This window comes from Paenibacillus cremeus (assembly GCF_007786445.1).
In the GTDB taxonomy this organism is placed as follows: Bacteria; Bacillota; Bacilli; order Paenibacillales; family NBRC-103111; genus Paenibacillus_G; species Paenibacillus_G cremeus.
Genome location: NZ_VNJI01000052.1, coordinates 1 through 53,609 on the forward strand (window position 1 = coordinate 1; position 53,609 = coordinate 53,609).

The following is a 53,609-nucleotide window of genomic DNA, read 5'->3' on the forward strand; positions in this document are numbered from 1 at the left end:
CAAAAGAAAAGATGGAACAACAGACTGAACGAAAGTGTACTTCGAAGAAGATTTAGAAAAGATCCCTTAGCATACCTTCAAAAACTTGAAAACAAACATAGTGTGTTGGTTATTCCGCTGTAGTTAAAAAACGCATCCTGCGTCTCTTCCCTCAGGTGGCCTGTCGTCGCCCAATAAGCCGTTTTTCGCGGCGCTCTTAATATGAAGGTTTCAATTTTTTCTATTTTCATACCTGTCATCTCCAATTTGTCCGTCGTGTTTATCTCTTACGAAATCCCTCGGTACGGCTATAGCTGTACCAGGCCCCATGCTCCATAACGAACCCTTTTGTAATTCCGCTGTGAAGCTCCACTTGTCTGACATATTCGTCGGCGCTCGCCGTGTTTTCAATAAACATGTTTACATGCATCGGAATCGCAACCTTCGGTTGAATATGGGACGTCAGCCGAACCGCATCGGCAATATTCATGCAGCCTAATCTTCCGTTGATGCAGCACATCATGAATTCCGGTTTTTCTCTGGCGATATCGATTAGCTGATCGGAGTATTCCGTATCTCCGGTTATGTAGATTTTCAGCGTTGAAAAAGAAAGAAGGTAACCTACGCTGTCATCGGTATGCTCAGCGTAAACGGCTTTGATTTCGATATTCCCAATGGTTATCGACTCGCCTCTTTTTATCACAATCAATCGATCCGGATTGATTTCCAGCTCTAGGAGCCGGGTAATGCAAGCGGGCGGCCCAATAAATTTGGCGTTATTATTATTCGCGTTCGCCGCAATCAAGGGAACCGAATCGGTGTCCAGATGATCCCTGTGCTCATGGGTAAAGAGGAAAAAGTCCCCCCTAGCTCCCCCGCTTCAATTGGAGCAGGTATTGCGCGAGAGATCCGACATATCTCGAACAAACATTAGACAGGAACGGATCTACGTGATAGGTAAGCCCGCTGGAATCCTTAAACGAAAAGCCGGCTTGACCCGTCCAACAAATCCCGACGGACTCTTCCGTCACGAGTAAATCTCTTTGCTTGGCTGTAAAGCTGCTCATCAAAGAGCGAGTCCCCCTTCCGTATATCCGGCCGCTCTTAGAAACCGTTTGGCGCTTGCTTGCAGCTCGTCCCAATTTTTGGTTTCGACCCATTCCTTCCCGAGCAGATGAACGCCCAGCCCAATCGCATCCGTCCCCGCTTTAAACAAACCCTCAACCATATCCAGCTTAACTCCCCCTGTAGCCATGAAGGGAATATCCTCAAGCGGACCGCGAAGCTGTCTGATATATTCCGCTCCGACCACGTTGATCGGGAACACCTTCACCATATCAGCTCCGACTTCACAAGCTCTCACGATTTCCGTTGGAGTAAACGCTCCCGGGATCGAGTACAAGCCGAGCTGCTTCGTCGTCTTAATGACATCCTCATTCATGTTAGGAGAGATGATGTAGGCTCCGCCCGCATCCGCTACTTCCTTTACCTGCTCCGCAGTCAGAACCGTCCCGGCGCCTACACTTACTTCGGATCCAAATCTATCTTTCATCAGCTTAATAGACTCCATTGCCCCGGGTGTATTTAAGGTCACCTCAAAGTAGCGGATCCCCGTCTCTTTCAGCACTTCCGTAAAAGCCAGGCATTCTTCCGGCCCAAGGCCTCGATAAATCATTACGACACGATGCTTTTTGACATCTTCAACGAAATAATCCATGCTCATTTTCCCCCTCCGTTAACACCATGTTTAGGAATCAATTCCGTTATATAGATAGTCCTTCAACCTTTTCCATAAAGATGGGGTCCAGTCCACCCACTCAAATACGGTATGAAAGCCGCGTACCTCTTTGTTGTAGCTTTCAACCGACTGCAAGGTTCGAACGATCTCGTCCCATGTGACGCCGATTTGATCGGGATGATAAATGACACACGCTTCATCCATGGCCTTTCTCAGCTCCCGGTAACGGCTCTCCGGCAAATACGATTTTTGTAAAAAGGATGACATTACAATGCCTAGCGAAACAATTTCCCCATGAATCAATGGTTTACCCGTTGTCAGCTCCAAATTCCAAGCGAATAAATGGTCTGAACCGGCGCTAATTGGCAGCGTGGGATTCAGCATATACAATTCGGAGGAGCTTTGAGTGTTCTCCATTAACAGACGAATGCCATCCTGCGTAAGAGAACCGATCTCGGGAGCATTCTCTAGGCTAGAAACGACAATCCGATCGATTTCCCGCTCCACTTCCGGATCAAGGGCAGGCCCGATACCTTTTTCCTGTGCGATTTTCCAGTCATTCCACGTGGTTTGCATATACAGCAAATCGCCGTAGCCTGCTCGGTTGAGACGTGGATCCGCCATCTGGATCAGCTCGTAATCGATCAAGATTTTTTTGGGGTATCCGTCGACCTTAAAACCGAAGGACGTCCCATTTTTCCGTATGGAAATAAAATCCGTGAACGGGGCATTGGATGATGTAATTGACGGTACCAATAAAGGCACCTGATCCGCGGAGTAAGCAAAATATTTCGCAGCATCGAGGGCCGTCCCTCCACCCAAGCCTACGATAGCGCAATCTCTCGGTACATTGCCGACCATCTTATCCAGGCTTTCTTTGTTCAAGCTCTCGACCATCAAGACAGCTTCGGGCTTGATTCGCAATAACGGTTCATAAAGCTGCCAAGGAGCATCCATCGTGACAAGCACATATTTTCCTAGTTGTTCCAAGTGACTGTTCAGCATTTTATTTCCATATAAAGTCTTCACATGTGAGATCAGGTTGTTCGCATCTCCTTCACTTCAGAATCGTTCCTCTCGCTGTTTTTTAAGAACCTTTTCATAACCAGTATCTTTGAAAATATCTTCACGAACAATATCATTATGTGCCATAATAATTTGTAAATTTGTGGCCTAGAAATATTAAAATGTGTTTGCATTTCTCATAGTTTGACCTGTGTTAATGGTAAAATGAGAGGTAAGGGGAGGACTGCATCCATGCTTGAGGAATCTTGTGAATATGCGGAACGGTATTTTTTCACGCCTACGGCGCTGGAGAAGGCAGGAGGCTTATGGCTCGTTCGTTTAGGGCGCAATATCGCGAAGCCGAATTATCACATCGGTCCGCGGTATGTCCCTTACTACAGTTTGCACTTTGTTATTGACGGGTACGGTGTTTTTCAGCAGGAGGATGCAACTTACGACCTGGCCAAAGGAGATGTGTTCTGCATTTTCCCCAAACGTAAGCATCAATATTTTACCGACGCAAATAAGCCATTACGTATGATTTGGGTCGCACTCGACGGCAAGCAGTTAATTCCTTTATTGAATCGAATCGGACTACGCCCGTCCTCTTCATTTCTTCCGTCGGTGATGAATGAAGAAATTGTTCAGCTCCTGGAGGAACTTTTTCGGCATAACGGACAGCATGATCCATACGAAGATCTCGGCAAATTAACCATGCTCTATCGGTTATTTCAAGCCTTAGCTGCCGTCCATACGGATAAAGACGACGGTGGCGAGGAAGAGACCTTTCCCTGGTTGAAAAGAGGACAGCAATTTCTGCAAATGCATTTCATGGAAGGAATCACGATTGAAGAAGCCGCTCATAACGCCGGGGTAAACCGGACTTATTTTAGCAAAAAATTTCATGAGCATTACGGAATGTCGCCCGTGAAGTATTTGCAGTCACTGCGAATGAATGAAGCCGTGCGCATGCTGAAGGAAACCGAGTTAAAGTTGACCGAAATCGCTCTGAGCGTAGGCTTTCCCGATCTATATTCCTTTTCTAAAGCGTTCAAAAAACAATACCAAGTCTCGCCATTTCTGTTCCGTAAACAAAATGTTGAATAGTCCATTCCGTTCAGGGGAGTAAAGAAAAGAGACACGAGCGATGGTTCGTGCCTCTTGGTTATTTTATGAGACCATTACACCCTTGTTGTGATGTTTCATAAATAAATAAAATAACGGAGCCGCGAACCTACGTTGCTCCGTTATTGTTGTTTCAGGATTTGTTGTAAATTAAGTTAGAAATCATTCTGTGGAACGGGTATCGCCAAACCAGGCGCACCAAGGTCCGAGGTCTTGAGATCAGGAGCATACTGCTTTAGCAGCTGCAATCCGATATATGCTCGTCTTACCCTCTCCCTGCACAATGCAACGTTTACCTGCTCCAGATGTTTTCCGCTCGGATATACATCAGGATGGTTACGCAAACCGAATTTTATGTAGACCGGAGACAAAATCCGAACAAACTCCGGAATTTCATAATGGCGGATAAATCCTCCAAAGCCATCCGGCACTTCCACGTACAAATCGAGCGGAATATCTACGGCAGGACGGATCGAAGCCAGCTTTGGCAAAGTCAATCCGGTAGGCACATTATACGTGTCTGCGCCGATATCCTGCATTAACTTAATAGACACTGGGTTAGCTGCCATCATTTGTACGGATACCTTGATCACGAAGTTCGGATCGATCAAGCCTTGTTTTTTCATCTCTTTTGTCAACAGCAGCAGCCCTTCATCTGCAACCAAGGCTCCACGTACGCCGAGCTGATTGGCGCGCTGAAGATCTTCCATCGCATAGACCAATTGATCGATGCCTTCATGCCGCAGAGCGATGGCCTTTCCTGCCGGTGTAAGCGGTTGTGCGCCGATATCCCAAGTCCCACGTGGGCCGACGAATAAGCTGAGCTCTACCCCTCTTGACGCACAAAGCTGGACCATTTCGGAGATCTCGTCATCCGTCTGTAGCATAATGCCGCTTCCTTGCGAAACACGATGAATCGTTATACCATAGCGGTCCGCTTCTTCAAAGACCGCCTTTAAAGCTTCGGGTCCTTCTACACTGGGAATTTCTACACGGTACTGTGCTCCATCCGGAAACCGTTTGATGGAATCTGCGAGGTCATAAGCTTCCCGCTCTAAAAAGCCTAGTGATTTTAATAATGCTCTGGACTTTTCCATCACTGCTATCTCCCTTCACCATGAATCACCAATCGGCGACCGAGTTATCATCTTCATGAATCCAATATGGCAGTTTCCAGTCCCCAGCATACCGCTGCCCGGAGATGGTTTCCTCATCCAGCTCGATGCCAAGGCCCGGTGCGGAAGGAAGATCGATATATCCATTATTCAATTGGTATGGCTGTTTGATTAAGCCTTCTCCCAATGTAATCTGCTCTTGTGCGACGAAGCTTGGAACCGTGGCGGACAAATGAATACTCGCTGCCAAATTGACCGGACCGAGTGGGTTATGCGGTGCAAAGCCGGTATAGTAGACTTCGCCCATGGCGGCTATTTTTTTCGCTTCTGAAATCCCCCCGCAGTGAGCGAGATCCGGTTGAAGAATGGCAGCCGCCTGCTTTTCCAATACCTCCCTAAAGCCCCAACGGGTAAATAGTCTTTCCCCCGTGGCAATCGGTATGGTCGTAGACCTGGCTATCGTAACCATCGTATCCACATTTTCAGGCAAACATGGTTCCTCGATAAACATTGGCTTGAAAGGCTCAAATTCCTTGATCAATTGGATCGCGAGAGCGGGGCTCACCCGTCCGTGGAAATCGATGCCGAAATCGACATCCGGTCCAATCGCTTCCCGGAGCAAGGCTACTCTTTTCACTTGCCGGTCGATAAACGATTTGGACTCTACGATATGGGCAGGACCGGGCAAAGCGGTTTTAATCATCGTATACCCCTCTTGAACAGCCTTTTTGGCAAGATTCAAGTAATTTTCCGTATCTATTTCATTATCGAAATCTCGAATATGCTCATTGGTGTTGACATGCTTGTAGACGCGAATTTTATCCCGTACGGCTCCACCCAAAAGCTGATGGACGGGCACATTCAAGCTTTTCCCCAAAATGTCCCATAAAGCTTGATCGATGGCGCTGATGGCGCTGCATAGGATAGCGCCTGCACGGTAAAAGGTGGCTCGATACATTAAATTCCACAGGTGCTCAATTCGTCTCGGATCTTGGCCAATCAACAAATATTCGAAATCTTTGATGGCCATCTCTACCACCTGAGCTCTTCCCTCAAGGCAAGCTTCGCCTAGTCCGACAATTCCTTCATCTGTATATACCTTTAGAAAGGAATATCTCGGTTTGACATGCACCAATTCCATTTTCGTAATTTTCATATGTCCACACGCCCTTTTCCTAAGATTTAACAGCGCCTGCCGTTAAGCTGCTGATCAAATACTTTTGAAAAAATAAAAACACTAGTGTAAGCGGGATAATTGCTACCAATGAAGCGCTCATCATGTCGTTCCACATAATTTTGTATTGCCCGATGAGCTGGCCAATCCCGATAGGTACAGTTTTCATCGTTTCCGATTGAGTCAAAACCAAGGCGAACATGTATTCATTCCAGCCAGTTATAAACGAGTAGATTGCAGTGGCTGCTACACCCGGCAAACTTAACGGAAAGACAATTTGATAGAAGGTCCGCAGGCGGCTGCAGCCGTCGATGGCCGCTGCCTCATCCAGCTCTTTGGGAATGCTCTGAAAATACCCCATCATCATCCATGAGCAAAAAGGAATCGTAAATGAAATATAAGTCATAATTAATGCCGTATGTGTATTGATCAAACCCAGTGTTTGGATAATTTTATAGAACGGAATCAATAGCATGATGGATGGAAACATTTGTGTTACGAGCAGAAAGGTTAGAAACAGTCCTTTCCCCCTGAATTGAAACCTCGAAGCGCCGTAGCCGGCCAAACAAGAGAACAGCAGCGATATGATCGTGGAAGCCGATACCACAAGAATGCTATTTAAAAAATACCTCGCAAACGGATAATCCGTCCAAATGCGATGAAATGCTGCAGTCGTAACGTCCGATGGGATCCATCTCGGAGGTATCGAGAAGATTTCCGTATCGCTTTTCAATGCAGTCGACAGCATCCACAATACCGGAATCAGCACGGTGATCGCTACAACGATCAGAATACAGTAGGACAGAAGCAACTGCGTCATAACGCGCCGTTTATTTGTCATCATCCGCCAAGAACCTCCTATAAAGATAGCTAATCAGGAAACAGATGATGAACACAATGACTGCCGTAGCCGCCGCTCTGCCGAAACGGAAATTCTCAAAAGCAATCTTGTAAATGTCTATACTGATGACGCTGGTAGCATCGATAGGACCTCCCGCAGTCAATAGCCATACGATCGTAAAGTGTTTGAACCACCAGACCGTTTCTAAGATGAGAGTGACCAGTAGCACCGGCATTAAACCAGGTAGTGTTATATTTTTAAAAAGCTGCCATTGGTTACCCCCATCGATCTCCGCTGCTTCGTACAAGTCTTTTGAGATCGACTGCAGTCCTGCCAGAATCAAAATCATGACGAGCGGATATCCCTTCCAAATACACGCGATAACGACTCCCCACATGGCGAAGCCGGGATTATCCAGCCATGGAATGGCGTCTTGCGTCAAATGCATGCTTTGCAAAATATAATTGATTAGTCCGTATAACGGGTTGTACATCCACTTCCAAAGCAAGGCCACAACAACCTCAGGAAACAGCCACGGTAAAATAAGCACCGCCCGAAAAAGTAAGCGGAAGCGGATATCCATGTTGAGCAGCACGCCCAGAAGCGTCCCGATAACCATATTGCCTGCGACGACAAGAAACGCAAATTTGAAGGTTAGTCCGAGTTTATGCAAGAAATCAGGATCAGTCACAGCCTGGATATAATATTGCAGCCCCACGAATTTCCACTTGTTGATGAGATTCGTATCGTAGCCGCTAATATACATGCCAAATACAAGTGGATATGCAATCAATGCTAGCATGGTCAGCAGCGCTGGAAAGATAAACCAGTAACCCGGCCAAGGAGTCTGATACGAATAGGACTTTCTCATATGGCCCTCCTTTTGAATGGTACAGGAAAAGACCCGAAGGCCTTCTCCTGTATGGAGTTAACCTCACTTATTGTTTTTAATCTCGGTTTCCGTAGCTGCTGCAGCCTTTTTAGCCGCTTCTTCAGCAGTAGCTTGCTTCGCGATTACAGCTTGATAGCCCTCCGCCGCAACCACCTGCAGGTTGGTGTAATAAGGTACGTTAGGCACCTGGAATGCTGTGTCCATCGCTTTGAGAAACCCTTCCAGAACAGGGCTCTTGATCTGCGGATCGTTACTAGCATCCAAGCGGGTAGGGAAGCGTCCGGTAACCTTGTTCCATTCCAGCTGATTTTGTTTTTCCAGAAGATATTTCAAGTAATCTGCGGCTTCTTGTTTATGCTTGCTCTTGGCCGAAACAGAAAAGCCCAACATGCCGAGAACGGAAACGGACTGTTTGCCAGGTGCGTGAGGCAAAGGAATACCAGCAATCTTCCCTTCCAATCCCGGATTCTGCTTCAGAATGGCACCGATGGAATGCGGCCCAGTTACCATCATCGCTGTCTTTTCTGATGCCATCAGACTAACGGCCTCGGCATAGGACGTCTGGAATGGTCCTGGCGGTACTACCTGGTATTTGTTCACCAGATCTCCATAGAACTGGAACGCCTGAACCGCCTCTGGAGACGCAAATTGGGTCGTCCATTCCTTTTTATCGTTTTGCACAAGCTCCGCTGCACCAAAAGTTCGCATGATAGGAATAAATCGGGACCCACCGGAGCCATTTTTGGCACCTACCATGGCAAATCCCCATCGATCCACCTTGCCATCTTTATCGGTATCTTGTGTTAGCTTCTTAGCTGCTTCAATGAAATCATCCCAGGTATCCGGCGGTTTGATTCCTTCCTTCTCAAACCAATCTTTACGATAAAGAAGGCCCGTAGGAATGGTAAACCATGGCGCATACTGCAGCTTATTGTCCAATACCGATTCCTTCAGCGTTGCCGGGTGGAATCCTTTTACAAAGTCGCTGCCGAGGAGCTTGTTCAAATCCTCCGTCAAGCCCATATCATACGCTTTGGCATAAAACTCCGGTCCGTTGACAAAAATATCAGGCATGTCTCCGCCGGTAGCCATCGTCATAATCTTGGCATAGACATCATTCATGGGAACACCGACAAATTCGATCTTGATGTTGGGATGTTTGGCCATATAATCATCGGCAAATTTCTTTTCCGCATCCCCTTCCGGCTTCTCGACAACGGTCGGAGAGATGATTCTTAGTGTGATCGGTTCATTACTTTTGGCCGGTGCTGCCGTGTCAGATTTCGGCTGCGCCGCTGGACTGTCGGGTGAAGACGAACAACCGCTAATCAGAATGGCGCCAGAAACTGTAAGTACGGTCATACCCTTTAAAGCATTTTTCATTTTCAAACCCTCCCAAAAAAGTTGTTAATTATTTGAAACGGAAATGGTGAGCACAGCTTACCAATCCGCAACAGAACCATCACTGTGGTATAAACGCGGAGTATCCCAATTTCCTTCATAAATTCTTTCTCTTAATGCCTCTTCATCAAGCTCAATGCCTAATCCCGGTTCTGTAGGAATCGTTATGTAACCGTTTTCTATTTTGAACGGATTTTTTAGTATACCCACTCCTAAGTCAGCCCCGTCTTCTAGTGTGGGATGCTCTTGAATGAGAAAGTTAGGAGTACAAGTATCCAGCTGCAAGCAAGCCGCTAATGAGATAGGCCCCAACGGATTATGCGGAGCAATGGAGCCATAATAGCTCTCAGACATAGCCGCGATCTTCTTGGCTTCAAAGATTCCTCCAGCATGACATAAGTCAGGCTGGACGATGGCTGCCGCTTGCTTCTCAAGAACTTCTCTGAACCCCCATTTTGTAAATAGCCTCTCGCCTGTTGCAATTGGTATGCTGGTCGAATTAGCTACTTTGACCATCGTCTCCACATTTTCAGGTAAACAAGGCTCTTCAATAAACATGGGGTAGTAAGGTTCAAAAGCGGAGGCCAATCGAATGGCCATGGCTGGACTTACCCGGCCATGAAAGTCGATAGCGATTTCCATCTCTTTACCGACCGCATTCCGAATGGCAGCCAGTCTTTCGACCTGTTTTTCCAGATAAGCCAGGGAATCCACGTTTTGAACGGGAGCGTCAAGTCCGATTTTGATCGCTGTAAAACCTTTTTGTTTGCGGTCAAGAGCGATTCGAACCGAATCCGCCACCGTGTCCCCATGACAATGTGCGTACATGCGAATTTTATTACGGCAGGCTCCACCGAGCATTTCATAGACAGGCAGACCGTAACGTTTGCCTTTGATGTCCCAAAGGGCTTGCTCAATTCCGCTAATAGCGCTTACAAGAATGGGACCACCACGATAAAAGGCCCCCCTGTACATAGCCTGCCAATGATGCTCGATTCGCATCGGATCTTCTCCGACAAGATAGGATTCTAGTTCCTTTATAGCGCTTTCAACCGTGTGGGCTCTTCCTTCAACGATGGGCTCGCCATAGCCGACGATCCCTTCGTCTGTATGAAGCTTAAGAAACAGCCATCTAGGCTTTACATGAATTAACTCCAGCTTTGTGATTTTCATTCGGTTTCTCCTTTTTCTCTAGGTCATGTGCTAATTGATGGACGGATTCTCGCGCATAACAGAAAGCGGACTGGCTGAGTTTCGAATCATCAGCTTAGGCATGACTTGAACTGTTTTAGGTTTCTTGGATTTCTTAACCTGCAGCTTTTGTAGCAGTAAGGATGCTGCTTTGACTCCCATTTGGAAAGCAGGCACAGCTACTGTGGTGAGCGGTGGATCAAGCAAAGGTGCCCACTCCGTGTCGTCATAACCGACGACGGAAACATCGCGAGGAACGTTCAAGCCCGCCAACCTAGCCGCCTTTAGAACATCCAAAGTCAAATGCATATTAGTGGAGAAAATAGCCGTTGGACGATCCGGACTTTTCAATAACTGGACAACCGTGTCTACCGCATTTCCCTTTCCAGCCTTGAAAATTTTAATAAGGGAATCGTCTATGGACAGGTCATGCTTCATCAAGGCCCTTTTATAACCTTCCAATCGGTCCCTTCTCACGTCGGTTTCCAGTGGAAACACTACCACCGCGATCCGGCGATGGCCTAAGCCGATTAGATATTCCACCGCCTCCGTGGCCCCTGCAATGGTATCCGTCACCACGTGGTCAGCAAGTATATCACCAGAGGTACTGTCACAAAACACGAACGGAATATTAAATGAATTAAGCAGCTCCGTCACCTTATTGGTTTGACTAATCGGGCTGACGATCAAGCCGTCAACCTGTTTACTCTTCATCATGTTCAAGTTGGCGATGTCTCGCTCCGGATCCCATGCAGACTCACTCACCATAAGGCCGTAACCATTACGCATGCACTCGTCTTGAACTCCTCTTAGCGCTTCGGACCAAAATGAGTTCAAATCGCCGACCACAAGGCCGATGACCTTGGTTTCTTTTTTCTTTAAACTCTGCGCCACCGCGTTTGGTCGGTAATCCAACTGCTCGATAGCTTTTTCAATTTTCTGTCTCATGCCTTCGGACATATATTCAAAGTTACCGTTTAAAACTCTGGATACGGAGCTTTTAGAAACACCTGCCAACTTGGCCACATCATCTATCGTAATCATACATCCCGTCCCTCTAAAACCGATTTCTAAAATCGATTTCTGAAACCGATTTCAGAAGTAATATTATCAATCCTGCGTCGTATCTGTCAAGCATTTTTTACCAAATATTTCTGTGAAAAACTAGTCCCCTCCCTGCAGCTCTGCTTCTAAATCCGGATCTAGTTTGGATTTTCGTTGGTGGGGGTGGCAGCGAGGGGCGCGACGAGGGGGTGCCGGCGGCCCAACAAAACGTTGAAGTAATCTGCCACAGTACCTAACCTGGGTTGGAAAGGGTTTCAAGCGATCACACAGGCAAAAGAAGTGGAAGTCCTATCGAAAGAAGTACCCAGACGGCGGAGCGGGGCAGGATGGGAATTGGGGCGGCGTTATTCTACTTAACACGTTGTGTGTTTGGTAGAACAACGGGTTAATTGCGTGCAGTATGATACTCCATAACTCAGTGGAATTGTTTCATAATTCATTAGACTGTTTGTTGCAAAATACTTGCTAAAATCTAAAAGGCTTTTCTCAGACCTACAGACGGATTACGATCGGTGTACCTTCAACACCGGGCATTGAGGAACCACTTCCGACGAGTTTGACGTTTTTTATTGATTCACGTTTCACGACAGCTCAAAGAAATCGATTTACCAGACTAGCCAGTGGCGTAGTATTGCAGTGGAACCAGTATTATGAGGACCGGGAGTTAGGAAACAGAAGATCACCTTTGAAGATATGTACTGTTAAATATGCAAAATTTAATCTGAACCCTGTTTGGTTTGAGGATAAGATTGCAAACGCCAATGTAGCATTCGACATCAGTATGGACGGATTAACACGAATGATTATCGCCAATGGCTTCGGTCGAGCCTCAAGAGCTCTTATTATGTATCCTGCAAAGGGGACCACACCACCAAAAGCCATCAAAAGCGCAAACGCGTCAAACCCTGATAAAAACTCCTTATCCGTTACGATCAACCCGAAAACGCTTAGTAGATCTGATTTAACTGACGCTATACTTACTGGCTCATTGCTCCATGCATGGCTTCATCGCCTTGGCTATCGCCATGCAACTGGGAAATATACTAACTATTACATTGGGGAATGTGCAATGTGCGTAATGCGCAGCAATAGCAATAAGCAGCCTAGTGTACCAGATAGTCGGTATACTGCGCTTTTGGATTAAGCATAGTAAAGGGGATGAACAGTGGCAGCCAAGGATATCGATGCTTTCATTTAGCTATGCGAAACAATTCCTTATTACAAAGCCTACGCTTCGGACCAAGATCGACTGCTCCTCCTTCACCCAGCATGTATTCAAGAAATTTGGTGTTGCCTTGCCACGAACCGTCCGGGAACAAGCTTCCATGAGAGTCGAAATCCAACGCAAGGTACAGAAGGCGGATCTGCTATTCTTTTACGTACCCGAACGATTCCCTACAAATGACGTTCCTGGTCATGTTGGCATCTTCATCGGTAATAACACCGTGATTTACTGCTTACCTTCCCCAAGCCGGGTGCTGATTTCGAATATCTATACGCCTTATAAGAAAAAGACATTTCTATTTGCACGTAGAGTATTCTTCAAGCAGTGAGTGAAGGTGATTTATAGCCTTTCCTCTCTAAATTTCCAAACCGAAAATAGGTACAGCCCCTTTCGTATTAAGGGGCTTGTTCTGTGTTCTTAAAACTAACAAATTTTGCAACAAGCCGTCCAGCAATTCTAATGAATTACGGAGTTTCACAACCTTGATCTTTTACAGGAAAGTGTACGGTGCACTTCATTAACTGCTACCCTCAGTCAAAGCCACTAGGCGAGCAAAATGAACCAACCGCTCCCGATCCACATCTGCGCTCCCATAAGCATTCAAAAAAACATCATGGTAGCGATCCGTCTTCAAGTTATAGTTCAGCGTCCACATGCCCCAGTACAGGTCATAATGCCGATCGCCAATCCCACCGTGTCCCAGATCAATAAAGCCCGTGAAAGCATAGTGGTCCATCATAATATTGGGCAAACAATAGTCGCCGTGGATGATTACGTCGTCTACAGCGACTTTTTGCAGCTGGGTAATAAAGGGAAGTTGGCTGTTCTTGTCCTTGACTGCCCCTATCATCTCTGCGGTTCGATGTGTATAGGGGCAGTTGTCTACCGGCAAAGAATGCAGCATGCGCAAATGTTCACCAAATGCAATAGCCAGTAGTGTGGGGTTTTCCAGATGCACGCCCGACACCCCATCTTCCCCCGCTACCGCTTCCATGAGTAGATAATCGTGTTCCGCATCCGTTTCGTAGGCAACAACTTCTGGAGCCACCTGATGGCCGTTTAAAAAGCGCGTCATATGACACTCTCTTTCCAGGCTCCCTTTGGCACTAATTTTTAAATACGCCGAGCCGGTGATATTCGTCCCTTGAACGAGAAGCGTCTTTGCCCCCTCGGAGCAGCTGCTGTCGTAGATCGCCGCGTTGCTGCAGTGTGCTCGAATCGCCCTAGGCAGCTGTGCAAGATCGAAGCTGATTTTTGTTCTTTTCATTCCTATCAACCCCTTATATATGGGTATCCCATTGTCATTGTAGCAAATGCAGCGGGTGCTTCTTAGGTACGATTTCGTTATAAAAGTAGTTGCCATAACGCGGAAGCTGCATCAGTTGAGTTGAGCAAAACAAGCCATGCCACATATACTGCCATTTAGTTCAAAGGCAAAAAAAAATGCCCCACAGCAACGGGCTGCAAGGCTAAGATTTATTTTAAAAAGGGGGGTCAACTCTTATTATAGGCCTCAATTATTAAAGCAACGTGTAAGAATGATTTCAAGTTTATTACATCTTACTGTTCCCTTCGATTGAAACCGACATTCTAAAAGCGATATCTTTCATCCTTCTCTTCCCAGCGGTCATACGCGTTTTTCAAGTAAGGATCGCTCATTTCTGCTTAGGATTTCTTGACAACACTAACCAAAAGCATAACTTCCTGCAGTTGGCCGTGGTCAGTGGATGCATCATATCGTTGTGCCGTCGTCATCCTCTTCTATCAGCCAGTGCTTTATTTTAGGTGCTTTGTTATCCTCGGTTGTTGATTTCCATGTAAAAGAAAAACCGCCCCTTTATTGAACGGTGAATTTTCAACTATCTTTATCTGTTGGTGTAATGCTTTTTCGTGATCCAATCCTACATTTTATTTCCTCGATTTCCTTTTCCAACTGTTCAGTTTCTGCTATGCGCTTGGTGCGGTTCTCGGTAATGACCTCTTTCATGCTCTTTTGAATCGGAAATTTTATAATCTTGCTCATGAAAGTCACCTCCTTACTAAAGCAAGCACAGTATAACCTTATTTTAAATAAATAACGCCATGTCCCTCAGCTTGGTAACTTACGTGAGTAAACTGTATCTTCTTAAGAAGTTCCTGGATCCGCCGCAACTCCCCCTCAAATAAAATGCAGTGAAATTTTGGATCGTATGTAAACCCAATTTCGTTGCAACTCCTACAAAAAGGACCCCAGACTTTTGAAAGCTCCTCATTACAAATCAAACAATTCTTCAAAATAATCACACGCCTCTGACCCATGTATAAATTACCTAATTATTCCACTAATTAGCTTATCAAACATTTATTACAAAGAAAACTTTAAGTTAGGTTCAAAATGATTTGTGTCATTTTTTTACGAACATACATTTTTCCCTCGTTTAACATTAGCCTATGGCAGCCTAGACAGACGGAGGGGGACATCTCTTGTCGCTAACTGCCTCAAGGCGGTTGATACGCTCGGAGCTTATAAGTGTTTACTGTTTTATATCCCATTGGTTCGGCTTATCCTTGCTTGCTTCCGTCATAAATATCGACGAATCGCCCCCGTGGTTTGGCTCTATCAACACTCTCAGTCGTGTAATAGTATAAAATTTTAAAATGAAAGTGAGGTGCGATATCCATGGGAATAAGATTTGATATTGTTATTCTTCTCTTCAATAGTCCAGCACAAGAAATACACGATTTCAAAATTATAGGTAGCGCAGATCCATGCAAAGATCTTATTCAAGTAGGCTTATTGGTTTCTAACGCCAGAATTTGTCTGTTGAGAAATGGCTTTGTACTAGAGGAGAGAACGCCGAACATGTTTCGTTTTAGACGAAATTCGTAATTATCCGGCCTATCGTCAAGAAACCTCACGGAAATATTATAATGATATAGAGCTGGAAAATTTATAAGGAGGTTATCGCATGGGAGTTAGATGTGATAGCTGTATCTGGATGAGATATGAAGGCGTGTGACTCCAATGTCGATCAAACGAGACAAATGGATGCAATATCGTATCCTGAACGATACGTCCTCGCTCACCGCTCGTTTGCCTGAAACTCGGCTGCTGAACCCGAACGGGTTAGCAAAACTGCTGTTTCAACATCAAAGCCTTGTTCTGAAGCCGCGCTGAAACTGGCTAGTATCGGAGATCGAAACATGCTCGTCAAAGCCGAACGGATAGCATTAATTGCCGCTAAACGACTTGGAGAACGTTTCCCCAAGCTTATGCAAGTCGGGTTCGATATCGGCATCGATAGAAACCGACGAATTTGGATCATCGAAGGCAATTATTGGCCGGATTTGCTCCCTTTCCGGCTCTTGAAAGATTCTTCTATGTATCGCAGGATTCTTTGGTATCGGAAACATAAAAGCAGCGAGCCAGTTTGTTTAGGGTTCGCTGCTTTTGCGTATATTTCAGAACGGAGTACAGAGGATTGTATTGATCGTGCGTGAGCGGAATACTTCTATTCAAGTAATAGCACAAAAATGCGGCGAATGTCGCCGCTGGGTTGTTATATTTTGATTTTAATGAAAGGTTTCACCTATCACTGCACCGGCGCAATTTTTGCGGCTATCCCCTTCCCCCATTGTTATTATTGCTTTCCTCTTGTCAGAGGCAATATGGCCAGCTTTCTAAGTTTTGCGATTCGTTTTTCCACTCCACTTTCAGTAAGGTAGAGTTTTTGTCCAATTTCTTTATTAGTCAGCCCTTGTTCAAAGTACAGTAACAGCATTTCTTCTTCCTTCTTAGGCTGATTAGAAGCATACTGTTCCATTTCACTTTTTCCGTTCGGCTTTTTTGCCCTATGCGTCTTAAGCTTCCCTAGCCCTCGTAGTACTGCGACCCTCTTCTCTACTCCACTTTCGGGCCGATCGAGCATTGCTCCAATTTCTTTATAGGTTTTCCTCTTAAAGTGCTTTATCAATACTGCGTCTTCTTCATCGTTCCAAGGAAAACCCGCCCGTTTTGACAAAGGTTCTTTACTTTGCATCTCTTTGAACCATTCCGGTTCAGGTAAAATGGTTCCTTGTTCAATTCTCGCAAATCGAATCCTGCTCTGATTATTATTAGCCCACTCCCAGAATTTTTCCGGTGAGATTAAGTACCTGGTGTAGTGCTTTTTCCCGTATTTTTGCTTTTGACAAGGCAGGTCATGACCTTTAATCCATCTTAATACGACGTTCTCGTCCACATGTAGATAGTTTGCAAGTTGATGTGCTGACAGGTAACCCAGCGATGCACCGATAGTAATATGCAATCGCTCCCGCCTTCGTTTGATTCCTTGCTCCGACCTCCCCAATCGTTTCCCAATAGCCTCGTCGGACATAATGCCGGCGAGTTCTTCAATCACCTGATCTTCATCAGGTCTGTAAAGTTTTTGTTTTCGAACAATGATATCGAATTTCATTCTTTTCTCAGCCCCCGCTCCTATATATATCGAAACTAAATCAGCATTTGTTAATTAAAATCTAACAAAGAACAAGGGCGCATCGCTAAAAGCCGGATACCTCATTTTATGAGTGTGCAGAAAACGTCCGATCCCGCTCGCCTTATGCATTGGAACGTGCATTTTAATTATTTTCTTGGCGCCTTGCAACCAAAGTGATGATATAATACAAAGAATTACTAGAGAAGAGGACATCAGTCCATGATGTCCTTGCGGTCCGGGCGGAGGAGTTAAGGTCATTCAATTCACTCCTTGTTCGTAAAATAAGCTCTCAATAGGCTAATGCATATTTATGATCTAGAGCCCTTCTCCGCTTGGGCTGCCGCCTATGACACCTATTGATTTAGAGCATTCGTTTCAATTCAAACTGCAGGATCATCGATTCTGCAAGTGAAAACACCGGTGTCCGGAGCTGGCGATTTTACCCGTTGCATGGGATAGGTAAGTCTGTTTCCCGACGAAATTATGAGAAAATTACTTTGAAAACCTACTCAAACAAAAACGATCCATTGGGATCTTTTTTTGATATGCCAATTTCGTCGAAGTTTTCTATTACGTAATTAGAATAAAAAACCGCTTTTCATCGGTTCACTACTTCGGCGCACACTAATAATACACTACTACTTCTCTCGGTTATTGGCTTGGATATCGTCTTTGACACCTACGTCTAGCGAAGCCACCTGCACGGCGGAACAATAATATTTTGGGCCTAATTCGTAAGATCATGTTTCAAACAGATGGCATAGGAACTGGTATCTTTAGTATCAGTTTCTTAATTTTGTTAAAGAAGTCGAATCAGCTGTAGGGATGCGCCCTTCGATCGTAATAAGGCCATTATCATAGTTTGATTAGCAAAATATAATAATAGTTTAAATTCGACAGGCCGCAAAGCTATTTTCTTACTTTCAAATGGAACTCCGCCTTCGTCGTCAATGCCAAACGAATGGTTAGGTTAATAGAACAGAAGCAGCCCGTCCTTGGATAGGAACGAGCTGCTTTTTTCTTTACATTACCAGTTTAGGGGGTCTGATTTTTCATAAGTAAGGCTTTTGAAGTGCTCTCAACTACGGGCTTATTAAACCAAATTTATGTAGGTACGATTGTGTCGTTAGACATTCATGTTATTGTACGGCGACACAAAAACATATGCGTTTTTCTTTTTTTATGCGCTCCGTGCACTCAAAGGCAACAACCGTTCGTTCTGATCGGCTGCCCCTTGAAATTATTCCGCTATCGTTCTCCTTTAGTTCAGCGGCTTACTAATTTACACGCCGGCCCTCAACTTGATGTCACAAATTTCATCCCAAACAACAGGGTTATATCAATGGAAAAAAGGATGAAAAAATCCACCTCGGTCAAGTACTTGTACTTTTCCGTAAGGGGATTCTTCAACTTTATTATTTAATTCCTTGAATTAGTTCATTTAACGCTTGGGTTAAACCATCATTCAATTGAGTCATAACCTGCTTGTCGATCGGAGTTTTTTGCGAGCCTGCTACTTCCGGGTTCAGACTTTTCTCAATTTTTTCGTACAAATCGGCACTGCGCGGCGGCACTCCATCTTCGAATGTTTTCCATGCATCCTCCAGCTTTGGAGCAAGTTCCTTCACTTTAGCATCATTGCCCGCTGCAATTTCCTTCTTAAGCTCAGCGGTCGTTGCAAGCATTTGGTTCGCTCCTGCTTTCACTTGATCTACGGGGATGAGCTTCGCAGATAGATCAAATAAGGTTTGGATCAACTGGATATCGATTTTTAAGATCGCATCTCTATCTATTTTCGCTGCCTTAGCTCCCGATACGGCCGGGTTCAGGCTTTTCTCAACTTGTTCATAAAGATCAGGATATTTCGCTTTGACGCCATCCTCGAAAGTAGCCCATGTCTCTTCAAGCTTAGGTCCGGTTTCTTTGATTTTGGCCTCATCCCCGGCAGTCGCCGCTTTTCTAAGTTGCTTGGCGATAGAAAGCAGTTTTGCCGTTCCATCTTTGACTGAGATTTCAGGGGACTTCGCTACCGTAGCGACTGCGTTTACGTTACCTTCAGGCTGTTTTGTACTGCCGCAGGCGGAAAGTACGGATGCAGATAATGCTAAGACGATAAATAAATTCAGAAGCTGCTTTTTCATAATTCGTTCCTCCAAAATTATTGGTAATATTATTGAGCGACCGTCGTGCTTTGACGATTTTTTAATTTCCCCCACACCACAACAAGGATTGCGCTGACAATGATCAAGATTTGGGGTACTATGCTTTGCCAAGAAGGGAAGAAGGCAAGGAAACCAATGCTCGGCAAGTATGGACTATTCGTCGTCGGGATTGCGCCGGCCAGCTGCAGGCTATTCACACCCAGTCCGGTAAATTTAATGCATAAGTAAAGTACAATGACACTGGATACAAGGAAGAAAGGACGGATCGGTAGCTTAGCCCCAATATACAGCATGATAAAGGCAACGACAGCTAAAACCCCGAAGCCCACCAATATACCGAGAAGCAGCTGTTGCACGCTGATTTGATTCACCATTCCGATAATAAATAATACCGTTTCTGTTCCTTCCCGAAATACGGCTAGGAAGGTTAGCACTCCAAGAGACACGATATTCCCTGTACTTAGCGCTGTTTTCGTTTTTTCTTTAATATATTGGTTCCATTGCTTAACGTTAGATTTGCTGTGTAGCCAGTAACTCATATAGAGGAGCATAACTGCAGCAAAAATACCGGTCCAGCCGCCGATTAAGAAATTGTTGTTCCCGAATGCCCCAGAGGAGAAAATAAATTTGACGACCACAGCTATAGCTGCACTAACCAGTAGTCCTGCGAAAACGCCGCTCCATATCCACAGCTTCCCTTTCTGATCCTTCGATTTCTTCACAAAAGCAAGCAGGGCACCTACGACAAGCAGCGCTTCCAGCCCTTCACGGATTGGAATCATGGCCGCATCCCACATTGTATAGCTTGATTTTTGAGCTAACGGGGACAGATAGGTCATCATGTTGTCTATAAGTTTTACGGCATCGTCATATTTTCCCCCTGTGAGCATCGCATTGACTACGACCATGTCACGTTCGGAATCGCTATAAACCGTTGCGGATTGAGCGACGACGTTACCTTCAACGCTTAGCCAGCTCTCCCTTACTTTACTGATCGCTTTAACCGACTCTACTTGGTCGTGCTTTTGGGCGACATTTTTGGTTTGCTCCAAGAGGGTGATAAAGCCTGGGAGTGTTATCATCTCTTCATTATCCAGCGAAGCATTCGCGTACTGCCCGTTCGTGTACCGGATCAGCACCTGCTGTAAACCATCGAGCGTAGTGAGAATGTCCTCTTTCTTATTAATCATAAATGCATACTCGGCCTGCCCCATCTGCGTCTCAATATCCTTGTAAGCCGCTTTGGAGTCCGTTTTAACGGTATCTTCCACTTCCATCCACGTATCATGGAATTGGTCGTAGGATTGTTTTGCTTTGTTTAAATCTTGCTTCGCCAAGTCGATGGATTGGCTTATGTAGTTTTTGGCTTGATTCATGTTCTCAATGCCTTGGGTCGCTGCCCACGCCGTCAGGGGCATTAGAAGCATAATGAACAGCAGCGGAAGCACCAGAGAGGCAGTAGCCAATTTTCGCATGAATGTGTCCCTCTTTCTTTACTATTCCGATATGAGAATGATTATCATTTTAAGTTCATGATTAGTTTACTTGAGAATGCTTCTCAGGTCAATCGTTTTGGGAATTTTTTTTGTTAATGTTTTATGAATAATTGGAATAACTATTGATCAAAAATAATTATTGAAAATAGCGTGAATCTACCCGGGCTATATAGTTTAATCGTGGTTTGGCCGATATAGTAACGATTGGGGGATTTATTTGAGTCTTAATCGGGATTTATAAATCCATCCAAGAAGGACGCGGTTGAGACTTCAGTGGGCACAGCGATAGGAAACTAGTAGCATTCACATGCAACATATTTTAATTCTGGTTTGGTGTCCATGACTTTTATTCAAGGATTTCCCCTTGTGTTTTAATCAAACAAACCCATTCCGGAACATACGTTCCATAAATACAACATTAATGACCGATGTTCATTGATAAAAAATCAAAAAGCGGCTGACCAAGACTTGAAAAACAAAGTCTTAGATTTCCGCTTTTGTCACTCAAATAACGTAATCCATTAACGTTATAATTTACTAAAGATTAAACTCATGAAAAGTACTGACTAATGATGATGGTGAGATGACGAGTCTTAAATTATTTTTATTGAATCCAATCGACTTTTTTGGATGAAAATAATACTTTCTTTCCATCCTCACCTTTACTTGCTGCATTACCTGACTACAATTAAAAAGAGGCTGTCCCATAAGCCGTGTCGCCGGACACATTTGTTCGGCAACACAAACATGTGCGCTTTCGCGACATCAAAGCCCCTAATCTTATATAATTCGCGGATTCCACTTCCATCTAAAGAAGTTTTAATAGCTTTAACCTTACCCTAGATATGAAACTACAATTCTAACAACTTGAAAACTTAGAGCAAAAACTTTTTCATCATATTCACCGTATAATCAATCCCCCTAGCACCTAACTCACCAGTCCATATTGGAGAATGCGGTTCGATGCTCAGTCCGCCTTGATAATTTTTCGAATACAAGATCGCCATGAATGATCCCCAATCGGTTTGATCTAATCCGGCCGGAGGATCGTCCAATCTTTCCCCGTCCACAATCAACGAGCCTTTAATATGAACATGATAAAACCGGTCTCCCCAGTCCCTCATCTCCTTTAGATAGTCTCTTCCGGCATAACGGGAATGTGATGGGTCGTATTTGATGCCTAGTTCTTTCAAATAGCCATGAATGATGGTCCAGGCCATCGAATTATCCACGAAATTATTCCACCCGCAGTTATAAACCGCGATTTGAACCCCTTTCTGTCGACCGTAATCGATGAGCTTGGAGAAATAAGATATGGCCAATTGGCAATTTTCATAATAGGAAATGTCCTCCACATAATTACATCCGCAAACAAATACTTTACTGCCTAATTTACTCGCAGATTCGATGAGTTGGAAATCCACTTCCATTTCTTCTTCAACAATTCCGTTCTTATCTATCCGGGATGAGCCCCATCTTCCAACAGAGCCCACCTTGACTTTATACAGATCCATCCAGTAATTAATTTCGCTGATCCTATTGATAAAATCATCCACATTTTTGTTAACATTGATGCAAAACTCTACAAAGTCTAATTTTTTGTCGACTGCCATCTTTAGAGTTTCTACGGTCGGCGCTCCAATGATTCCAAGATTCAAAAAAAACACCTCATTTGTTTTTATATTTCAAATCAGATTAAAATCCTTCGTAGGTATCTTTCTTCGCCAAGTACACCTTGTCCATATGCTCGGCATAATACTTTGCATAATAGTCATCTACCTTCGAACCTCCGGCCTGCTCCCACATCGTTTTGGCATCCTTAAGAGCCTGATCCGTCGTATAATTCGTACCGCTCACTATCGCTTTATTAAACAAGTCCAAATACTTCATGCCGTTGGTGCTGATCAATTGCATATCTTTCGGCAGAGCCGGCATGAATTGCACGTCTTTATAATGCGGACGGGTCTTTTGCAAATTGACCTCCGCAGATTTTTGATAAATGTCGCCAAGTTCCTTTTGAATCGGATCGTTCAAATCAAGTGTGCTCGTAAAGTCACCACATTTCCCGAGCAATACCGAATTGCCGAATGGAGTCCAATAGTCGGCGTTCCAATCCAATTCCTTCTTGTTCTTCTGGGCATCAATCGGTACCGGACAGCCATTCAGGCCCATTTTCCAATTCTCGCCCTCGATTCCATATTTCAACGTCTTCTGCGTCTGATCGGAGATCAACCAGTCTACATATTGCATGACGGCCTCCGGGTTCTTGGTGTCCGCGTTCACCATGGCAACGGATCCGGCAGGCGTATCAGGCTCGGCGCTGAATTGTCCGTAAGGTCCGGCAGGCAGAGGGATCGGCGCAATGACCGCGTCCGGATTATTTTTCTTGAACGTCTGGAAGAGACTCAGGTTGGAGGTAAACTTACCTACCGCATAGATGCCCAGCTTGCCGTTCAGCCAATCCTGTTTCGCCTTCTCTCCGCCTTTGTCGGTCAAGAAGTCCCGGTCGGCTGTGCCTGCATCCACTAGCTGCTTCTTGAAGTCGGTTGCCGCTTTGGCTCGATCGAAATTGTGGTACAGCTTTCCTTCATTATTGAACAGATACGTATCGCTGCCAAAAATGGCATTGATTACTAAGTCGCCGCCGCCGCTCAGGTTGATGCCAAGTGTATCCTTCTTTCCGTTGCCGTCAGGATCCATTTCTGTGAAAGCCTTAGCAACCTTCAGCAGCTCATCCGGCGTTTTGGGAACATCCAGATTCAACTTTTTCAACCAGTCCCCGCGAATTAACAGTTCGGTATTTACGCGCAGACCTGACACGCGGCCCAGCTCGTAGAGCTTTCCGTCATTCTTGTAACCGATCTTTTTTACCAATGGATACTTTTCCATGAGCGCTTTGTAGTTGGTCGTCTTCGCAACCAAATCGTCCAAAGGAAGAACCTGTTTTGCCGAATATAAATCGTTGCGGTAGTTTGCATCGTACGTAACGATCAGGTCCGGCGCCGATCCTGACGCGAACAACGTATTGAATTTGGCCACTTCGTCGTTGCGGGGGATCGGTATGAATTGAACCTCTACAGGGGAGTTCTTATTGATCCATTCCGTCCACCGGTTTTTGGCGAAATCCCCTTCACCTGCTGGTATTTGTCCCCGATCATATACAGCTACGGTAATTTTCGGACGAGACTTGGAGGCATTCTGTGATGCCGACCCGCTTTGCTCATTGGATTTGGAAGGGGAACAGCCGGAAAGAACCGTCCCTGCCATCATTACAGTTAAACACAATGCAGGAACCCATTTTTTTGTAAATCGCATTTTTTTATCTCCTTTTCATGCAATCTTTCATTAACCTTTAACGGAACCGATCAGCATGCCCTTGACGAAATACTTTTGCAGCAGTGGATACACAAGCAGCATCGGCGTTACCATGACTACGATGCCTGCTGCACGGATGGTTTCCGGCGTGATTTGCTGCAGCTGATTATCCATCATTGCACCTTGGCTGTTCATTTCTTGCAGCAATTGCTGGCTTTGAATCATATTTTGCACAAGGACGGACAGATTGAATTTTTGTGCGTCGTTGATGTAAATGAGAACGTTAAAAAACGAGTTCCAGTGAGCCACGCCGTAAAATAAAGACAGCGCAGCAAGAACCGGCAAGGATAGCGGCAGGAAAATCCGGAAGATCAACAGCCACTCATTACAGCCGTCGATGCGAGCGGCTTCGACCAATTCCTCAGGAATGCTCTCGAAGAAGGAGCGCAGCACAAGCAAATTCCACGCACTGACTAAACCAGGCAACCACAATGCGCCATACGAGTCTAATAACCCCAGCGTCTTGATCAGGATGAAGTTCGGAATAAGCCCTGCGTTAAACATCATTGTAAATACAATCGCTAAGGAAAAAAAACGTCGGCCGATGAAATATTTGCGTGATAGCGGATAGGCTGCCATGACCGTAAAGAGCATATTCAAACATGTCCCGACCAATGTAATCTCTATGCTATTGAGAAAAGAACGGACGATGTTGGTACCTTGAAGCAACAGTTTATACGACTCGAACGAAACATCAATGGGCCAAATCGAAACTTTCCCCGCCATAACCGCACCCGAGTCGCTAAGGGAAACGGAAATGACATGGACGATCGGCAGCAAGCAGCTTAATCCAGCCAAAGCCAAGATTACCGCATTCAGACCATGAAACCATTTATCCGATAAGGATTCTCTCAATGTCATCACCTACCATATGCTCTGCTCGTAACGTCTGGCAAACCGGTTAGCCGTGATCACGAACAACAATCCGAAGAACGACTCGAATAGCCCGTTGGCCGCCGCCACGCTAAATTGATTGCCTTTCAGTCCGGACGAATAGTTCCATGTACTAATAACCTCCGCGATATCGGTAACTGCAGGATTTTGGAGTACATACACTTGATCGAAGCCGACATCCATGATATGGCCCATGCTAAGAATGAATACGAGCATGATGGTGGAGCGGATGCCTGGCAGTGTGATATGCCATATTTGACGCCACTTTGATGCCCCGTCGATACTCGCGGCTTCGTAGAGCTCAGGGCTAATGCCCGCCAGAGCGGCCAAATAAATGATAGCTCCCCACCCAGCCGTCTTCCAGATGCCGGAGAACAAATAAATGATCACCCAGCTGCCTTCATTATACAGAAAGGGGAACGGCTTCCCTGTTAAATGCTCGACCAAATGATTTAAAGTACCTGTCTGTTGCGCAAAAATAGTAATGATAATTCCGCCTACGATGACCCAATTCAAGAAGTGAGGCAAATAGACTAGAGTCTGCATCGTCTTCTTGAACCACGCTTTGCGTACTTCATTCAATAAAATGGCGAGAATGATTGGAAACGGAAACCCGACGAAAAGATTCAACAAACTCAAAATGAACGTGTTGCGAATGACTTTCAGCAATTGAGCATTGGTAAGAATGAGCCGAAAGTTGTCCCAACCGATCCACGGGCTCCCCCATATTCCGTCACGGAAGCTGTAATCTTTGAAGGCGATCACAAGCCCGAGCATAGGCGCATACCGAAAGACCAAAAAGTATGCAGCTACAGGAAGAAATAATATCATCAGAGGCGCATTCAGCCGTAACGCATTGTTAATCGCTTTCTTTCTATTCATGCGAACCGCTGCTGCCTCTGACCGTTGAATTCGAGATATACTTGTCCTAATGCTGCTCCCTCCCTTTCTACTTCAGATTTTCAATGATTGGTTCAAAGCTTTGAGCAAGTTAACTTTACTCGAAGACGTCTTGAATCGACAATATTCTTGTTTCATAAGGGCTTACTATTTTCTCAGCACAAAAAAACTTGCATCAATCCCAAGCAGGCCAAGACCAGCGAGATCGTCACAAGTTTGATTACACATCAATTTACTTTTTTCTCACACCTTGCAATTTTCTACGGAGCTTCTTCAAGCGCTGCATCTTTCCGATAAATCCCTGGAGTAACTCCCGTATACTTCTTGAATACCCGCAGGAACGATATAGGGTTGGAATAACCAACCTGCATCGATATGTCCTGAATCGGCACATCGGTATGAACAATCAAAGAACTAGCATGCTCCATCCGCAGCTTGATCAAGAAATCGACAAACTTCTCGCCGGTCTCTTCTTTAAAGATTCGGCTCAATGTTTTCGGATTCAATCCAAAACGCTCGCTAATGCTATCTAAAGAGAGATTAGAGTCGGCAAAGTTTTCTTCGATGAAAGTCCGAATCTCAGTTACCACTTTCACGTGTGGACGCCGCTCTCTAGATTGTATGATATCTTCGGATGTTTTCTGCAATTCAGATCTAAACCATAGGTAACAAGAATCGATGGTTTCCAAATCGTCGATCGCTCGCTGCAATGCTTGTCCTGCGCCACGATTCCAAATTTGCAGCACCTCCGCCGACAGCTCGCTCATCTCCCGATGAAGGTGAAATAGGAGAAACGTCAGCAAATGTACGATATCTTCACGAGCGAACTGACCCGCCTTGAGCTCTTCAAAAATGCTGTCCAACAAAGCCGTCCATTCGGAATTGTTCAAACGATACGCTTGCGCCAATGCACGGACCGTTTTCAACAGCGGGTATACGTCGGTATGCCCCCGCACTGGCTGGTTCTCAGCGTAGATGATGGCATTGGTACCGTACCCGGGCTTGTAACGCAACGCTTCGGCCGCATCAGAGAAAGAGCGGTATATCTCATCCGCTGAATCGGCGGCGGGTCCAAGACTGAATGAAACGGTGAACGGGAGATGCTCCAAGTGCCAATGTTGGGACTTGCGGCAGATCTCATCTACCGTGAAGGATGAAATGTCATTACCCATCAACAATAGGCCCATCCGGTGATTGGATACCCATTCGCACAAGACCGACAATCCAGCGTTCTCCCCCAATTCTTTTAAAACAGAGCCGATGATGAACTTATACAATTGTTGATCACGCTGTGTGAACGACCGTTGGAATTCGGCATAGCGATCGATTTCGAGCACAACTGGAATGGCCTCCATAGAATCGGATACAATTCCGAAACGGCGCATCGCTTCTTTCCATTCATCCTCGGAAAAACGGCGATTTCCCTCCAAAAGCTCTTGGAAAAACACGTGCTTCTGCAAAACAAGGTGTTCACCATGCTGCCTCTGATATTCAGAGGTTTGCTCTTGCAGTTGGTCTAGGGTATCGGCAATGATTCGAAATTCGTCCAATTTTTTCCCGGCAGCGGGTAAAGGGCTCGTTTGCTCACTGATTCGCTTCAAGATCATTTCGATCGGCTTATAATGCCTTTTTGATACGTAAAAGACGGACAGAAGTCCGAATGCAAGCAGCAGAAGCACTAAAACCACCCAGGCCACCGAAAATCCCGAGAGAAAATGGTTATATATCGAATTGCGATATCCGACTCGAACTTCAAAGCCGGTGTACGCTGAAGTAACGGCAGAAAGGCTGGTGAGCTTGCTATCCGGCATTTCCGCGACATTCGCAAATTGCGTCGTTTTGTCGTAAAACAGACGTCCACTTCTATCCAATAAATTCGTATAGAACGATTTCGCATCTACCATTCCGTCAATCTCTTTTTGCAGCAGTAGCGGGTTGACATTCACCACAATCAGACCTTGATCTTCAAAAAGCAGCGGATACTTCCTCACGAGCGAAATAACCGGCTTCATCTGATCGTTCTCGCTTTTAACAAAGCGAATGGAGGTCCAGTTCCGGTCGTATTCCTTCTTTAATTGTTCAGTGATAAACACCCGATCGACGAACGCATCGATCCCCATCATCGTACTGTTGCTAATTACGCGATTGTCCTCAGTACGATACAAATAAACTTGATCTATCAACTCGTTGGAAAGCACGATGTTATTCAGAATCGCGGAAGCCTTCTGATTGACGAGTGCGTCGTTCGGCATCTTATAAAAATCTCGAACGGTTTCGTTGCTGCGAAGCTCCTTCACGATCTGATCGCTAATGGAACGAAGCGAATTGTCAACGGACTGGCTGATTTGCTCAGCTATAATCCTATTGGTCGAAACGGCCTGCCGTTTAGCTTGCTCACTGAGTACAAGGACAAATAGAAACACGAGTACGGAAAAAACTATAAGAAAGATTGGTATATATGAAAGCAACAAACGGTTCAGCCAAGTGTTCTTCATGATGACTCCTGTTTGAATTCCAAAGGTTTGAGCCTATATTATCATATAAAGCAAATCTCAAACAAACCGTATTCTCAAATACACTCCTTACAGTTATTAGATACATAATCCCTTACTTTATTCTTTAATGGTATGACAGATGGCAAGCAAAAGCTGATGAATCCATCAGATTGGAACCTCTTGTACCAAATTGAATAACGGCAGAATCTGCAGACAGTTAGTCCGGAATACGAGTGACGGTTTCTGAACAAACGTAAATTCTAGTTCAACAGGCAGCCAAAGATGCTATCGTTTTTCCGTTTTGAATACTCCAATAAATTCCCATGTGGCACCTTTTTTTATTTTTGATACCGCGTTAGAATTCCTGTAAAATGTTGAGCTTTGCAAAAAAAACAAGCGCCTCGGTACAGTTGCCCCTTAGGCTGCTATGTTTGTGTCACCGGACACTTCTCCTTTCATTTCAGGTCCTTATAAACACCAGATAGCCCTCTCGCTTCCCCTGGGAAGTCGAAAGGGCTTTTCCATTACAATCCGAACAAACGGAAAGATACATACGGATAATGGCCGTACCGAATGGCCACCTCACGCTCAAACAAGGTCATTCGTTCAATCGTCCGATTGTTTTGAAGGGATCCGCCGTCTAGAACTCGGAACGGAATTCCGCTTAGCATGCTGATCACCTTTTCCTTGGCGTCCAGGTCATCCCCTGTTACATACACATCACTTTGTAACCCTTGATGGACAGGTAGGTCGAATACTTTAAAGAACGTATTCTTAAACGCCCCCACTACCTTCGTTTCAGGCAGCACGGCTTGCAGCTCTTCCGCAGCGGACGACCCCCACTCGGTCGTAAAATCCTTAAAATCCTCTGTAAACGGATTTGCAATATCCACTAATATTTTGCCAGTCAGCCGGTCCCGGTTCTTCCATGCCCATGGAATCAGGTCTCTATACCACAGGGTGTGGATAAGTATCTCGCTGTCCAGCGCTGATTCATAATCAACAAGAGCTGTGTTAGTATAGCCGTTCTCCAGAATCAGGGCTTCCACTCTATCCTTGCTCCGGGATGCCCACTGCAGGTTTGGAATATGCCCGTATAATACCTTCATGAGGCCCTGACCCATACGTCCTGTGCCGATCACTGTCGTTTTCATTTCAGATCCACTCCTTTATTCAGCTGTAGAAAAATTGACATCAAGCTCGATTTCCATATACCTTAAGAACATCAAACTAACTTGGGAGCAAAAAGGGTGATTCGATGAACACAGAGTGGCTGTACTGCTTCCTGGAGGCCTCTAGGCACAAGAGCTTCTCTAAAGCCAGCGAAAAATTGAATTTGACTCAACCGGCTTTAAGCAAACAAATCCGCCATCTGGAAGAACTGCTTGGAGTGGAATTGTTCAAGCGATCTGCTTCCGGCGTCGAACTGACGGAGGAAGGCTCTTTGCTGCAGGAGCGGATCATCCCCTTCTTATCTGAGCTGGAAGCCATCAAGACAGAATTAATCAATCATCAGAAGCTCTCATCGATTCGCATAGGGACCATCCCCAGCCTTGCAGCATATTACATCCCGGATAAGCTGGTCGGGATGCAGCAGGACGGCATTCAAACTGAGCTGAATGTAAGAAGCACTTCGGCTGAGATTATCGAGCTGCTCTGCATCGGCTCTATTGATGCAGGCATGATTCATAAAGCATCGCGAATTCCAGCACGTTATTGGACGGTGGGTCTTTTCCACGAGCCGTATTATGCCATCCTTCCGAGCCGCCACCCCCTTGCCGATCATCAGGCGATCACTTTGGAACAGCTGAAGGACGAGCCGCTGATCGTGTATCCGAGCCAATGCGATATAAGAAGCACGATCGTTAAGGCTTTTCAAGCATCCGGCCTTGAGCCTCGTCTTGCCTTGGAGATCAACTTCGGTGAGTCGATCCCCGGGTTCGTAGCGGCCGGCGCTGGGATTACCGTTTTACCTGAAATCATTGTCAATCATATTAGTCATCTAGCCGTAAAGGCTGTGCCCATCGAGGGGTTTCCGGAAACCCGAACCATTCACTTGGTATGCGCAAGACCTGAGCTTGGAAAGAAGCTCGCACGCTACTTCAAAGCCAAGAAGTGAATAACTCTAGATCCACCTTACCATCATGACTGCGCCCGCAGAAGTTCGTATCTCTTAGAGGGATATAACGAATGGTTATAGCTTTGCAGACCAAAGAAACCCAATCGGCTGGAAAAAGGGGATTCCCTCGTTCCAACCAATTGGGCTTCCATTATGGTATAAGCAGAATCTTCCCCATACTGGACGGTTCTCCATCCAGCGGTGCGTCTCGCATAAAGCAGTGCGAACTACTTGGGCGGGCTAGATACACAGACGGCCGTCATAATGTGGGATTTACCCATATTTTAACATGAAAAATTGAAGATAACTGCCAGCTTTGGACGATATCTTCTTCGTTGGAAAGGCCGAGCTCTATAACCATGTGCCACATTTATAACAATACTTCTGGCCTTACAAGCCGGGCTCAAATTCACGCCAATGTATCCCTGTTTGAGAGCCAACAGCAAGTGATCTACGTTGTATCACGCAGGAATCATCAGCTTAATGGCACCCACCGCTCCTAATAATAGGATTATCCGCTGGAACCAATGAATGGGAATCCGCGGGATCACTCGAACTCCGATAAACGCTCCGATCGCGATGGCCGGTAGTGACCAAAGGTTTAAGATCAGAGAATTTGTTGTGATCATATCTAGCTGGAAATATAAGGGCACCTTCAACAAATTGACTACCAGATAGAACCAAGCTCCCGTCCCAACAAACTCTTGCTTGGGTAGCTTCTTGCCAAACAAATACATGGACATGATAACCCCTGATACGTTTCCCACCATCGTGGCGTATCCGGCTAATATCCCCATGGTCGACGTAAACCATTTGGAGCTGGGCAATCGTTCGTCCAGCTTTGTCCCATACCGATCCTTCAATACTTGAAGCCCAATCAAAATCAGCAGCATTAAGCCCAGTAAAAATTTGATATGGGTATCATCGTATAAACGCAGTATGACATAACCGAATGCAATTCCAATGAGTACCCAAGGGATCAGCGAGATCAAATATTTCCATACTACATTCCGCCGGTAATAAACGACCGCGATGATATCAGCGACTATGAGTACCGGAAGCAGCGTACCAACGGCCTGCTTCGCCGGAAATACCTGCGTCATCAAGGCGGCGTTCAGTATGCCCAGCGTGGCAAGGCCGGTCTTAGCGAACCCGGCGAGTATGCCTGCCAGCAGCATAATGACAATCTGGAGTTGATCGTAATTCATCCGTATTCCCCATTCCAATTTGGTCCATGCTTCGTGTAGTAAGAAAAGCTCCTTATCGGAGCCTTTCGAAGAAACACATAGGTGTTAAAAAACTACTGTACGGATGGTTCATGATCCGTACAGTAGTTTGCTTGCGGGATTTATACGCTATACGGTGCTTCCGATTTGCTTAAATTTTCGCACCTGCTCCGTAATGGCAATCTCCGTGGGAAGACGCTCGACGCTCGACGCTCCGAAGAATCCGGCTACACCCTTGGTGCGGTTAAGCACATAAGCCGCATCCTCCGGCTCCGAAATGGGACCTCCGTGGCATATGACCATAATATCGGGATTCACGGATTTCCCCGCATCGTGGATACGCTGAACCAAATCTACAGATTCGTCCAACGTCAGCGCAGTCGTTGCTCCAATGCTCCCCTTGGTGGTCAAGCCAACATGAGCTACCAGTACGTCAGCACCGGCTTTTGCCATTTTAATTGCATCTTCTTCATTGAAGACATAAGGGGTAGTTAACAGGCCCAGATCATGAGCTTTGCGGATCATTTCCACTTCAAGATCGTAACCCATTCCCGTTTCCTCGAGATTTTGTCTAAACATACCATCACAAAGTCCGACTGTAGGGAAGTTTTGAACGCCAGTGAAGCCCATATCCTTCAACTGCTTCAAATAAACATCCATAATACGGAACGGATCGGTGCCACATACACCAGCAAGCACAGGCGTATTCTTCACGATAGGAAGTACCTCGCCGGCCATTTCCACTACGATCTGATTGGCATCGCCGTACGGCATAAGTCCGGCTAAGGAGCCGCGCCCTGCCATCCGGTAACGACCTGAATTATAAATAATGATCAAATCAACCCCGCCGAGCTCGGCGCATTTGGCCGACAAGCCGGTGCCCGCACCAGCCCCGAGCAACGTATGTCCTTCCGATACTTGTGCCTTAAGCCTGCTTAGCGCTTCCTCCCTGGATATAGCCATGATGCTCTCCCTCCTTTATTCACCAATAGTTTGCCGGTCTGCAGAGGAATAAGCAATAATCATCCGGCAGGGCTCCCAGCTTGTAACCTTGGCATTATGAGGTACATTGCGCGGGATCCGCAGCATCATACCAGGCTTCAAGTGATATACTTCGTTGCCCAGCGTGTGATCGCACTCTCCGGAGAGGAGGAAGATCACCTCTTCACAGTTCGGATGGATATGACGAGGATTTTCTTTGCCGGCCTCGATATACACCATGCCGAAGGTCATCTCCGCCTCCGGATCGATTTCCTTTCCGCACAGCCATTGAATTTTTCCCCAATCCATATTCAAAATTCGTGATTCTTCCTGTTTGTTCAAATCTGTAATCGTCGCCATATCCGCATTCTCCCTTATTATGTTAATTTGAACCTATAGACACTAACTAACTAACTAACAAACTAACTAGCTAACTAACTAGCTAAGACCCTAGTCTGTTACCCCAAGTAGTGGAGGCTTCGGTAGATTAAGAGTCTTTGCGGCCCAACGGAGCGCAGGGCCTAATTGTAATCGCTGAATTTGCCTGAGTCGAGGGAGTGCCGGTATCGCCGGCTTTCCAGCTCGGGTAGCGAAGAAGCCCGCAGTGGCTGCCGCAGCAGCTTTTTCCGCGAAAGAAGGAAAAGCGATACCTTCAGAAGCCATGACATTCATATATTCAGGCATTAGCTGTTCTGCTGTAGGTCCCCCTTCCCCTGCTATACTAGGAAAGAAGAATATCACGTCTAAAATTAGGGGGCCTGCACAAACCAGCGCCCAGTCAAACAAAATAAGCTCACCGTTCCTGAAGCGAAGGTTATCTGAACGGATGTCGCTGTGAATTAAACCCCAAGGTTGATCCGTTCGCAACAACTCAGCCTCCATATCCACAAGCTGATTAATATTGTTATTTATCCACGACTCTGCCTGACCCTCATGCCCTGGGAATAAAGTAAGTAAATGGTTTAGCTCCTCACGGTCATTTCGAATTTTTATCCAATTGTCGTTGAAGCCTTTCGATTTGATCATTTCAACCTTGCTTGCCTCTTTTATGCCACGGAGATGAAACCGTGCGATGTCACGGACTGCTTTCACCGCCAAATTTAACGTCCACGGCGGGACCTTTATGGATCCTTTAAGATCTTCAAGCAGAAGAAGGTACCAGTCTTTATCAATTACTGAGCCTAAATAAGCTGGAGATATGGACGCAACAGCTTCAATTTTTTGATAAGCCACCTGCTCCAGAGGAATAACCCTCCAATTTTCTGGGGTTGAGCCTTTACCTGCTCCTTTGGCAAACACTGTGCGGCCATCCTTAAGAAAAAGCCTGAAGGTTGCGCTTGGTCCGTATCCTCCATATATACGAAGCCCTCTGCAAATAGGAGACCCTGCCATTACAGCGAGCTTTTCTCTTATTTCTATCGGTACATTCCTCCACAATGGCTTTTGCTCACGCAATCAGCTTCACTCCGCTCGCAGTGTTTTAAACAAGTAAGTTCGGGGGCTAAACCACAAATTTACCGTCATTATTTTTAGTTCCTTGCGCTCGTGGGAAATTTCCGTGAAGCTTGATTACTTCAATCCATCGCGTATATAGGTATAGCAGTCCTTTAAGCCTTCGGCGATTCCGCCCCCGCTTTCCTCGTCCGCTGAAATCCAGCCCTTATATTGAATATCTTTAATCGCTCCAAAAATCCGTTTAAAATCAATACCTCCTTGACCTAACACTTTCCATTCTCCATTACTGAAATCCTTGAGATGGAAATTATCTATCACTTGGCCGAAACTGCGGATGACTTCTGCTCCATCGTTAATACCGGACTTCACCAAATGAGCAGTGTCGACGGTTAAACCGACCGCTTTATTCTGGATTTTATCAAAGAACACATCAAAGTCCTCACGATACATTACCGGTTGATTATAATGATGGTGCAGTGATAATTTAACGCCTTGCTGCTGCGCCTCAAGGCCGAGCTCCGACAATTGGCCCGCGTATTTACAAATATCATCGGCCGTTACCTCACTGCGAGGAACACCATGACAATATACGATCAAGTCAGTACCGATTTCAGAGGCGAATCGAAATACCTTGCGAAGTTGTTCGATATTCGCATCATCCAGCCTGCCGCCTGTGATGAGTGCCGAGCCAACTCCCGGTAAATGCCCCCATTGCTCCTTAAATTTTCCCGGTTCATTAAGATAAGGTATATATTGGGGGGCTTTCAATTGCAGTCCGTCATAGCCCACCGCTCTATACTGCTGAAATAGAGTCCTTTGATCCTCTTCGTTTGAAGTGGGCCTCGAAAAAGCTATTTGAATACTCATTTGGTTTTCCTCCTACATTTATGTATGGAATCAGGGCCTTCTACAACGTCAGAAATGAAACATGGAATCAAGCTTGCTGTCTACCGAATCCTTCTCATCAAACAGGATCCGGGTCCTATTAGAAACACTCCCACAATAGTACCCGAGGGATCGGTCCCCCCGGGTACGCTAGCTTTATCTGCTTATTCCCCGATAGTCTGACGGTCCGGTGCTAAGTATGTGATAATCATACGGCACGGCTCGTTTCCTCAAATCAGTTATTGTAGCCAATTCTCAATTCTCCTTTTGTTTTACTTAGCTGCTACGCGTTCTTTATAAGCTGTGTTCATTTCTGAAATTATTTTTTGATAATTGGCGTCTGCCTTAAGATCAGCAACCAGTTTATCCCATGCCTCGATACCAACTTTGCCCATAATAACCTGAGTTTTCATGTCATTTATCTTCTTGGTGTAGTCTGCTCCTAACTTTGTGTTGGTTTCTGAATATAGCCCGATCTCAACCCTTGGTGTACTAACCTTCGATTTGGCATCTATAATTTTTTTGTTTCTTTCAAAGATCTCCTTCGGCATACCCGGTGCATACGCATACATATACGGATCATGCTTCATAAACAGCTTGCCGAACGCTCCTGGTCCTAAGCTGTCTTTAACCGCTTGCTCATTGGTGACATAAAACCCGTCTTCTAGCTTATAGTGAACGCCATCAATACCATAATTGGAAAGAATATGGCCCTCGTCGGATGCACCGAAGTCAAGCAGAGATAAGATTTTACGCATTTTGTCTTCCGGAACCTTTTTTGGAATGGCCATTACCCCGATAAATCCACTGTTTTGCGGTTGAACGGGCCCTAATCCACCATCGAGTGCGACAAGCGGCTCCCATTGAACCTTCGGATCCCTCTTCCACTGATCGTATGTCCAGCGCCACAAAGCCTCAATCGTTTCATTCGTTATACCGGCTCTTCCGCTTGTTGCTAAATCCCAAAAGTCATTGTCTTTCATAACTGCAAAGTCGGGTGGAATGAGTCCTTCATCATACAATTTTTTCTTATACAATAAGGCTGCTCTTTGGGTTGGCTCTAATGTCGTGTCAATGAGGTTACCGTCTTTTACCTTCCACTTGGAAGAGGCCCCGTTAAACACAAGATCGATTTGATCATTACCGCGCATGGTATAACCGAATGTCGTTTTTTTTCCGTCCGGCTCCTTCTCCTTGAATGCCTTCATTACATTGTAAAGCTCATCCATATTGGTTGGCATCTTCAGACCAAGCTTATCAAGCCAATCTCTTCGTATTGAAAAGGTACTGCCACCTTCAAGAGGACGAACAATCGGCACAACATAATTTTTTCCATTAATCTTTGTGTTGTCATAAATGATCTTCGGAGAAGCCATTAAATTCTTATAATCTTTTAAATACGGCGTCAAATCCCAGAACGCACCTTGCTTGACCATCGTTTGGAATTGTGGGAGGGTTGTATCACTCAGATGGATCGCGTCTGGAAGATCTCCCGAGGCTAACAACACGTTAAGCTTATCAGTGAATACCCCTCCTGAAACCCATGTAATGTTCAGCTTCGTATTTGTCTTCTTTTCAAATTCCTTTAATACTTGATTATCTGGACTTGGAGGCTGGGCGATTGTAAAAACGCTGAAAATATTTAGTGGAACCGGCACTGACTCCTTTTTGGTGTCCCCCTGCTTCGGAGCCGTCCCTCCTTGGTTCCCCTCACTGCATGCTGTTGATAAAACGGATAGTAATGACAGCGCAGCTATAAAAGCATATTTTTTCGATCGAATCTTCATATACGTACCCCCAGATAATTTTATCCTCAATCAACCTTTGACCGAACCGAGCATAACACCTTTTGCAAAGTGTTTTTGCAAGAATGGGTAAACTGCTAGAATGGGAAGGGTAGCAATAACAACTGCAGCCATTTTAATCGTTTGAGTCGGCAGTTGATTTTCGGACATCATCTCTACAGCTGCTGCACCGCCTGTCGTCGTATCGGAATCAATCAGCATATTCCTTAACACAACCTGTAGAGGCACTTTTGTAAAATCATTAATAAACAAAACGGCATTAAAGAACGTATTCCAGTATCCAACCGCATAGAACAAACCAAATGCCGCAAGTGCGGGAGCAGATAGCGGAAGTACGATACGAAAAAATATACCCAGATCGTTGCATCCGTCGATCATAGCCGCGTCCTCGAGCTCCACCGGAATACTATCAAAAAAGCTTTTCATCAAAATAACATTCCATCCGCTTACCAGTACCGGAATAATAAGCGACCAAATACTGTTTATCATGCCAAAATCACGAACGACGATGTAGTTGGGGATAATACCGGGGTTGAACAAAATTGTAAGCAAAACCATAAACATCATGATTTTTCTGCCCGCCAGCCTCTTTCGAGACATGCCAAAAGCCATTGCAGAAGTGAAGATTAAACTAAGTCCGGTCCCTACCGTCGCCAGAAAAGTACTTACAAACGTAGCATTTTTAAAAGCATCGGTGCCGAGTAAATATTTATACGCGCCTACAGACCAGTGCTGCGGAAACAAAACAAATCCGCTTTTCTCTAAATATTCATGTGGTGATGTAAATGAAACCATAAACACATAATATAAAGGGAATAAGGTGATTATCCCGATAATTACTAATAAAACTGTATTTAGTCCGTTAAATAGGCGACTACCAAAGCTTTCCTTCATTAATAGACACCTTCCTCGCCAATCCGCTTAGCTATTTTGTTTGCAATGATAACGAGTAGAAGACCTACCACTGATTTGAACAAGCCTACAGCTGTGCTATAGCTAAATTGCCCGCTCTGAATACCATTTCGATATACGTAGGTTTCAAAAACGTCTGCATACTTGGCAACAGCTCCATTATTCATCAAGAATACTTGCTCGAATCCAACATCCATAATATGTCCCAGCCTGAGGATCAGCAAAACTAAAATAACACTTCGGATTCCTGGAAGGGTCACATGCCAGGTTTGCAGCCAACGGTTGGCCCCGTCAATTTTTGCAGCCTCATATAATTGTGGATCAACAGCAGTAATCGCTGCCAAAATAATGATCGTCCCCCAACCGGTTTCCTTCCAGATGTTTTGCGCGACTAGCAATCCCCAGAATGTATCCGTATTGGTTAAAAAATCATATTTAGGGAATCCCATCGCCACAAACATCATGTTAATGACTCCAGAAGACTCGGACAGGAGCAAAAAGGAGATGCCTGCAATAATGACCCACGAAAAGAAATGAGGCAGATATACAATCGATTGAATGACTCTTTTGAAAACCTGGTTATTCACCTCATTCAGCAATAAAGATAAAAGGATGGGTAACGGAAAAAAGAATAAGAGATTTAATAAACTGATCACCATTGTATTTCGGAAGAGTAAGTAAAAATCTGGATTAGAAAAAAACCTTACAAAATGTTCTAGGCCCACCCATTCGCTATTCCAAACGCCTGCATACGGAGAATATTCCTGAAAGGCGATGATAATCCCCCACATAGGGAGATATTTAAAAAGAATGAAAAAGAGTACACCTGGAAAAACCAATAAATATAAGTACTTGTCACGACTTAACGCAACCGAGATATGCTTTTTTACGCTTTTGTCCTTGGAGACGGACGTTTGTAAAGCACCCGAATGTGTATTCATCGTTTATTACCTTCCATTCCGCTAGTGCGATTGATATTAATTTTTACGCATAGGTTATGCATATATACCTTGTTTTAAATAGACTGTTCTTTGTTCTTCGGCGGAAACATACGCAGCATCCAGTAGAGTAACCGTTTTCAAGTTATCTAAAGAACTGTTCGGCGCTTCCACTCCGGTCTCCATTGACGTAAACAGATGATTGATTCCCTCATAGGTAGCGATTTCTCTGGAAATATGGTTCTCCCAAGTATCCTCTGGCTTACTTTCGCGTCCCCGGTACAAGCTTACCGTGCCGTTAGCAGAAACAAGCGTTCCTGTCTCTCCGATTACGATCATTTCCGTTTTTCGATAAGCACTGGAGAAACTCTGGACGTATGTAACGACCGCGTCGTTCTCGAATACAACTTGAACCGTACCATCTGTTTCACCTTCGCAGTTAATTGCGTCCGAGGAGCGGTTCTGCGCAACGACTGATTTAGCTTCAGAACCCAAAATCAACCGAAATCCGTCAAACCAATGGATACCCATTACGGAAAGAGCGTGCCGTTTTTCTAGCAGTCTCCAGCCGGCATCCTGCCTAAACATAAGATTGGAGAATAATATAGATGTAACTTTACCAATTTTGTTCTCCGCAATTATTCCTTTAACGAGCTCGAAAGGAAAATGTCGCCGGAAGTTTTGGTTGATCGAGATCGGTACTCCGTGTTTCCTCGCTTTCTCCGTAATTTCAAATGCCTCGGCTAATGTGTCGGAGAAAGGCTTTTCGCAGAATATCGGTAGACCCGCTTCTATGATAGGGAACAGTATTTCCTTGCGCAATGAAGTAGGTGTACAAACGACAACGGCATCAACACCGCTGTTCTTAAGAAAATCAGACAAATCGGTATAACGCTGCGGTACGTCGTATTTATCAGCTTTAGCATGCAAGGCTTCCGAATTCGGATCACAAAGCGCCGTTACCTGGATCCTTTCCGGATGATCTTTGTACCCCACGAAGTGCAGCTCCGTCACACCTCCAGCACCTACGATACCAATGTTATACTTTTTCATAGTATTTTCACTCCTTAAATGATAATTGGTTGAGGCTTCAATTGAGATCCATGGCCCATGGCCCATATTTATTCCTGCACACCTTGTTTCAAATTGATAATGCGCTGCTCATTTGCAGAACGGTAAGCCGCGTCAAGTATAGCAACCGTTTTCAAATTATCCTGTGCACTGTTCGGTGCTACTTTACCGGTTTCGAGCTGAACGAACAGATGATTCAAGCCTTCATAGGTATTCATTTCTCGGGAAACATTATTTTGCCAGGTTTGAACCGGTTTCTGCTCGCCCCTGCGGTATAATTCCACAGTTGTATGGTTTGATACCAAAGTACCTGTTTCACCAATCACAATCATTTCCGTTCTGCGGAACGGGGAGGAGAAGCTTTGCATATAAGTGGCGAACGCACCGTTCTCGAATGCTACCTGAACTGTTGCATCCGTTTCGCCCGCGCAGTCGATCGCCGATGAGGAGCTCATCAGAGCGTTTACCGATTTGGCTTCAGAGCCGAGAACTTGACGGAAGCCGTCAAACCAGTGAATACCCATGACGGATAGAGCATGACGCTCGCACTGCAGTCTCCAGCCGGCATCCTGGCGGAAGAAGAGATTGCTGAAATGGATAGTGGTTACATTGCCGATGGTGTTATCTGCAACAATTTGCTTTACAAGATCAAAGGTAAAATGTTTTCGGAAGTTTTGATTCACAGATACTGGGATACCCAGCTTTTGCGCTGTCTCTGTAATCTCGACGGCATCGCTTAATGTATCCGAGAATGGCTTTTCAACAAAGAGTGGGAAACCCGCTTGGAGCAGCGGAAGGACCACCTGTTTGCGGATCGATGTCGGTGTGCAAACGATTGCAACATCCACGTTGCTGTTTTTGATAAAATCATCCAAATCGGAGAACTGCTGCGAAATTCCATATTTTTCGGCTTTTTGCTGGCGTACTTCGGCATTTGGATCACAAATAGCTGCAACCTCGACACGCTCTGGATGATCCTTATAGCCTTCCAGATGAAGCTGAGTCACGCCACCGGCACCAATTAGACCTACTTTATATTTTTTCATAACCATTTCGCCTCCGTTAATTTATAATCAGATTTTTGTCAAGAACGATGATTAATGGGATGAGAGCATAGCTAGTAGCAATTCCACTGCTTTATCCGCGAATTCCGGATCGTTAATATTGCAGTCCATCTCGTAAACCGGAATGCCCGGTTTCAGATTTTCCTTAATCGCATCGAAGCAAGCACGATCAGCCTCTGGATCCCAGAACGGCTGTCCCGGGCTGTCCAGAATTGAAAGCCCTTTCAGAGGAATCAAAAATGCGACAGGCCCTTCGCTTACATTCGCTTTCTCAGCCAAAATCTTACCTATTCGTGCATTTTCTTCAGCCGTGGTTCGCATCAGTGTAATATTGGGATTCCATTCATACAAGTTTCTTTCCGAGTAGTGCACCGGAACCGTAGGTCGTGCCCAAAAGTTGACCATATCTACACAGCCAGGTGCAATTACCTGCGGAACCCCCCGGGACGCTGCGGCATCTCCCCGGTTCGGACCTGCGGCAAATACGCCACCGGCGATTTCATCCGCCCATTCCGTTGTGGTAAGATCGAGAATACCGTTTATGTACCCGTCTGCAGTCAAGCTTTCAAGTGTTTGACCTCCAGTGCCCGTACAGTGGAAAACCAGCACTTCATAATCCTTCTGTTCCATTGCCGCTCTTGCCCTGTCCACGCATTGGGTCGTATTGCCAAACATACTTGCCGCAATCATCGGTTTATCGGTGACTGGCAGTACGCTGGAATCGACCATGCCGCAAATGGCTCCCGCCGCACGGGTAAACACCTCTCGGCTGATTCGGTTTACGCCGGATACATCCACAATCGCCGGGAACATGATGATGTCTTTGGTTCCTATGTAACCTCTTGTATCTCCGGAGGCAACCGTTGATACTATCACCTTCGGAAATCCGATAGGCAGTGCACGCATGGCACTGCTTGCCACAACGGTGCCGGCTGTACCGCCCATACCGATGATGCCACGAATAGCTCCCTGCTCGTAAAGCTCACGTACGACTTTCGCTGCTCCGGCCGCCATAACGGCCATCGCTTCCCCACGATCCTTCCGTGATGCAAGCTCTGCGATCGAAGTGCCTCCAGACTCGGCAATTTGATCTCTTGTGATGTTAGGATGCAGGCGAGGTTCACCGATTACGCCGGTATCAATCACCAGCGCGCTATGTCCGCGTCTTTCAATTTCCTGTTTGAGAAAATCAAATTCCGCACCCTTAGTATCCATAGCTCCGATAATCCCAATGACACTTCCCATTTCATCCCTCCTTACGAATGCTTGTTCAAAACATCCAACGTAACTAAGTTCAACAACATGCACCTTTATTTAATTGTGTTAAAATATATTCAACAGTGTTGAACTTGAGTTAATATTACATCACGAATATTCAACTTGCAATTGCTTTTTTTGGAAAATTTTTAAAGTATTTTTTAGATCATCCCACTATTTTATTATCAAAACAAGAATATATATATATATTGATTTTTCAACAGTGTTGAATTATATTAAACGTTACAAAGAGAAAAATTGGGAGGTGGGGCATTATGGATCTGGGGAAACGAATTCGATTGATTCGTAATGAACAGAAGCGGAGCCAGGAGGAAATTGCTCAAGTATGTGGCTTTAGTAAAAGCCTCCTTTCCAAGATTGAAAGCGGAAATACGATGCCCGCAGTTTCCACATTGATGAAAATTGCCAATGCGCTTGGTGTAAAGGTATCTGATTTGCTAGAAGTACAGTCAAGCTATGAAACTGTCATGGTTAGCAGGGAACAGCATGAGAATACAGCCAATTGGATCGAAACGAATAAAGGGTATTCTTTTTTTGCAATTGCATCGGGACGCTATAATAAAATCCTTCAGCCCTATATGTTTATCGCCCGCAAAGGCGATGATAACAATCATGTCTTCTCACATGATGGAGAAGAATTTATCTATGTGCTTTCCGGACAAATGAAATATAAGGTCGGCAACGTAGAGTATATCTTAAATGTTGGTGATTGCTTGCAATTTAACTCTCTTGAGGAGCATAAGGTTGTCGCCCTTACCGAAGAGGTCAAATATCTGGCGGTCTTTACGGAACACCATGCTAAGTCAAATGATACTAAGGAATAGCAGGCGTATTTCCAGCGTTCAATGCTTAACCTGTATTTGAGACCATAATGGAGTTGAATACGCTGGTGGACGTTGCACAGACCGAAGCCACCCCTTCGCTCCTCTTCCTCCAATCCGTTGTCTTCCATTGAGAGCCGAACTTGTTTCAGCTCTTCCTTACCCATGCCAACTCCATCGTCCTTCACCAAAACAATAGAAGCATCCTCCGATGTGCAATACGCAGTTAGATCTGGCTAGGTCAGTTACGCATCCGTATCCCGTAATTGATGCTGCTCTTCACAATTGGCTGATGCAAAAAATTATTATTTCGCCTGCTACAGCTCTTCATTCACATTTCCCGCCTCGAGAAGCCGCAATCTCTTGCATCTCTTCGATGATCATCTTATGGCTATTACAGTCAAAACATCAATGTCCCTGTTTTATGAGATATGGCATCGTTCCCAGATACCTTCCTGATGGGTTTGTTCCCTCGCGGAGCAGCTCTAGTCCAATCATCAATTTACTTGCACAAAAAATAATCGTTCTGTATACTCTATACGAGAACACAAGTTCGTTTAAAGGAGTGCATAGAACCTATGCTTCCAGACATTGAACGAAAGATGCTCCGCATTATAGCCAACTATTCGGCCCTGCGAAACTACACACCTACGATTGAAGATTTGGAGAATAAAACGGGCCGGGATCGTCAAGGCGTTTTGCAGGTGTTGGCTGTCTTGACACAAGAGCAATATATACAATGGTCCAAAAATGAACCGGGCTACATTCAACTGCTGGTAGCGTGGGAGAGAACGCCATTACGCCCGGTGACAACACCAATATTTGACTCACGTTATTCAGCGTTCATGAGCTGACGGAGGAGGAAACATCAATGATCAAACCTAGTAAATTAACTTGTGGAGCTAACGTGATATTCGAGTCCTCTAGGTTCGTCCTTCCCGAACATCGCGAGAAGGCCTTACAATATAGCAAGGAAATGACCAAGAAGGTCCGGCCCGAGCTTGATGAGTGTCGATTGCAGGACATTTCTTATTCGATCGGCGAGTCCATGTCTGAAAATAGCCCCAGTACATTCGTCTTGTTTTGTGAATATGGGGAGCGGGAAATTACAGGTACTGTAATCAAAGTGGATCAGCAGCTGCGCCAAATTAAGGTCGCGATCAGCACAGATGAATGGGAATGGATCAAAATCAAGGACATCATTGGCGTAAAATAATAGGGATCAAAACAGCCCCGAAGAGTTTATTCTCCTCGGGGCTGTTTAATGGAAATATCGCCTTATTCGATATCATTCCTTCTCCACGCCTGAAGCTGCTGATAGAGCTCGATTACCCGTTGGAAGGACTGAAGCCAAGTCATCGCAAACCTGCTTGGCCCCTTCCTTTTTCTCCGGCGACGGCTTAAAAAGTTCGACACTATAGCTGGCAGCCAAAACAATGTGGCCAGGAACGAGAAACTCACGATGCCTTGTAACGAATTCATGAACTCAGACCATACTGCGTCTCTTGCATCCACACATTTAATCCTTGCTTCAATGAGCCACTTCCAAGACAATACGTGTCCCCATATTAAGTAGCTGGCTCCCACCCAGACGACACCCTTTAATACTAAATCCCACATGTCTTCCCCTTTCAGTACGTTCAACTAATCTAATGTTCGGCCTATTTATAGTCAAAAAAACGAAACGCATCTTCACTTATCTGCTTTGTCATCGCAGTAGCCTTCTGTATAGTTCTCTTTTCACTTTACTTCCTCTCCTCACCCTGCTTCCCCTCTCCATTTGCCGGCGCCTTCTTAAGAAGGCCGCTAGCAGTATCTTTTATCCAGCCCCCGGCATCCTTGGATTTATCCGCTAAATTAAGGTCTGATAGCTCGCCCACGGCGCCGTCAATACCTTCTTTAATATCCGGCTTGATCGTTTTCGCTTTCTGCTTGAGCTCCTGGATTGATGGAAGAAACGATTTTACATCTTGGACAATTCCGGCCGCTTCCCCGACGGTTACAGGGCGATCCAAGCTAGGTATGAGTCCCAGATTATCTAGTGTTTTAGCGGCAAGTGAGCCTTCTTCCAGCCCAAGAGAGAGCAAGATCAAGCTGTGCAGCTGCTCGTTATTGAACAATTCTGTGCTGCTCTCCTTATTCTTCAAGGCCTGGATGATTTGTTGTGTATTCTCGTCCTTACTAATCTCGTAAACTTTGTACCCCGTCATTAGTAACCGTGCTTGCGGAAACAGCGTGAGAAGAAGAAGCTTTGAAAATTCACCTTCTGTCATAGGTGCCGCCAGCTGGGATGATGTCTTCACAATTCCCGCTTCAGCTAATTCCTTGACCATACTTCCTGCAACTTCAGGTTCCAGATTGGCATACATATCAGGACTCCAGAGTCGCCGCTTTTCCTTCTGTGCAGCGCGCTGCAGGTCTTCAAAATACGTTCTCCAGGTCGTATTCGGTTCAATCGTCATCACGCGGGCGTAGCCTTCTGAGGCAAGGGTCGCATTATAAAATTCTCCGCTTTCAAGGTGTATGTATGCCAACATCCTGCCATAAGGATCATCGGTTTTATCACGGGTCACAAAGACGTTTTGGCCCAGCAATCGGCTCTTCGAGTACGCTGAGGCAGCCTTACCCCCGGGCTCAATTCCGGCCGCTTTTGTGGATTCCGGGGTATTGACCCCAATTAATCGTATCCGCCGCGTATCCCCGTTCTGAAAGAGCACATCCATCGTATCCCCATCAGCCAAATATGTTACCTTTCCCTTTAGATAGGGTTTTGTGCTAATCGAAATTGTTCGGGTAAGGTTGTCGTACCCAATAAGTGCATTGAAGCTTTCGCCTACAAATCGGAGCGGGACATACATACTCTCATCATTGATCTGGCCGGCCGCTTGCAGACTCACATTTTTATCGTTCAGCTTCGCCGTATTCTCACCCGGTTTCATTGTCAGGTGGGTTCCTGCTTTTTCAGCGAGGACTGTAGCGTTGTCCGCATCCCATTTTACTGTAATACCCATCGGTTCAAAGACGGATCGTAATGGGACTAGCGTGGATCCATTCTTTATGACCGATGGCTTCGATAGGTTCACTCGCTTGCCGTCCAGATATATAGGGGTATCCACCTTCTCAAGGACATTTTCCTGTGCCTCTAGTTTCGTAGAAACAGCGACACCTCGGCTCGCATCTGATGAAGAGATACCGGCTGCAACCTGTGCTGCTGATTTTGATTTAGCGAGAATTACCGGTTGTTCGGCTGTTTGTCCTGCTCCTTCAGGCGGTATATAAATGGTATAACTGGCAGCAACAATTGTGATCCCAGCTGCGAGCGTGGCAATGCGTTTCAACGATTTCCCCTCCCACAACGCAACAAAGCACGTACCTGTCCCTATGGGAACGTGTACGTGCTTCGTCACGAGATATCGACTATGCTTTTTCTCATTATACCAGCGTTACAGTATTTCGGGTAGTTAGGATTATGTTCAACCATAGTCCCGCTTCGCTTGCTATTTCTACTTTGGATTAATACGACCTTGGCTGCCCCATTTACTCATGAAAGAACGATAATGCCATTTTAGGTATTGCTTCTCTTTTGGCGTAAACTGTACTTTTATTTTTTCGATCCCCGTTAACGTAACGGTGCGAGGACCAATTACAGGAGCAGGGACGAGTCTACCGTCCGGTTGAAAGGTGATGAGTAGTTTATCAAATAATGCATCATGATTGGCGCATAAGAGTAAGACGTTCTCTAAGTCCAAGCGTTCAGCACTACTTGTACACTTACTCCATGGTTTAATATGGGATGCAATAAGCATGGGCTCAAAAGAGATGTCGCAGAACCGGCACTTTCGATACGTTTTGAGTGCACGATCTTTGAGCGCGGAATGCCCGACCCGGTAGCGGTAAATTGCTTCTTTTTCCGTTTCTCCTAAGTCGGATTGCTCAATAGTTAGGAGATCTCGTTCCAGTCGAGATAATTCCTCTTGAAACTGTTTTTGGGCTGCATTATCTGATCCGGTTTTTAATGGTTCGCTTTTGGAGACCTGCCCTAGTTTCTGTGCACTAGCATTGATCGAGTCTTTTGGGGAATCGTCAAATGACCATGTGCTTCGACGTTCTGGATGAAAGAGTTGGTATCGAACCTTATAGGTGCTACTTAACCAATATGGGATACTGTATTGATTATTCCTTCCTCCCTTGTCGTCGAAATAAAAGTACAAATTGTCCTGACTTTGATTAATTCCCAGCCGAGCCCTATGTGCTCGATCAGTTAATAAAGTTTGAGGAACTTCCACGAAGTAACAATACTCAGGATCATACCTTCCCTCATTTAAGAAGGTGCGTATGATTAGCATGTGATAGTGTCGAATACCTCTTGGATTTAACACCTTATCTTCAAAGTTTTGAAATTCAGAGGGTTTATAGTTTGCAGACGTCCCCACTTTATGCTTCACAGAATTATGTTCTCTGATCGAGTATAAGACGGCGTAATCCTTCCCGAGAAAATAACGGTTGCCTTCTTCAACTATTGGCTTGTTACGTTCAGCAAACCATTTTTGGATACAAGCCCTTGCAACATCATATTCCAGTGACATTTAGAACATCCCTCGCCCTATCTGTAACAACCCATCAATGTTTCGGGTCGATAAATTTATCTATACGATCTGGTAATCCGACTTTAGATTTCAGTTGTCCCACCCACATAAGGTACAAACAAAGAAGAAGAGCCCTAGATTCCCAGGGCCCTTCTTCGAACATCCGAACGGATGTATTATGTGTGCCTTTCGGCAAATGCCCCGAACGGGGTCAAAATAACTAATGGATTAAAATGTGTTACAAAATGTCTTACATTTGTCTTAATTATAATACTAGGTCTCACTAGCGTCAACCATCTCTTTGCCGCCGTTCGATTTTGAAGTTGCTGCGTAAAGCTGGCCTGAAATACTCTCCTCTGCAGCAGTTCGAATGCCCGCATCATCGGATAGGAGTGATCGAATGAGATCCGAACGAACCTTAAACTTAATAAACCCTAAATCGACAAGCTCGATAGTTTTCATTTCTGCGTTATTCCCACACTTAAAGTATAGCTTGTCCCCGATAAGTATGTAACTGACCGGTCTACTTAAATAGGAAAGATACGACTCAGGTATCCTTACCGGAACAAGTAATCTTATGTGTCTCATGATAACATCGTAGAGGGTCGGTTCGTTTAAATAGCGTGTCCGAAATAAGTCATCAACCAGCTGAATTTGAACATCACTTAGCAAAACAGGAACTTTCTTTTCTGTTGCATCTAAATCCGATCCCTCTAATGTCAAAATGTGAATAGCCTTACGGGAGATGGTCGTCATTTGGTCTACCTTTGCCAAACTTTCCGTTGGTACTAAACCACGCTGGCTGATTCCTTCAACAACTCCAATGTTTCGTTTATCGGTCCCATGACGTTTCTTGCTAGAAAGAGGAATGACTACTACATGACCTGCCTTCACGTTAACATCCCAGATGACAGCATAATGGGGGGCGTCCAACACTTCACCTAACCCAATAAATTTTGCGTGGATAACCTGACCTTTTTGAAGGGGTTGTTCGTAGACCATCGTCTCGCTGTTTCTAGGTACTACGTTTAACTCAATATCAACGATTCTAGCGTGCTGCTCTATTGCTCTGAGCATGAGTTCTTTCGGCAATTCTGCTTCTCTTTCGGTGATGAGATTTCGCAAGAAATGCTCGTACAACTTCAACTGCTGTTCATTGGTCAGACCTTTTAATTGGTCTCTAAATTTCTCCCACATACCCGTCTCTCCATTTCAATGTTTTTATTGCTCAAAACGGGTGAAGCATAAGCCCTAATCTTGAAGCACGGTTTCGCTTCTCCGGGTCTTGTGACAATAGCACAACGTTGGTAAGCCGATAATGCTGTGCCAGCACGTAAGGTGAAAGTTCCCGCTCCGCTTTGGATTTCTCATCGATGCCGAAGGTGCTCAGTAGCATCACGTCCACTGGCTTGATCTCCAGACGCTTCGGGTAATTTAATTGCGCGTGACGAATACTTTCGATTAGGTTATTGGCTGCGATCCCGGTATGTGTTTTTGTTCGGAGTTCTTCAAGTTCATTCATAACCGGCTCACTGATCATCAACTTCCCTCCATCAAATTGGAAAATCAGGTGGAGGGAATTGAAAATCTGATTGTGGTATTTTAGTAAGAATTGTGCATCAACAGCAAGCAAATGTCCGGTCTCTAGATACGTCGCCAGCACATCGAAAGCATTATTAGAGGAAAGCGACTTCTTGGCTTCCGGCATATCCTTGGGTAAGAGATTATTCATCTGCCGAGGCTTACGTGGGATGAAAAAGGATAACTCCCATGTAAACAGGATGATTTTTAGAACAACAACTAATAGAACTAATCGCCATGAGGCAGAGAAAATGGAGATATCAGACATGCTTTTCACCCCTTTCTATTCCTATTTTACCTGATATTCCGTGATCACTCTACTCTCGTCCCCCTCCTCTTCCCTTATCGTTACCCCGGAGAACCCCCTTTAGCATAGGGCCATTTATCCATTTGTCCATTTGTCCTTTATTGATACACTGCCAGAAGGAGAGGGGATACAGTCGGCATTCCTCGGCAACTTCCTCCGGGCTCTTGGCCGTGTAGAAAGGAACGATGTTTTCAGAAGCTCCAATAATGTATACAGTCTCGAATTCAAGTCCTTTTGACCGATGCATGGACATGAGGGAGACACCCCTTGATTTACCCAAACCCAATCCCAGGCTCATCTATGTGAAAACATAACCAATATAAAATGCGGCTCACCTTATGGTAAACCGCTCTTATATTACTTCACAACAATTTGAACTCTTGTACCATCAGGATACTTTTCCAATTGATTGCTCACCCAGGAACCAGCTCCACGGTTATCAGAAGGCGCTACATAGGCGATATCCGCCCCCTTCCCCCCCTCCTTGCATACTGCCATCGTACAGATAGAAGGTTCCCCATGTTCGATGGCCGATTTTATATGTGCCGCAGTCTCGGGAAAACGCTCGGAGGGGAACTCAATCGTAATCTCAGTACCTTGTTGGCCTGTTGATGTTTGCTTAGCACTTTCAAAATTATAAAAATATAATACTACAGCGAAAACTAAGACCATCGATATGATAATTTGTTTCTTTTTCAATCTCTCATTCCTTTCTTACTTAGCCTTTGTCATCTCATTATATTGTCCCCGGCTCAGGGACGGCAATATTAGCCCCGACTACTTGGTATTCACTAAACCCAATACGGTCTGGATGCAATTCCCCAATGCAGCTTTCACCTGTATAAGAATCTTGGATATAAGCGACGTGGGAATTCCCTTGCCCCCACTCTTCGTACAATCTCGGACCGAAGAACACCTTATGTTCAGCAGTGAACATATCTAAATCAGACTGGTGTGTCTGAAGAAGAACCCGCGTTCTTATTCCCAGTTCCGGTATCGGAAACATAGTCTCTAGGGAAAGTACGAGACTCATGGTGATTTCTTCGGAGAGGCTACGCATGGCATCGAACACACGGAACAAAAGGTTTTTAAGCTCAGATTCGTGTTCTCCGATCATGAGATCTTTGTCAGGCTCGATTATCAGTATAAACTGCTGGGGGTTATCAAAACGGCAGACTTGTGCCCAGAAGCTCCACATGGCGAGTACCATCGCAGCTGCTTTTTCATTAACCGATACTCCCGCCGGAATGGTAAACTTCCGTCCTTCGGGTGTCACATGCCACTCTACGTTTCCCGTTTTCTCAAGAGCCTCAAGCAACACCTCTTTGGCTGATGAATCTCCCAACGATTCAAATGTCCGCTGATACCCGTGTGTCGGTCCCTCCATATGTGCACGGTACGACACCGCCGTCACATAATCGCGTAAATTAAATCTCCCCTTGCCTTGAGCTATGAGATCAAAATATGTAGCTGGGAAAATTCCTCGACGTTCGCGGAAATATTGGTTTGGATCGTACTCTTCGGATAGATCTGGTTTCTCTTCCAACCAGGTAATCGAATCGTCATTTTCTACTGGGTAGCTACTTTCGCTACTCTGATCGGATGTAATCCAGTAAACGGCCTTATTATCATATTGATTGATATTCGTAGCCATTTTACGAACGATGCTCTTCCGGGCAGACCGGTCTTTATCACCAACGAAGGCAATTGTTGTATAGTCAGGATTCATCCAGTCCCACCGGATCGGCGCCCCGGACCGTACTCCATCCAGTACGCTGCCCATAATCATTTCACTTTTAATATTGTGATTGTCCATTAAGAATCCTCCTCATGAAAAAAGCACCGGCAGGCATGGTTTTCCCATACGCTAACGGTGCTTCCGCTCGCTCCAACTTTTTTTGCATACCCTTATTATATTGCTTTGTTATTCAAGAGATCAATGGATACGCGTCTTATTTTCGCCTACGCGCTGTACGAAAAAAATCTCTAGACTGAGATAAACCAGCGAGTAAACATCACCGTTCAATGAGTTAGAGGGAAAATAATACTCGTGAAAAAGGCCACTCAATGAGTCAATGTCATTTAGTTAAGCTCAAAGACTAGACTGGGTATAAAAATGTAATCCGAAACGGCATGGGACAAAGTCCTGTGCCGTTAGTTTTTTTGGTTTAGTCAAGCAAAATGTGCACAGCAAACAAGCGGATGTCATATCCGCTTAAAAAATGTTCATTCGAAATGAATTATGCTACTCTGTAGACGAAGCTAACGGCTGATTTATAACGGATTTTGCGCGTATTCAACTGTCCCGGTCGAAGGGGTCGAATCGGCAAAATGTTTTTGCGAATCAGCGCTTCAACATCGGACGGGGATCCATCGCCTCGAGAGCTCAGGAAATGTCTACAAACGTGAACGGCAACCGTAAAATTGACTTGGTAGGGGTGCCGTTTATCCATTTGCGAAATGACGACGTGCGAGGTCATCATTTCAGCGAAATTGTAGAGGATCATTCTTGCGATATTCGCCAGCGCCTCTGGCCGACAGAATGATTCCCGGAAAATAAATCCCTTGGTTATTGTCCAGATACAGCATGATGTAATCCATCAGTTTGGAAAGATTTTGCGGGACGATCGAGCGCTGCACCTCAAGGTCCACCTCATAGATTGAAAACAGCTTACTTAGCGGCAGCGTCGTCGTCAACGTCGTCTGTCCGAACGTACGTGAGAGAGAGACGGGGATCTCGAAGAACGAAGACACCTTTTTGCTCCGCCAGAAGCTCTGACAGTGAAGATACTTGATCCATAACCACATTCCCATCAATATTAAAATGTAATGTAATTTCGTAGTAATAATTCATACAACATATTATTATAAAACCCATCTACTAGCAAGTATGCGCTTTCATCTATATCAATAAGAATGATAAGTTTAATAATGTTATTATGAATAATAAGTTTAACATGTTTAATATTTTTTTATAAACTTAACAAAAATATTAGTATTATTAGTTTTCATAATATTAATATTCTTGTTAAGTTTATAAAGTCACTATTGTTAATATTAATAATTTTGATAGAATTATAATTATTAACTCAACTTTCGCAGCTTATATCAGCCAATAAAACCTTGATATAGCTGGGCAAACCGGCAATCCACTGCTGGACTTGACTGATAAGAGTAGACTTCTCCCGTTTCGTTTTGGTCTGGCTCAGTTCTAGGAAGAACGCCACCACCTGCTGCAGCGCCGACTTGAAATCGAGTTCCCGAACTTCGTCGGCAAACAAAAAGAAGAGTCCGCCTAAGGATCGAGCATCTTGATTTGTTCGGCGCTCCCATTCCAATAACAAGTAACGGCTAAAGACAATGGTCGTATGGCAAACAAGCGAATCGAAGGATCGTCCTTGGAATTCAGTGCCGAGCTTCAAATGTGATTTGGTGAACTTAAAGAAGGTTTCTATGCTCCATCTCATTCCATAAATTCTGACGATTTCTGTATCGCTGAGCTCGATGTCGGTGCTTAAGATGACGAGCCATTCTCTACGACAGTTGCGGTTTTGCACGAAAACGAGTCGAAGCGCCAGACCACAAGGGGTATGGACAAGAACGGAGCCAAGCACATCGCTTTTGGTTGATCGCGGCAGCGCTTGATAAAGTTCTTTAAGCGTCAGTAATTTGTCACTCTGAACATACCGTTGCTTCATATCCTTGACCATGCCGATGACATGAAGGCCTTGTGACATCAGGTTTCGCAGCAGCGGAGCCTGTGTAAACCAACTGTCCATGAGAACAAAGTCTGCTGCAAAACCGGCTTGGATCGCACGTTTTAGCAGTTCCACAACCGCATCTGGTTTGCGAGAGAAAGCCTCCATGCGCCGTTTAAATCCTTGTGTTCGTTTGGACAAAGTCTCTTTCATTTCGCAAAATCGGTTGGCCAGTTTGGCGGAGCTAAGCATAACAAAGTCGATAGGAGCAAAGCTAAAACCGTCGGACCAGCCTAGTGTGAGCATGTTGTACCCGCGGACAAAACGACCTGTTGTGTGATCGTGCACACGT

Annotated in this window: 50 protein-coding genes and 1 pseudogene; 9 read left to right on the top strand and 42 right to left on the bottom strand. The window is 45.2% G+C overall.

Going from position 1 to position 53,609, the window contains the following annotated elements; genetic code table 11:
* Positions 1-259: 259 nt before the first annotated feature.
* The 4 genes and pseudogenes from FPZ49_RS28320 to FPZ49_RS28335 form a co-directional block, all read right to left on the bottom strand.
* Positions 260-829 (bottom strand): annotated as a pseudogene (locus FPZ49_RS28320) (MBL fold metallo-hydrolase); the annotation flags it as partial.
* A 16-nt stretch (positions 830-845) separates the two neighbouring features.
* Positions 846-1,046 (bottom strand): hypothetical protein, encoded by a 201-nt coding sequence (locus FPZ49_RS28325; protein WP_144853596.1) that lies wholly within the window; start codon positions 1,044-1,046, stop codon positions 846-848.
* Positions 1,046-1,696, bottom strand: a complete 651-nt coding sequence (locus tag FPZ49_RS28330; RefSeq protein WP_186446146.1) for a bifunctional 4-hydroxy-2-oxoglutarate aldolase/2-dehydro-3-deoxy-phosphogluconate aldolase — start codon at positions 1,694-1,696, stop codon at positions 1,046-1,048. Before FPZ49_RS28330 ends, FPZ49_RS28325 begins: the two co-directional genes overlap by 1 nt.
* Before the next feature lie 30 nt (positions 1,697-1,726).
* The gene (locus tag FPZ49_RS28335) at positions 1,727-2,707 is read right to left on the bottom strand and encodes an iron-containing alcohol dehydrogenase (RefSeq protein WP_222429977.1); all 981 of its coding nucleotides are present in this window, start codon (positions 2,705-2,707) and stop codon (positions 1,727-1,729) included.
* 267 nt (positions 2,708-2,974) lie between these two features.
* Between FPZ49_RS28335 and FPZ49_RS28340 the strand changes: the two genes are divergently transcribed.
* Positions 2,975-3,829 (top strand): AraC family transcriptional regulator, encoded by an 855-nt coding sequence (locus FPZ49_RS28340; protein ID WP_186446148.1) that lies wholly within the window; start codon positions 2,975-2,977, stop codon positions 3,827-3,829.
* Positions 3,830-4,002: 173 nt separating this feature from the next.
* Here the strand turns inward: FPZ49_RS28340 and FPZ49_RS28345 are convergent, their stop codons facing one another.
* The 7 genes from FPZ49_RS28345 to FPZ49_RS28375 form a co-directional block, all read right to left on the bottom strand.
* The gene (locus tag FPZ49_RS28345; RefSeq protein WP_144853603.1) at positions 4,003-4,944 is read right to left on the bottom strand and encodes a U32 family peptidase; all 942 of its coding nucleotides are present in this window, start codon (positions 4,942-4,944) and stop codon (positions 4,003-4,005) included.
* 25 nt (positions 4,945-4,969) lie between these two features.
* Positions 4,970-6,118, bottom strand: a complete 1,149-nt coding sequence (dgoD, locus tag FPZ49_RS28350) for a galactonate dehydratase (protein WP_144853605.1) — start codon at positions 6,116-6,118, stop codon at positions 4,970-4,972.
* 19 nt (positions 6,119-6,137) lie between these two features.
* Entirely contained in the window at positions 6,138-6,980 is an 843-nt protein-coding gene (locus FPZ49_RS28355) for a carbohydrate ABC transporter permease (protein ID WP_222429978.1), read from the bottom strand.
* Positions 6,967-7,848 (bottom strand): carbohydrate ABC transporter permease, encoded by an 882-nt coding sequence (locus tag FPZ49_RS28360; protein ID WP_144853608.1) that lies wholly within the window; start codon positions 7,846-7,848, stop codon positions 6,967-6,969. Before FPZ49_RS28360 ends, FPZ49_RS28355 begins: the two co-directional genes overlap by 14 nt.
* 63 nt (positions 7,849-7,911) lie before the next feature.
* The gene (locus FPZ49_RS28365) at positions 7,912-9,252 is read right to left on the bottom strand and encodes an ABC transporter substrate-binding protein (protein ID WP_144853610.1); all 1,341 of its coding nucleotides are present in this window, start codon (positions 9,250-9,252) and stop codon (positions 7,912-7,914) included.
* A 57-nt stretch (positions 9,253-9,309) separates the two neighbouring features.
* On the bottom strand, positions 9,310-10,443 hold the full coding sequence (gene dgoD / locus FPZ49_RS28370) for a galactonate dehydratase (RefSeq protein WP_144853612.1): 1,134 nt from the start codon (positions 10,441-10,443) through the stop codon (positions 9,310-9,312).
* Between the two features lie 30 nt (positions 10,444-10,473).
* Positions 10,474-11,505, bottom strand: coding sequence for a LacI family DNA-binding transcriptional regulator (locus FPZ49_RS28375; protein WP_144853614.1), 1,032 nt, complete (start codon positions 11,503-11,505; stop codon positions 10,474-10,476).
* 652 nt (positions 11,506-12,157) lie between these two features.
* Between FPZ49_RS28375 and FPZ49_RS28380 the strand changes: the two genes are divergently transcribed.
* Together FPZ49_RS28380 and FPZ49_RS37670 are read left to right on the top strand one after the other, a co-directional pair.
* The gene (locus FPZ49_RS28380; RefSeq protein ID WP_261381667.1) at positions 12,158-12,670 is read left to right on the top strand and encodes a hypothetical protein; all 513 of its coding nucleotides are present in this window, start codon (positions 12,158-12,160) and stop codon (positions 12,668-12,670) included.
* Positions 12,671-12,710: 40 nt separating this feature from the next.
* A complete protein-coding gene (locus FPZ49_RS37670) occupies positions 12,711-13,079 on the top strand; it encodes a C40 family peptidase (protein ID WP_144853618.1) in 369 nt (122 codons plus the stop codon).
* Positions 13,080-13,268: 189 nt separating this feature from the next.
* Here the strand turns inward: FPZ49_RS37670 and FPZ49_RS28390 are convergent, their stop codons facing one another.
* Both FPZ49_RS28390 and FPZ49_RS36090 read right to left on the bottom strand, forming a co-directional pair.
* Positions 13,269-14,018 carry an aminoglycoside 3'-phosphotransferase gene (locus FPZ49_RS28390; protein ID WP_144853620.1) on the bottom strand — a complete coding sequence of 250 codons (750 nt, stop codon included), beginning with the start codon at positions 14,016-14,018 and terminating at the stop codon, positions 13,269-13,271.
* Between the two features lie 588 nt (positions 14,019-14,606).
* The gene (locus FPZ49_RS36090; protein ID WP_186446149.1) at positions 14,607-14,774 is read right to left on the bottom strand and encodes a hypothetical protein; all 168 of its coding nucleotides are present in this window, start codon (positions 14,772-14,774) and stop codon (positions 14,607-14,609) included.
* Between the two features lie 981 nt (positions 14,775-15,755).
* On the opposite strand from FPZ49_RS36090, the gene FPZ49_RS36095 reads away from it, so the two are divergent.
* Together FPZ49_RS36095 and FPZ49_RS28395 are read left to right on the top strand one after the other, a co-directional pair.
* Entirely contained in the window at positions 15,756-15,908 is a 153-nt protein-coding gene (locus tag FPZ49_RS36095; RefSeq protein WP_186446150.1) for a YheC/YheD family protein, read from the top strand.
* An 11-nt stretch (positions 15,909-15,919) separates the two neighbouring features.
* Entirely contained in the window at positions 15,920-16,231 is a 312-nt protein-coding gene (locus FPZ49_RS28395; protein ID WP_391563878.1) for a YheC/YheD family protein, read from the top strand.
* A 140-nt stretch (positions 16,232-16,371) separates the two neighbouring features.
* Here FPZ49_RS28395 and FPZ49_RS28400 read toward each other — a convergent pair whose 3' ends face one another.
* From FPZ49_RS28400 to FPZ49_RS28440, 9 genes are all read right to left on the bottom strand, one after another.
* Positions 16,372-17,187: a response regulator transcription factor gene (locus FPZ49_RS28400; RefSeq protein ID WP_144853624.1), complete on the bottom strand. Its 816-nt coding sequence runs from the start codon at positions 17,185-17,187 to the stop codon at positions 16,372-16,374.
* A 1,436-nt stretch (positions 17,188-18,623) separates the two neighbouring features.
* On the bottom strand, positions 18,624-19,349 hold the full coding sequence (locus FPZ49_RS28405) for a hypothetical protein (protein WP_144853625.1): 726 nt from the start codon (positions 19,347-19,349) through the stop codon (positions 18,624-18,626).
* Between the two features lie 29 nt (positions 19,350-19,378).
* A complete protein-coding gene (locus tag FPZ49_RS28410; protein WP_144853627.1) occupies positions 19,379-20,845 on the bottom strand; it encodes an FTR1 family iron permease in 1,467 nt (488 codons plus the stop codon).
* 896 nt (positions 20,846-21,741) lie between these two features.
* The gene (locus FPZ49_RS28415; RefSeq protein WP_144853629.1) at positions 21,742-22,524 is read right to left on the bottom strand and encodes a sugar phosphate isomerase/epimerase family protein; all 783 of its coding nucleotides are present in this window, start codon (positions 22,522-22,524) and stop codon (positions 21,742-21,744) included.
* A gap of 37 nt (positions 22,525-22,561) precedes the next feature.
* Entirely contained in the window at positions 22,562-24,181 is a 1,620-nt protein-coding gene (locus FPZ49_RS28420; RefSeq protein WP_144853631.1) for an extracellular solute-binding protein, read from the bottom strand.
* A 30-nt stretch (positions 24,182-24,211) separates the two neighbouring features.
* Entirely contained in the window at positions 24,212-25,096 is an 885-nt protein-coding gene (locus FPZ49_RS28425) for a carbohydrate ABC transporter permease (protein WP_144853633.1), read from the bottom strand.
* 9 nt (positions 25,097-25,105) lie between these two features.
* A complete protein-coding gene (locus tag FPZ49_RS28430) occupies positions 25,106-26,017 on the bottom strand; it encodes an ABC transporter permease (RefSeq protein ID WP_144853635.1) in 912 nt (303 codons plus the stop codon).
* A 278-nt stretch (positions 26,018-26,295) separates the two neighbouring features.
* Positions 26,296-28,530, bottom strand: coding sequence for an AraC family transcriptional regulator (locus FPZ49_RS28435; protein WP_144853637.1), 2,235 nt, complete (start codon positions 28,528-28,530; stop codon positions 26,296-26,298).
* Positions 28,531-29,054: 524 nt separating this feature from the next.
* Complete coding sequence (locus FPZ49_RS28440; protein ID WP_144853639.1) at positions 29,055-29,684, bottom strand: NADPH-dependent F420 reductase; 630 nt, start codon at positions 29,682-29,684, stop codon at positions 29,055-29,057.
* Positions 29,685-29,788: 104 nt separating this feature from the next.
* On the opposite strand from FPZ49_RS28440, the gene FPZ49_RS28445 reads away from it, so the two are divergent.
* Positions 29,789-30,649 carry a LysR family transcriptional regulator gene (locus tag FPZ49_RS28445; protein ID WP_144853641.1) on the top strand — a complete coding sequence of 287 codons (861 nt, stop codon included), beginning with the start codon at positions 29,789-29,791 and terminating at the stop codon, positions 30,647-30,649.
* A 461-nt stretch (positions 30,650-31,110) separates the two neighbouring features.
* On the opposite strand, the gene FPZ49_RS28450 is transcribed toward FPZ49_RS28445, so the two are convergent.
* The 11 genes from FPZ49_RS28450 to FPZ49_RS28500 all read right to left on the bottom strand — a co-directional run bounded on the left by FPZ49_RS28450 (position 31,111) and on the right by FPZ49_RS28500 (position 42,231).
* Positions 31,111-31,857, bottom strand: coding sequence for a sulfite exporter TauE/SafE family protein (locus FPZ49_RS28450; protein WP_144853643.1), 747 nt, complete (start codon positions 31,855-31,857; stop codon positions 31,111-31,113).
* Positions 31,858-32,004: 147 nt separating this feature from the next.
* Positions 32,005-32,838 carry a phosphoenolpyruvate hydrolase family protein gene (locus tag FPZ49_RS28455; RefSeq protein ID WP_144853645.1) on the bottom strand — a complete coding sequence of 278 codons (834 nt, stop codon included), beginning with the start codon at positions 32,836-32,838 and terminating at the stop codon, positions 32,005-32,007.
* Between the two features lie 15 nt (positions 32,839-32,853).
* A complete protein-coding gene (locus FPZ49_RS28460; RefSeq protein ID WP_144853647.1) occupies positions 32,854-33,216 on the bottom strand; it encodes a cupin domain-containing protein in 363 nt (120 codons plus the stop codon).
* Positions 33,217-33,306: 90 nt separating this feature from the next.
* Positions 33,307-34,311, bottom strand: a complete 1,005-nt coding sequence (locus tag FPZ49_RS28465) for a phosphotransferase (RefSeq protein WP_144853649.1) — start codon at positions 34,309-34,311, stop codon at positions 33,307-33,309.
* Between the two features lie 114 nt (positions 34,312-34,425).
* Positions 34,426-35,178: a sugar phosphate isomerase/epimerase family protein gene (locus FPZ49_RS28470; RefSeq protein WP_144853651.1), complete on the bottom strand. Its 753-nt coding sequence runs from the start codon at positions 35,176-35,178 to the stop codon at positions 34,426-34,428.
* 290 nt (positions 35,179-35,468) lie between these two features.
* On the bottom strand, positions 35,469-36,983 hold the full coding sequence (locus tag FPZ49_RS28475; RefSeq protein WP_144853653.1) for an extracellular solute-binding protein: 1,515 nt from the start codon (positions 36,981-36,983) through the stop codon (positions 35,469-35,471).
* Positions 36,984-37,013: 30 nt separating this feature from the next.
* Complete coding sequence (locus tag FPZ49_RS28480) at positions 37,014-37,895, bottom strand: carbohydrate ABC transporter permease (protein ID WP_144853655.1); 882 nt, start codon at positions 37,893-37,895, stop codon at positions 37,014-37,016.
* A complete protein-coding gene (locus FPZ49_RS28485; protein ID WP_144853657.1) occupies positions 37,895-38,854 on the bottom strand; it encodes an ABC transporter permease in 960 nt (319 codons plus the stop codon). Before FPZ49_RS28485 ends, FPZ49_RS28480 begins: the two co-directional genes overlap by 1 nt.
* A 54-nt stretch (positions 38,855-38,908) precedes the next feature.
* Positions 38,909-39,904: a Gfo/Idh/MocA family protein gene (locus FPZ49_RS28490; RefSeq protein ID WP_144853659.1), complete on the bottom strand. Its 996-nt coding sequence runs from the start codon at positions 39,902-39,904 to the stop codon at positions 38,909-38,911.
* A 68-nt stretch (positions 39,905-39,972) separates the two neighbouring features.
* Positions 39,973-40,968: a Gfo/Idh/MocA family protein gene (locus FPZ49_RS28495; protein WP_144853661.1), complete on the bottom strand. Its 996-nt coding sequence runs from the start codon at positions 40,966-40,968 to the stop codon at positions 39,973-39,975.
* Positions 40,969-41,019: 51 nt separating this feature from the next.
* The gene (locus tag FPZ49_RS28500) at positions 41,020-42,231 is read right to left on the bottom strand and encodes a Tm-1-like ATP-binding domain-containing protein (protein WP_144853663.1); all 1,212 of its coding nucleotides are present in this window, start codon (positions 42,229-42,231) and stop codon (positions 41,020-41,022) included.
* A gap of 287 nt (positions 42,232-42,518) precedes the next feature.
* Between FPZ49_RS28500 and FPZ49_RS28505 the strand changes: the two genes are divergently transcribed.
* The 3 genes from FPZ49_RS28505 to FPZ49_RS28515 all read left to right on the top strand — a co-directional run bounded on the left by FPZ49_RS28505 (position 42,519) and on the right by FPZ49_RS28515 (position 44,301).
* Entirely contained in the window at positions 42,519-43,088 is a 570-nt protein-coding gene (locus FPZ49_RS28505) for a helix-turn-helix domain-containing protein (RefSeq protein ID WP_144853665.1), read from the top strand.
* Between the two features lie 575 nt (positions 43,089-43,663).
* Positions 43,664-43,939 (top strand): hypothetical protein, encoded by a 276-nt coding sequence (locus FPZ49_RS28510; RefSeq protein WP_144853667.1) that lies wholly within the window; start codon positions 43,664-43,666, stop codon positions 43,937-43,939.
* Between the two features lie 17 nt (positions 43,940-43,956).
* Positions 43,957-44,301 carry a YolD-like family protein gene (locus FPZ49_RS28515; protein WP_144853669.1) on the top strand — a complete coding sequence of 115 codons (345 nt, stop codon included), beginning with the start codon at positions 43,957-43,959 and terminating at the stop codon, positions 44,299-44,301.
* A 529-nt stretch (positions 44,302-44,830) separates the two neighbouring features.
* On the opposite strand, the gene FPZ49_RS28520 is transcribed toward FPZ49_RS28515, so the two are convergent.
* The 9 genes from FPZ49_RS28520 to FPZ49_RS28560 all read right to left on the bottom strand — a co-directional run.
* Positions 44,831-46,423 carry a stalk domain-containing protein gene (locus FPZ49_RS28520; protein ID WP_144853672.1) on the bottom strand — a complete coding sequence of 531 codons (1,593 nt, stop codon included), beginning with the start codon at positions 46,421-46,423 and terminating at the stop codon, positions 44,831-44,833.
* 165 nt (positions 46,424-46,588) lie between these two features.
* Positions 46,589-47,671, bottom strand: a complete 1,083-nt coding sequence (locus tag FPZ49_RS28525) for an HNH endonuclease (protein ID WP_144853674.1) — start codon at positions 47,669-47,671, stop codon at positions 46,589-46,591.
* 273 nt (positions 47,672-47,944) lie between these two features.
* Entirely contained in the window at positions 47,945-48,868 is a 924-nt protein-coding gene (locus FPZ49_RS28530; protein WP_144853676.1) for a type II toxin-antitoxin system PemK/MazF family toxin, read from the bottom strand.
* 31 nt (positions 48,869-48,899) lie between these two features.
* On the bottom strand, positions 48,900-49,520 hold the full coding sequence (locus tag FPZ49_RS28535) for a PIN domain-containing protein (protein WP_144853678.1): 621 nt from the start codon (positions 49,518-49,520) through the stop codon (positions 48,900-48,902).
* A 49-nt stretch (positions 49,521-49,569) separates the two neighbouring features.
* Positions 49,570-49,857 carry a 3'-5' exonuclease gene (locus tag FPZ49_RS37675; protein ID WP_144853679.1) on the bottom strand — a complete coding sequence of 96 codons (288 nt, stop codon included), beginning with the start codon at positions 49,855-49,857 and terminating at the stop codon, positions 49,570-49,572.
* A 59-nt stretch (positions 49,858-49,916) separates the two neighbouring features.
* Positions 49,917-50,231, bottom strand: coding sequence for a DNA-entry nuclease (locus tag FPZ49_RS28545; protein ID WP_391563879.1), 315 nt, complete (start codon positions 50,229-50,231; stop codon positions 49,917-49,919).
* Between the two features lie 64 nt (positions 50,232-50,295).
* Positions 50,296-51,375 (bottom strand): hypothetical protein, encoded by a 1,080-nt coding sequence (locus FPZ49_RS28550; protein WP_144853683.1) that lies wholly within the window; start codon positions 51,373-51,375, stop codon positions 50,296-50,298.
* Between the two features lie 668 nt (positions 51,376-52,043).
* Complete coding sequence (locus tag FPZ49_RS28555) at positions 52,044-52,313, bottom strand: hypothetical protein (RefSeq protein WP_261381668.1); 270 nt, start codon at positions 52,311-52,313, stop codon at positions 52,044-52,046.
* Between the two features lie 335 nt (positions 52,314-52,648).
* On the bottom strand, positions 52,649-53,609 hold a 961-nt coding region (locus FPZ49_RS28560; RefSeq protein ID WP_144853685.1), incomplete at its 5' end, for an IS4 family transposase.

Bases quoted from the DNA above. Each gene is read 5' to 3' on its own strand.
- FPZ49_RS28325 (WP_144853596.1), bottom strand. From the start codon at position 1,046: ATGAGCAGCTTTACAGCCAAGCAAAGAGATTTACTCGTGACGGAAGAG.
- FPZ49_RS28330 (WP_186446146.1), bottom strand. From the start codon at position 1,696: ATGGATTATTTCGTTGAAGATGTCAAAAAGCATCGTGTCGTAATGATT.
- FPZ49_RS28340 (WP_186446148.1), top strand. From the start codon at position 2,975: ATGCTTGAGGAATCTTGTGAATATGCGGAACGGTATTTTTTCACGCCT.
- FPZ49_RS28345 (WP_144853603.1), bottom strand. From the start codon at position 4,944: ATGGAAAAGTCCAGAGCATTATTAAAATCACTAGGCTTTTTAGAGCGG.
- dgoD (WP_144853605.1), bottom strand. From the start codon at position 6,118: ATGAAAATTACGAAAATGGAATTGGTGCATGTCAAACCGAGATATTCC.
- FPZ49_RS28355 (WP_222429978.1), bottom strand. From the start codon at position 6,980: ATGATGACAAATAAACGGCGCGTTATGACGCAGTTGCTTCTGTCCTAC.
- FPZ49_RS28360 (WP_144853608.1), bottom strand. From the start codon at position 7,848: ATGAGAAAGTCCTATTCGTATCAGACTCCTTGGCCGGGTTACTGGTTT.
- FPZ49_RS28365 (WP_144853610.1), bottom strand. From the start codon at position 9,252: ATGAAAAATGCTTTAAAGGGTATGACCGTACTTACAGTTTCTGGCGCC.
- dgoD (WP_144853612.1), bottom strand. From the start codon at position 10,443: ATGAAAATCACAAAGCTGGAGTTAATTCATGTAAAGCCTAGATGGCTG.
- FPZ49_RS28375 (WP_144853614.1), bottom strand. From the start codon at position 11,505: ATGATTACGATAGATGATGTGGCCAAGTTGGCAGGTGTTTCTAAAAGC.
- FPZ49_RS37670 (WP_144853618.1), top strand. From the start codon at position 12,711: ATGCTTTCATTTAGCTATGCGAAACAATTCCTTATTACAAAGCCTACG.
- FPZ49_RS28390 (WP_144853620.1), bottom strand. From the start codon at position 14,018: ATGAAAAGAACAAAAATCAGCTTCGATCTTGCACAGCTGCCTAGGGCG.
- FPZ49_RS36090 (WP_186446149.1), bottom strand. From the start codon at position 14,774: ATGAGCAAGATTATAAAATTTCCGATTCAAAAGAGCATGAAAGAGGTC.
- FPZ49_RS36095 (WP_186446150.1), top strand. From the start codon at position 15,756: ATGTCGATCAAACGAGACAAATGGATGCAATATCGTATCCTGAACGAT.
- FPZ49_RS28400 (WP_144853624.1), bottom strand. From the start codon at position 17,187: ATGAAATTCGATATCATTGTTCGAAAACAAAAACTTTACAGACCTGAT.
- FPZ49_RS28405 (WP_144853625.1), bottom strand. From the start codon at position 19,349: ATGAAAAAGCAGCTTCTGAATTTATTTATCGTCTTAGCATTATCTGCA.
- FPZ49_RS28410 (WP_144853627.1), bottom strand. From the start codon at position 20,845: ATGCGAAAATTGGCTACTGCCTCTCTGGTGCTTCCGCTGCTGTTCATT.
- FPZ49_RS28420 (WP_144853631.1), bottom strand. From the start codon at position 24,181: ATGCGATTTACAAAAAAATGGGTTCCTGCATTGTGTTTAACTGTAATG.
- FPZ49_RS28430 (WP_144853635.1), bottom strand. From the start codon at position 26,017: ATGAATAGAAAGAAAGCGATTAACAATGCGTTACGGCTGAATGCGCCT.
- FPZ49_RS28435 (WP_144853637.1), bottom strand. From the start codon at position 28,530: ATGAAGAACACTTGGCTGAACCGTTTGTTGCTTTCATATATACCAATC.
- FPZ49_RS28440 (WP_144853639.1), bottom strand. From the start codon at position 29,684: ATGAAAACGACAGTGATCGGCACAGGACGTATGGGTCAGGGCCTCATG.
- FPZ49_RS28445 (WP_144853641.1), top strand. From the start codon at position 29,789: ATGAACACAGAGTGGCTGTACTGCTTCCTGGAGGCCTCTAGGCACAAG.
- FPZ49_RS28450 (WP_144853643.1), bottom strand. From the start codon at position 31,857: ATGAATTACGATCAACTCCAGATTGTCATTATGCTGCTGGCAGGCATA.
- FPZ49_RS28455 (WP_144853645.1), bottom strand. From the start codon at position 32,838: ATGGCTATATCCAGGGAGGAAGCGCTAAGCAGGCTTAAGGCACAAGTA.
- FPZ49_RS28460 (WP_144853647.1), bottom strand. From the start codon at position 33,216: ATGGCGACGATTACAGATTTGAACAAACAGGAAGAATCACGAATTTTG.
- FPZ49_RS28470 (WP_144853651.1), bottom strand. From the start codon at position 35,178: ATGAGTATTCAAATAGCTTTTTCGAGGCCCACTTCAAACGAAGAGGAT.
- FPZ49_RS28475 (WP_144853653.1), bottom strand. From the start codon at position 36,983: ATGAAGATTCGATCGAAAAAATATGCTTTTATAGCTGCGCTGTCATTA.
- FPZ49_RS28480 (WP_144853655.1), bottom strand. From the start codon at position 37,895: ATGAAGGAAAGCTTTGGTAGTCGCCTATTTAACGGACTAAATACAGTT.
- FPZ49_RS28485 (WP_144853657.1), bottom strand. From the start codon at position 38,854: ATGAATACACATTCGGGTGCTTTACAAACGTCCGTCTCCAAGGACAAA.
- FPZ49_RS28490 (WP_144853659.1), bottom strand. From the start codon at position 39,904: ATGAAAAAGTATAACATTGGTATCGTAGGTGCTGGAGGTGTGACGGAG.
- FPZ49_RS28495 (WP_144853661.1), bottom strand. From the start codon at position 40,968: ATGAAAAAATATAAAGTAGGTCTAATTGGTGCCGGTGGCGTGACTCAG.
- FPZ49_RS28500 (WP_144853663.1), bottom strand. From the start codon at position 42,231: ATGGGAAGTGTCATTGGGATTATCGGAGCTATGGATACTAAGGGTGCG.
- FPZ49_RS28505 (WP_144853665.1), top strand. From the start codon at position 42,519: ATGGATCTGGGGAAACGAATTCGATTGATTCGTAATGAACAGAAGCGG.
- FPZ49_RS28510 (WP_144853667.1), top strand. From the start codon at position 43,664: ATGCTTCCAGACATTGAACGAAAGATGCTCCGCATTATAGCCAACTAT.
- FPZ49_RS28515 (WP_144853669.1), top strand. From the start codon at position 43,957: ATGATCAAACCTAGTAAATTAACTTGTGGAGCTAACGTGATATTCGAG.
- FPZ49_RS28525 (WP_144853674.1), bottom strand. From the start codon at position 47,671: ATGTCACTGGAATATGATGTTGCAAGGGCTTGTATCCAAAAATGGTTT.
- FPZ49_RS28530 (WP_144853676.1), bottom strand. From the start codon at position 48,868: ATGTGGGAGAAATTTAGAGACCAATTAAAAGGTCTGACCAATGAACAG.
- FPZ49_RS28535 (WP_144853678.1), bottom strand. From the start codon at position 49,520: ATGTCTGATATCTCCATTTTCTCTGCCTCATGGCGATTAGTTCTATTA.
- FPZ49_RS37675 (WP_144853679.1), bottom strand. From the start codon at position 49,857: ATGAGCCTGGGATTGGGTTTGGGTAAATCAAGGGGTGTCTCCCTCATG.
- FPZ49_RS28545 (WP_391563879.1), bottom strand. From the start codon at position 50,231: ATGGTCTTAGTTTTCGCTGTAGTATTATATTTTTATAATTTTGAAAGT.
- FPZ49_RS28550 (WP_144853683.1), bottom strand. From the start codon at position 51,375: ATGGACAATCACAATATTAAAAGTGAAATGATTATGGGCAGCGTACTG.